The 55,479-nt window shown below is 73.8% G+C and carries 53 protein-coding genes (1 of these 53 only partly in view); 22 read left to right on the forward strand and 31 right to left on the reverse strand.

Annotated features, from left to right (window positions below; all coding sequences use genetic code 11):
- Window positions 1-3 precede the first annotated feature (3 nt).
- The gene (gene ndk / locus H596_RS0110190; protein ID WP_027284805.1) at window positions 4-426 is read left to right on the forward strand and encodes a nucleoside-diphosphate kinase; all 423 of its coding nucleotides are present in this window, start codon (window positions 4-6) and stop codon (window positions 424-426) included.
- On the opposite strand, the gene H596_RS21010 is transcribed toward ndk, so the two are convergent.
- Window positions 393-1,361: an HpcH/HpaI aldolase/citrate lyase family protein gene (locus tag H596_RS21010; protein WP_084602669.1), complete on the reverse strand. Its 969-nt coding sequence runs from the start codon at window positions 1,359-1,361 to the stop codon at window positions 393-395. The genes ndk and H596_RS21010 overlap by 34 nt on opposite strands.
- 168 nt (window positions 1,362-1,529) lie before the next feature.
- Here H596_RS21010 and H596_RS0110200 point away from each other — a divergent pair, with 168 nt between their 5' ends.
- A complete protein-coding gene (locus H596_RS0110200; RefSeq protein ID WP_027284806.1) occupies window positions 1,530-2,900 on the forward strand; it encodes an LLM class flavin-dependent oxidoreductase in 1,371 nt (456 codons plus the stop codon).
- Between the two features lie 253 nt (window positions 2,901-3,153).
- Here H596_RS0110200 and H596_RS0110205 read toward each other — a convergent pair whose 3' ends face one another.
- The 3 genes from H596_RS0110205 to H596_RS0110215 all read right to left on the reverse strand — a co-directional run bounded on the left by H596_RS0110205 (window position 3,154) and on the right by H596_RS0110215 (window position 6,907).
- Entirely contained in the window at window positions 3,154-3,540 is a 387-nt protein-coding gene (locus tag H596_RS0110205) for a VOC family protein (protein WP_027284807.1), read from the reverse strand.
- A 163-nt stretch (window positions 3,541-3,703) separates the two neighbouring features.
- The gene (locus H596_RS0110210) at window positions 3,704-5,794 is read right to left on the reverse strand and encodes an acetate--CoA ligase family protein (RefSeq protein WP_027284808.1); all 2,091 of its coding nucleotides are present in this window, start codon (window positions 5,792-5,794) and stop codon (window positions 3,704-3,706) included.
- A gap of 33 nt (window positions 5,795-5,827) precedes the next feature.
- Window positions 5,828-6,907: a M20/M25/M40 family metallo-hydrolase gene (locus tag H596_RS0110215; RefSeq protein WP_027284809.1), complete on the reverse strand. Its 1,080-nt coding sequence runs from the start codon at window positions 6,905-6,907 to the stop codon at window positions 5,828-5,830.
- A gap of 49 nt (window positions 6,908-6,956) precedes the next feature.
- On the opposite strand from H596_RS0110215, the gene H596_RS0110220 reads away from it, so the two are divergent.
- The 5 genes from H596_RS0110220 to H596_RS0110240 all read left to right on the forward strand — a co-directional run bounded on the left by H596_RS0110220 (window position 6,957) and on the right by H596_RS0110240 (window position 12,124).
- Complete coding sequence (locus H596_RS0110220; protein ID WP_027284810.1) at window positions 6,957-8,075, forward strand: pyridoxal-phosphate dependent enzyme; 1,119 nt, start codon at window positions 6,957-6,959, stop codon at window positions 8,073-8,075.
- A gap of 158 nt (window positions 8,076-8,233) precedes the next feature.
- On the forward strand, window positions 8,234-9,733 hold the full coding sequence (locus tag H596_RS0110225; protein WP_027284811.1) for a M81 family metallopeptidase: 1,500 nt from the start codon (window positions 8,234-8,236) through the stop codon (window positions 9,731-9,733).
- A complete protein-coding gene (locus H596_RS0110230) occupies window positions 9,730-10,815 on the forward strand; it encodes an alanine racemase (protein WP_027284812.1) in 1,086 nt (361 codons plus the stop codon). Before H596_RS0110225 ends, H596_RS0110230 begins: the two co-directional genes overlap by 4 nt.
- Complete coding sequence (locus H596_RS0110235) at window positions 10,809-11,216, forward strand: (Fe-S)-binding protein (protein WP_027284813.1); 408 nt, start codon at window positions 10,809-10,811, stop codon at window positions 11,214-11,216. The genes H596_RS0110230 and H596_RS0110235 overlap by 7 nt, the downstream gene beginning before the upstream one ends.
- Window positions 11,207-12,124 (forward strand): (Fe-S)-binding protein, encoded by a 918-nt coding sequence (locus H596_RS0110240; RefSeq protein WP_169579862.1) that lies wholly within the window; start codon window positions 11,207-11,209, stop codon window positions 12,122-12,124. Before H596_RS0110235 ends, H596_RS0110240 begins: the two co-directional genes overlap by 10 nt.
- Window positions 12,125-12,325: 201 nt before the next feature.
- Here the strand turns inward: H596_RS0110240 and H596_RS0110245 are convergent, their stop codons facing one another.
- From H596_RS0110245 to H596_RS0110275, 7 genes are all read right to left on the reverse strand, one after another.
- Window positions 12,326-13,306, reverse strand: coding sequence for a Bug family tripartite tricarboxylate transporter substrate binding protein (locus tag H596_RS0110245; protein ID WP_027284815.1), 981 nt, complete (start codon window positions 13,304-13,306; stop codon window positions 12,326-12,328).
- A gap of 215 nt (window positions 13,307-13,521) precedes the next feature.
- Window positions 13,522-14,253 carry a CHAP domain-containing protein gene (locus H596_RS23400; RefSeq protein ID WP_245583984.1) on the reverse strand — a complete coding sequence of 244 codons (732 nt, stop codon included), beginning with the start codon at window positions 14,251-14,253 and terminating at the stop codon, window positions 13,522-13,524.
- 404 nt (window positions 14,254-14,657) lie between these two features.
- Window positions 14,658-15,008, reverse strand: a complete 351-nt coding sequence (locus H596_RS0110255) for a RidA family protein (protein WP_027284816.1) — start codon at window positions 15,006-15,008, stop codon at window positions 14,658-14,660.
- 98 nt (window positions 15,009-15,106) lie between these two features.
- Entirely contained in the window at window positions 15,107-16,084 is a 978-nt protein-coding gene (locus H596_RS0110260; RefSeq protein WP_027284817.1) for a Gfo/Idh/MocA family protein, read from the reverse strand.
- A gap of 10 nt (window positions 16,085-16,094) precedes the next feature.
- The gene (locus tag H596_RS0110265; RefSeq protein WP_084602673.1) at window positions 16,095-17,333 is read right to left on the reverse strand and encodes an MFS transporter; all 1,239 of its coding nucleotides are present in this window, start codon (window positions 17,331-17,333) and stop codon (window positions 16,095-16,097) included.
- Window positions 17,334-17,348: 15 nt separating this feature from the next.
- Window positions 17,349-17,750 carry a hypothetical protein gene (locus H596_RS0110270; RefSeq protein ID WP_027284819.1) on the reverse strand — a complete coding sequence of 134 codons (402 nt, stop codon included), beginning with the start codon at window positions 17,748-17,750 and terminating at the stop codon, window positions 17,349-17,351.
- A gap of 15 nt (window positions 17,751-17,765) precedes the next feature.
- Window positions 17,766-18,242, reverse strand: coding sequence for a hypothetical protein (locus tag H596_RS0110275; RefSeq protein WP_245583985.1), 477 nt, complete (start codon window positions 18,240-18,242; stop codon window positions 17,766-17,768).
- Window positions 18,243-18,306: 64 nt separating this feature from the next.
- Between H596_RS0110275 and H596_RS0110280 the strand changes: the two genes are divergently transcribed.
- Genes H596_RS0110280 through ltnD form a run of 3 tightly spaced genes read left to right on the forward strand, consistent with a single transcriptional unit; the run spans window position 18,307 to window position 21,759 of the window.
- Entirely contained in the window at window positions 18,307-19,590 is a 1,284-nt protein-coding gene (locus H596_RS0110280; RefSeq protein WP_027284821.1) for an amidase, read from the forward strand.
- A gap of 10 nt (window positions 19,591-19,600) precedes the next feature.
- Window positions 19,601-20,842, forward strand: coding sequence for a flavin-dependent oxidoreductase (locus H596_RS0110285; RefSeq protein WP_027284822.1), 1,242 nt, complete (start codon window positions 19,601-19,603; stop codon window positions 20,840-20,842).
- Entirely contained in the window at window positions 20,839-21,759 is a 921-nt protein-coding gene (ltnD, locus tag H596_RS21020; RefSeq protein ID WP_051212766.1) for an L-threonate dehydrogenase, read from the forward strand. Before H596_RS0110285 ends, ltnD begins: the two co-directional genes overlap by 4 nt.
- On the opposite strand, the gene H596_RS21025 is transcribed toward ltnD, so the two are convergent.
- On the reverse strand, window positions 21,756-22,607 hold the full coding sequence (locus tag H596_RS21025) for a tetratricopeptide repeat protein (protein ID WP_245583986.1): 852 nt from the start codon (window positions 22,605-22,607) through the stop codon (window positions 21,756-21,758). The two genes, ltnD and H596_RS21025, sit on opposite strands and share 4 nt — an antisense overlap.
- A gap of 83 nt (window positions 22,608-22,690) precedes the next feature.
- On the opposite strand from H596_RS21025, the gene H596_RS0110300 reads away from it, so the two are divergent.
- Window positions 22,691-23,587, forward strand: a complete 897-nt coding sequence (locus H596_RS0110300; protein WP_027284823.1) for a Rossmann-fold NAD(P)-binding domain-containing protein — start codon at window positions 22,691-22,693, stop codon at window positions 23,585-23,587.
- Here the strand turns inward: H596_RS0110300 and H596_RS0110305 are convergent.
- Window positions 23,519-24,277, reverse strand: coding sequence for an alpha/beta hydrolase (locus H596_RS0110305; RefSeq protein ID WP_027284824.1), 759 nt, complete (start codon window positions 24,275-24,277; stop codon window positions 23,519-23,521). The genes H596_RS0110300 and H596_RS0110305 overlap by 69 nt on opposite strands.
- Window positions 24,278-24,340: 63 nt before the next feature.
- Between H596_RS0110305 and H596_RS21030 the strand changes: the two genes are divergently transcribed.
- Window positions 24,341-25,525 (forward strand): glycosyltransferase family 4 protein, encoded by a 1,185-nt coding sequence (locus tag H596_RS21030; RefSeq protein WP_084602675.1) that lies wholly within the window; start codon window positions 24,341-24,343, stop codon window positions 25,523-25,525.
- On the opposite strand, the gene H596_RS23405 is transcribed toward H596_RS21030, so the two are convergent.
- On the reverse strand, window positions 25,432-26,292 hold the full coding sequence (locus tag H596_RS23405) for an NYN domain-containing protein (RefSeq protein ID WP_084602677.1): 861 nt from the start codon (window positions 26,290-26,292) through the stop codon (window positions 25,432-25,434). The two genes, H596_RS21030 and H596_RS23405, sit on opposite strands and share 94 nt — an antisense overlap.
- A 110-nt stretch (window positions 26,293-26,402) precedes the next feature.
- On the opposite strand from H596_RS23405, the gene thrS reads away from it, so the two are divergent.
- Together thrS and infC are read left to right on the forward strand one after the other, a co-directional pair.
- Window positions 26,403-28,355, forward strand: coding sequence for a threonine--tRNA ligase (gene thrS, locus H596_RS0110320; RefSeq protein ID WP_027284826.1), 1,953 nt, complete (start codon window positions 26,403-26,405; stop codon window positions 28,353-28,355).
- A 70-nt stretch (window positions 28,356-28,425) separates the two neighbouring features.
- On the forward strand, window positions 28,426-28,950 hold the full coding sequence (gene infC / locus H596_RS0110325) for a translation initiation factor IF-3 (RefSeq protein WP_027284827.1): 525 nt from the start codon (window positions 28,426-28,428) through the stop codon (window positions 28,948-28,950).
- 18 nt (window positions 28,951-28,968) lie between these two features.
- On the opposite strand, the gene H596_RS0110330 is transcribed toward infC, so the two are convergent.
- From H596_RS0110330 to H596_RS21035, 4 genes are all read right to left on the reverse strand, one after another.
- A complete protein-coding gene (locus H596_RS0110330; RefSeq protein WP_051212770.1) occupies window positions 28,969-29,913 on the reverse strand; it encodes an N-carbamoyl-D-amino-acid hydrolase in 945 nt (314 codons plus the stop codon).
- 8 nt (window positions 29,914-29,921) lie between these two features.
- Window positions 29,922-31,151: a class I SAM-dependent RNA methyltransferase gene (locus tag H596_RS0110335; protein ID WP_027284829.1), complete on the reverse strand. Its 1,230-nt coding sequence runs from the start codon at window positions 31,149-31,151 to the stop codon at window positions 29,922-29,924.
- Between the two features lie 7 nt (window positions 31,152-31,158).
- Complete coding sequence (locus H596_RS0110340) at window positions 31,159-32,364, reverse strand: acyl-CoA dehydrogenase (RefSeq protein ID WP_027284830.1); 1,206 nt, start codon at window positions 32,362-32,364, stop codon at window positions 31,159-31,161.
- A 69-nt stretch (window positions 32,365-32,433) separates the two neighbouring features.
- Entirely contained in the window at window positions 32,434-34,248 is a 1,815-nt protein-coding gene (locus H596_RS21035; protein WP_084602679.1) for a DEAD/DEAH box helicase, read from the reverse strand.
- Window positions 34,249-34,407: 159 nt separating this feature from the next.
- Here H596_RS21035 and H596_RS0110350 point away from each other — a divergent pair, with 159 nt between their 5' ends.
- Window positions 34,408-35,106 (forward strand): alpha/beta fold hydrolase, encoded by a 699-nt coding sequence (locus H596_RS0110350; RefSeq protein ID WP_037300890.1) that lies wholly within the window; start codon window positions 34,408-34,410, stop codon window positions 35,104-35,106.
- A gap of 14 nt (window positions 35,107-35,120) precedes the next feature.
- Here H596_RS0110350 and H596_RS0110355 read toward each other — a convergent pair whose 3' ends face one another.
- The 9 genes from H596_RS0110355 to H596_RS21045 form a co-directional block, all read right to left on the reverse strand.
- Window positions 35,121-36,332 (reverse strand): molybdopterin molybdotransferase MoeA, encoded by a 1,212-nt coding sequence (locus H596_RS0110355; protein WP_027284832.1) that lies wholly within the window; start codon window positions 36,330-36,332, stop codon window positions 35,121-35,123.
- Window positions 36,329-36,808 carry a cyclic pyranopterin monophosphate synthase MoaC gene (gene moaC / locus H596_RS0110360; protein ID WP_027284833.1) on the reverse strand — a complete coding sequence of 160 codons (480 nt, stop codon included), beginning with the start codon at window positions 36,806-36,808 and terminating at the stop codon, window positions 36,329-36,331. Before moaC ends, H596_RS0110355 begins: the two co-directional genes overlap by 4 nt.
- A gap of 10 nt (window positions 36,809-36,818) precedes the next feature.
- Window positions 36,819-37,625: an indole-3-glycerol phosphate synthase TrpC gene (trpC, locus tag H596_RS0110365; protein ID WP_027284834.1), complete on the reverse strand. Its 807-nt coding sequence runs from the start codon at window positions 37,623-37,625 to the stop codon at window positions 36,819-36,821.
- An 11-nt stretch (window positions 37,626-37,636) separates the two neighbouring features.
- Window positions 37,637-38,656 carry an anthranilate phosphoribosyltransferase gene (gene trpD, locus H596_RS0110370; RefSeq protein WP_027284835.1) on the reverse strand — a complete coding sequence of 340 codons (1,020 nt, stop codon included), beginning with the start codon at window positions 38,654-38,656 and terminating at the stop codon, window positions 37,637-37,639.
- 164 nt (window positions 38,657-38,820) lie between these two features.
- Window positions 38,821-39,567, reverse strand: coding sequence for a Crp/Fnr family transcriptional regulator (locus H596_RS21040; RefSeq protein ID WP_169579863.1), 747 nt, complete (start codon window positions 39,565-39,567; stop codon window positions 38,821-38,823).
- A 146-nt stretch (window positions 39,568-39,713) separates the two neighbouring features.
- Window positions 39,714-40,088, reverse strand: coding sequence for a phage tail fiber protein (locus H596_RS0110380; RefSeq protein WP_027284836.1), 375 nt, complete (start codon window positions 40,086-40,088; stop codon window positions 39,714-39,716).
- Between the two features lie 28 nt (window positions 40,089-40,116).
- Window positions 40,117-40,431: a hypothetical protein gene (locus tag H596_RS0110385; RefSeq protein WP_027284837.1), complete on the reverse strand. Its 315-nt coding sequence runs from the start codon at window positions 40,429-40,431 to the stop codon at window positions 40,117-40,119.
- A 35-nt stretch (window positions 40,432-40,466) separates the two neighbouring features.
- Window positions 40,467-42,863, reverse strand: coding sequence for a hypothetical protein (locus H596_RS0110390; RefSeq protein WP_027284838.1), 2,397 nt, complete (start codon window positions 42,861-42,863; stop codon window positions 40,467-40,469).
- Between the two features lie 51 nt (window positions 42,864-42,914).
- Window positions 42,915-43,571: a hypothetical protein gene (locus H596_RS21045; RefSeq protein ID WP_037300855.1), complete on the reverse strand. Its 657-nt coding sequence runs from the start codon at window positions 43,569-43,571 to the stop codon at window positions 42,915-42,917.
- 196 nt (window positions 43,572-43,767) lie between these two features.
- Here H596_RS21045 and H596_RS0110400 point away from each other — a divergent pair, with 196 nt between their 5' ends.
- From H596_RS0110400 to H596_RS0110430, 7 genes are all read left to right on the forward strand, one after another.
- On the forward strand, window positions 43,768-44,856 hold the full coding sequence (locus tag H596_RS0110400) for an extracellular solute-binding protein (RefSeq protein ID WP_027284839.1): 1,089 nt from the start codon (window positions 43,768-43,770) through the stop codon (window positions 44,854-44,856).
- A 45-nt stretch (window positions 44,857-44,901) separates the two neighbouring features.
- Window positions 44,902-45,855, forward strand: a complete 954-nt coding sequence (locus H596_RS0110405; RefSeq protein ID WP_245583988.1) for an ABC transporter ATP-binding protein — start codon at window positions 44,902-44,904, stop codon at window positions 45,853-45,855.
- On the forward strand, window positions 45,852-46,685 hold the full coding sequence (locus H596_RS21050) for an ABC transporter permease (RefSeq protein WP_245583989.1): 834 nt from the start codon (window positions 45,852-45,854) through the stop codon (window positions 46,683-46,685). The genes H596_RS0110405 and H596_RS21050 overlap by 4 nt, the downstream gene beginning before the upstream one ends.
- Complete coding sequence (locus H596_RS0110415) at window positions 46,682-47,482, forward strand: ABC transporter permease (protein ID WP_027284841.1); 801 nt, start codon at window positions 46,682-46,684, stop codon at window positions 47,480-47,482. Before H596_RS21050 ends, H596_RS0110415 begins: the two co-directional genes overlap by 4 nt.
- Window positions 47,483-47,515: 33 nt before the next feature.
- A complete protein-coding gene (locus H596_RS0110420) occupies window positions 47,516-48,718 on the forward strand; it encodes a pyridoxal phosphate-dependent aminotransferase (protein WP_027284842.1) in 1,203 nt (400 codons plus the stop codon).
- A gap of 287 nt (window positions 48,719-49,005) precedes the next feature.
- Window positions 49,006-51,087, forward strand: coding sequence for an elongation factor G (gene fusA / locus H596_RS0110425; RefSeq protein ID WP_027284843.1), 2,082 nt, complete (start codon window positions 49,006-49,008; stop codon window positions 51,085-51,087).
- Window positions 51,088-51,107: 20 nt separating this feature from the next.
- Window positions 51,108-52,178, forward strand: a complete 1,071-nt coding sequence (locus tag H596_RS0110430; RefSeq protein WP_027284844.1) for a class I SAM-dependent methyltransferase — start codon at window positions 51,108-51,110, stop codon at window positions 52,176-52,178.
- Between the two features lie 25 nt (window positions 52,179-52,203).
- Here H596_RS0110430 and H596_RS21055 read toward each other — a convergent pair whose 3' ends face one another.
- From H596_RS21055 to H596_RS0110450, 4 genes are all read right to left on the reverse strand, one after another.
- Window positions 52,204-53,637: a DEAD/DEAH box helicase gene (locus H596_RS21055; protein ID WP_051212774.1), complete on the reverse strand. Its 1,434-nt coding sequence runs from the start codon at window positions 53,635-53,637 to the stop codon at window positions 52,204-52,206.
- 313 nt (window positions 53,638-53,950) lie between these two features.
- Window positions 53,951-54,229, reverse strand: coding sequence for an acylphosphatase (locus H596_RS0110440; RefSeq protein ID WP_027284845.1), 279 nt, complete (start codon window positions 54,227-54,229; stop codon window positions 53,951-53,953).
- A 34-nt stretch (window positions 54,230-54,263) separates the two neighbouring features.
- Window positions 54,264-54,968, reverse strand: coding sequence for an ATP12 family chaperone protein (locus H596_RS0110445; protein WP_027284846.1), 705 nt, complete (start codon window positions 54,966-54,968; stop codon window positions 54,264-54,266).
- Between the two features lie 13 nt (window positions 54,969-54,981).
- A protein-coding gene (locus H596_RS0110450) for an AsmA family protein (protein WP_027284847.1) crosses the window boundary here: on the reverse strand, window positions 54,982-55,479 show its 3' end. It continues 1,548 nt past the right edge of the window; 498 of the gene's 2,046 nt are visible here — the last part of the coding sequence; its start codon lies beyond the right edge, outside the window; it ends in the stop codon at window positions 54,982-54,984.

Here is a 55,479-nt window from a genome sequence, read left to right on the forward strand (position 1 = left end):
CCCATGGCCATCGAACGCACCTTTTCCATCATCAAGCCCGACGCGACGCGCCGCAACCTGACCGGCAAGATCAACGCGATCTTCGAGGAGAACGGGCTGCGCATCGTGGCGCAGAAGCGCATCTGGATGAGCCGCGCCCAGGCCAAGGAGTTCTACAAGGTCCACGCCGCCCGCCCCTTCTACAACGACCTGGTGGACTTCATGGTCTCCGGCCCCGTGGTGGTGCAGGTGCTGGAGGGCGAGAACGCGGTCGCGAAGAACCGCGAGCTGATGGGCGCGACCAACCCGGCGAATGCGGCCGAGGGCACCATCCGCAAGCTCTTCGCCGAGAGCATCGAGGCGAACTCGGTGCACGGCTCCGACAGCCCCGAGAACGCGGCGATCGAGATCGCCTATTTCTTCGCCGGCTGCGAGATCGTGGGCTGACAGGCCCGGCCTGACGGGGGCGGTGCGCCGGCCGCGCCGGCGCCGCCCTCGGCCGCCGCGATCGCCTCGGCCAGCGCCACCATCCGCCGCGCCCGGTCCATGATCGGGTAGTCCACGAAGCGCCCCTCCACGCGGATGGAGGCGAGGCCCTCGGCCTCGGCCGCGGCGAAGGCGGCGATGATGCGCCGCGCCCGCGCCACCTCCTCGGCGGGCGGGGAGAAGGCGGCGTTGGCCGGGGCGATCTGGTCGGGATGGATGCAGAGCTTGCCCTGGAAGCCCAGCGCCGCCCCGCGCGCGCAGGAGGCGGCGAAGCCCTCGGCGTCCGCCAGCTCGATCCAGACCGTGTCCACCGGCGCCTCGAGCCCGGCGGCGCGGCTGTGCAGCACCATCGCCGCGCGCGCGGGGGCGAGCTCCTCCTCCTCCCGCCCCCAGGCGAGGCCGAGGTCGAGCGTGTAATCCCCCGCGCCGAAGGCGAGGCGGCGCACCCGTCCGCCCAGCCCGGCCGCGGCGGCGGCCAGCTCGGGCAGGGCTGCGAGGCCGCGCGCGCTCTCCAGGATGGGCATCAGCTCGATGGCGCGGGGGGCGAGGCCGCGGGCGCGCTCCAGCGCGGCCAGCATCCAGTCCACCGCGACCAGCTCCGCCGGGGCTTCGAGCTTGGGCAGCACGATGCCGTCGAGCCAGGGCCCCGCCACCGCCTCGATGTCGCCGAAGCACCATTCGGTGGCGAAGCCGTTGACGCGCACGAAGGCGCGGGCGCGGCGCGGCCCCTCCAGCGCCGCCCGCACCGCGGCCCGGGCCGCGGCCTTGGCCGGCACGGCCACCGCGTCCTCCAGGTCGAGGATCGCGGCGTCGGCGGGCAGGGCCAGCGCCTTGCCGGCCCGCCGCGCATGGTCGCCGGGGGCGAAGAGGAAGCTCCGGCAGGGGCGAAGGGTCATGCGGCGTCTCCCCGGGTCGGTCGGGGGGCATCCTGGGGCGGGCGGGGGGCGGGGTCCAGCCGGCCGCCCCACCCTGGTCAGCCGCCGCGATCGGGCCGAGACTTCGCCCGCGCCCGCCAGAGGCGCCCGCCCCGGCACGCGGAGGCGCGGAGGAGGAGGGGAGGGAACATGTCGCGCGACGGCCAGATGGCCCTGGTGGCCTTCCTGCAGGCGCAGAACTGCTCGAACTATCCCGGTTCCTGGCGGCACCCGGCCACCATGCAGGACTATCTCGGCGCGGAATACTACCAGCGCATCGCCCGCACGCTGGAGGCGGGCTGCTTCCACATGGCCTTCTTCGACGACCGCCTCGCCATGCCCGACATCCTGGGCGACGACCATGCCGAGACGGTGCGCCACGGCATCCGCGCCGTGAAGCTCGACCTCGTCTCCATCCTCACCGCCATGGGGCTGGCCACGCGCCATCTGGGCCTCGGCGCCACCTATTCGACCACCTACTACGAGCCCTTCCACGTCGCGCGCGTCTTCGCCACGCTCGACCATCTGCTGGGCGGGCGGGTCGCCTGGAACGTCGTCACCTCGCTCAACGACAGCGAGGCGCGCAACATGGGCGCGGCGGCGCATCTCGAGCACGACCTGCGCTACGACCGCGCCGACGAGTTCCTGGAGGTGGTGCTCGGCCACTGGGATTCCTGGGAAGAGGACGCGCTGGTGCAGGACCGCGCGAGCGGCCTCTTCGCCGATCCGGCCAAGGTGCGGCGCCTCGACTTCGAGGGGCGCTGGTTCCGCTCGCGCGGGCCCTTCACCGTGCCGCGCACGCCGCAGGGCCGGCCGGTGCTGATCCAGGCGGGGCAGAGCGGGCGCGGCCAGCGCTTCGCCGCGCGCTGGGGCGAGCTGATCTTCGTCATCCAGCCGCAGCTCGAGGCCGCTCGGCGCGCCTGGCGCGCCTTCAAGGACCAGGTGGCCAGCGCCGGCCGCGACCCGGGGCGGGTGCGCGTCTGCCCCGCCATCTACGTGATTCTGGGCGAGACCGAGGCCGCCGCGGCGGAGAAGCGCGCGCTGATCGAGAGCCTGGCGCGGCCGGTGGACGGGCTCGCCCTGCTCTCGGAGGTGCTGAACGTGGACTTCTCGAAGAAGGGGCTCGACGAGGCCTTCACCGACGAGGAGCTGGCCGGCATCACGGGGCTGCAGGCCCTGCGCGACCGCGTGGTGGCGCAGTCCGGCAAGCGCAACCCGACGCTGCGGGACTTCGTGGAGATCAGCGGCCGCGGCACCATCCGGGAGTTTCCGGTCTTCTGCGGGACCGCTCCGCGCGTGGCCGAGGAGATGCAGGCCTGGTTCGAGCAGGAGGCCTGCGACGGCTTCGTGATCGCGGCCACCCACATGCCCGGAAGCTACGAGGACGTGGTGCGGCTTCTGGTGCCCGAGCTGCAGCGGCGCGGGCTGTTCCGCCGCGGCTATCAGGGCACGACATTGCGCGAGAACCTGGGCCTGCCGCGCGCCCGGCCCTTCGACTGGCGGGCTCCGGGCGGGGGGTAGCCTCCGGGCGCGCCCCGATCGCGGGCTGTTGATGCGCCTGTGTCCTGGCCCGCAGCCGCCACGCCGGGCCGCAACGCGGCGCGCCGCCCTGGGTGCGCCATCGCTGCGCCATCCGGGCGGCATGTCATGCCGACCGTATCAGTTACCCACCGGCGATCCCGACCCGCCGTGGATGAAACTGTGGCACTATGGTTTGGCTGGTGGCGAGGTCGGCATGCCGATGGTGCGCCAGAGCCCGCGTGTCAGTTTCTGTCTAGGCCGGAAAACGCTCCAGCAGCTCGATGGAGATGTTCTCCGGCCCGCGGATGAAGCAGATTCGGATGCCCGGGCGCGGCGAGTTCGGCTCCATGGTGAAGTGAACGCCCTTGGCCTTGAGGCGGGCCACCATCTCGTCCAGCCCGCCCTCCACGGCGAAGCCGAAATGGTCGATGCCCTTGTAGGGCGCGATGGGCGCCTCGGCCGCCGTGGCGTCGCTCTGGACGATGAAGATGTCCGTCCCGCCGAGCCTGAGATCGATGCGCGGCTTGCCCTGCTGCATGCTGCGGATCACCTCCGCGCCCAGCATCTCCTCGAACCAGGCGGCGGTGGCCTCGGGGTCGGGGCTGCGCAGATGGATGTGGTCGTAGCGGAGGCGGGGCATCGGCGTGGTCCTTTCCGTCGGGGAGAGGGGGAGGGGGCTCATACCAGCGGCCGCTGATTTCGACTCCTGAGAAGCCGGTGCGGCCGCTGGTATGCCTTTGTTTTGGCGCGCAGCCGCCCGCCAACCCTGCGCGCGATACGGTCGGCATGTCATGCCGACCGTATCAGGGGGCGAGTTCGATCACCGCATCGGCGGCGAAGCCGCCTTCTCCCGCGGGCAGCACGAAGAAGGGGTTGATGTCCACCGAGACCAGCCGCTCGCCCGCCGCCGCGCCGAAGGCGGAGAGCCTGGACAGCGCCTCGGCCAGCGCCGCCACGTCGGCCCTGGGGCGGCCGCGCGCGCCGTCCAGCAGCGGAAAGCCCTTGAGCGAGCGGATCATCGCCTCCGCCTCCGCCACGCCGAAGGGGCAGCGGCGGAAGGCGACATCCTTCAGCACCTCGATGAAGACGCCACCCAGCCCCACCATCGCCACGGGGCCGAAGACCGGGTCGCGGAGCAGGCCGAGCGCCATCTCCACCGCGCCCTTGATCTGCCTGGCCACCAGCACGCCCTCGAGGCGCGCGCCGGGCGCGTGCTCGGCCGCGCGGGCCATCAGCGTGGCGAAGCCTTCGCGCACCGCCGCCTCGTCCGCCACGTCGAGCAGCACGCCGCCGATCTCGCTCTTGTGCAGGATGTCGGGCGAGAGGATCTTCATCACCACGGGGAAGCCGAACTCCCGCGCCGCGGCCACGGCCGTCTCCACCGCGGGGCAGGCGCGCTCGGGCACGGCGGGGATGCCCGCCTCTGCCAGGATGCGCTTCGCCTCGGCCTCGGAGGGCGCCTCGGCCGGCAGGGCGATGGCGGGCAGGGGCGGCGGGGCGGCGGGGGCGGCGGCGAAGGCCGCGCCGAAGCGGCCCAGCGCGTGCAGCGCCACCACCGCGCGCGTCGGATCCTCGAAGACGAGGAAGCCGTCGCGCTCGTAGTCGCGCACCATCTCGGGGGGCGCGATGACGCTGAGCGCCCAGACGCGGTCGGGGTGGTCCTGCATCACCGCCTTCATCTGCGCGCGCACCTTGGGCGCATTGGTGGTGGAGCCGCCCACCTGGGTGAAGAAGCCGAGGCAGGAGGTGTAGCCGCCCTCCTCCACCATGCTGCGCGTGAAGGCGCCGATCAGCTCGATCTGGTTGAAGGCCTGGGCCGTGCAGTCCACCGGGTTGGCGGGCGCGCAGAAGGGCACGAGGCCGCGCAGCCGCGCCTGCGCCGCCTCCGGCATGGGCGGCATGGGAAAGCCGAGGGATTCCGCCACGTCGCTGATCAGCACCCCCGCGCCCCCCGAGACGGTCATCACGCCCAGAGTGTTGTGCGCGGGGTAGATGCGCTTCGTCGCGGCGTAGGCGATGTCGAGCAGCTCCTCCGTGTTGCGGGCGCGCACCACGCCGAACTCGGCGAGCACCGCCTCGGTCACCGCGTCGTCGCCGGCGATGGAGGCGGTGTGGGACTGCGCGGCGCGCGCGCCGAGCGCGCTGCGGCCCACCTTCATCATCACGATGGGCTTGCGGTTGCGCCGCGCGAGATCGAGCGCGGCGAGGAACTTCGCGCTCTCGCGGATTCCCTCCGCATAGGCGCAGATCACGTCGATCTCGGGGGATTGCGCCATCCAGCCCAGCACGTCGCCCAGCGCCACCTCCGCCTCGTTGCCGGTGGTGACGACGACATTGGTGCCGATGCCGCGGTTGCGCGCGAGCGAATAGAGATGCGTGCCATAGGCGCCGGACTGCGAGGCGATGCCGATGCGCCCCGCGATGGGCCAGCCCTGCTCGAAGGAGGAGGAGAAGATCGGGTAGAAGCCGATCGCGTCGTTGAACAGGCCGAGGCAGTTGGGCCCCAGCATCCGCATCCCGTGCCGCCTGGCCGCGGCCACCATGCGCGCCTGGGCCTCGGCGCCCTTCTCGTCCACCTCGGCGAAGCCCGCGGTGAAGACGATGGCGGCCTTGGTGCCCTTCGCCCCCAGCGCCTCGATGGCCTCGATCGCCGCCTCGCCCGGCACCGCCACGAGGCCGACATCGGGCGTCTCGGGCAGGGAGGCCACATCGGGAAAGGCCGGGATGTCCTGCACCGAGGGCCGCTTGGGGTTCACCGGGAAGATGGCCCCCCGGAAGCCGCGCGCCTTCATGTAGGCGATGGGCCGCCCGCCGATGCGCGTGGGATCGTCCGATGCGCCGACGATGGCGATGGAGCGCGGGCGGATCATCGGGTCGAGCGTGGCGAAGTCCATGTCTGGCGTTCCGTCCCTTGAATCCGTTCTCGTTCAGTCCGCGAGGAGGCGTGCGAAGACGGCGCGCGCCGCCTCCAGCTCCTCGATCCGCACGCATTCCTGCGGCGTGTGCGCGGTGGCGATGCTGCCCGGCCCGAGGATCACGCAGGGGGCGAGCGTCTGCAGCTCCGAGGCGTCGGTGCCGTAGGGCGCGGTGCGCGGGGCCGCGTTGGTGGCGCGCATCGCCTCGCGCAGCAGCGGGTGCTCCTCGGGCAGTTCGGGCGGTGTGCCCTCGCGCGCCTCCTCGAGGGCGAGGCCGTTCGCCTCCGCCGCGCGGCGCAGCGCGGCGAGGATGGGCGCAGGGTCGATGCGGCGGGAGTAGCGGAACTTGATGCGCGCCGTGGCCTTGGCGACGGTGACGTTCTGCGCCGTGCCGTGATTGTCCAGGATCAGGTTGAAGTCGCTGAAGGGCGGCTCATAGGCCGGATCCTGCCAGGCGGGATCGTGGCGCAGCATCTCGTGGATGCGCCGCGCCTCCACGAGGAAGGGGATCAGCGCCCAGTTCGCGTTCACGCCCTGGCCGGTGGAGGAATGGGCCTGCACCCCCGTCGCGGTGGCGGTGATGAGGATGTGCGCGCGATGCCCGCGCACGGGCGCGAGGCTCGTGGGCTCCGCCACCAGGATGCCGCGCGGCGCGGCCTGGCGCGCGAGAACGGAGCGCTCGGCGATGATCCGCGCGCCGGCCTTGGTCGTCTCCTCGTCGGTGGTGATGAGCAGCGTGGCGCGCCGCGCCGCGCGCGCGGCGAGGATGCAGGCGGCGAGCGGCCCCTTCATGTCCACGCTGCCCAGCCCGTGCAGCACGCCCTCCGCGATGCGGCCGGACCAGGGATCCTCCGTCCAGCCCGTCTCGGGCACCGTGTCCATGTGGCCGGAGAGGGCGAGGCCGCCCGGGCCGCCCTTGTGCGCCACCAGCGCGCGCTTCTGCACGCCCGCCGCGTCGGTGTAGTCGAGGCGCTCGATCTCGAAGCCCGCGAGCTCGGCCTCGATGCGCTCGGCGATGGGAAGGTTGGAGAGGGCGCTGCGGCTGTCGATCCGCACAAGCTCCGCGGCGAGGCGCGCGATGTCGTTTTCCATGGCGCGCGAGGCTTGCCCGAAGCGGGGCCGCGCGCAACCCTCGCCGCCCATGACCGCCTATCTCGACCCCCGCAGCGGGCGCACCTGGCCGCTCGATGCGCCCCGCTGGTGCGGCGATGACCGCGCACCCCTGCTGCTGACCGATCTGCCCGGCATCGGGCGGGAGGACATCGCCACCGGCCTGCGCAGCCTCTGGCGCTATGCCGCGGCCCTTCCGTTCCTGCCCGCCGCGCCCATCAGCATGGGTGAGGGCTGCACGCCGCTCGTCGAGATGGCGCTGGGCGGCGGCACGGCGCTGCTGAAATGCGAGTGGTTCATGCCCACCGGCAGCTTCAAGGACCGCGGCGCCTCGGTGATGCTCTCGCTGCTGCGCGAGCAGGGCGTGCGGGCGGTGCTGGAGGATTCCTCGGGCAATGGCGGCGCGGCCATCGCCGCCTATGCGGCGGCCGGGGGCATGCAGGCCAGCATCTTCGTGCCCGCGAGCACCTCTCCCGCCAAGACGGTGCAGAGCCGCGCGGCGGGGGCCTCCATCACCCTCGTGCCCGGCTCGCGCCAGGACTGCGCCGAGGCCGCCGAGCGCGAGGCGGAGCGGATCTTCTACGCCAGCCACAACTGGCACCCCTTCTTCCTGCAGGGCACCAAGACGCTCGCCTATGAGCTGTGGGAGGATCTCGGCTTCCGCGCGCCGGACAACGTGATCATCCCCTGCGGCGCGGGCTCCAACGTGCTGGGCTGCGCCATCGGCTTCGGGGAGCTGCTGCGCGCGGGGCAGATCGCGAAGCGGCCGCGCCTCTTCGCCGCGCAGCCCGCGAATTGCGGGCCCATCGCGCGCGCCGCCCTCGGCCTGCCGCCCGCGCCCGCGCGGCCCACCATCGCGGAGGGCACCGCCATCGCCGAGCCGCTGCGCCTGCCCGAATGCCTGGCCGCGCTGCGCGAATCGGAAGGGGGCGCGGTGCTGCTGAGCGAGGAGGAGATCGCCGAGGCCGCGCTGACGCTCGCCCGCCGCGGCGTCTATGTGGAGCCCACCTGCGCCCAGGCCGCGGCCGCCTTCGGCAAGCTGCTCGCGGCGGGACGCATCGCCCCGGGCGAGACGAGCGTGGTGGTGCTGACGGGCACGGGGCTCAAGGCCACGCCGCGCTATGCGGAGATGCTGGGAGTGGCGCTGTGAGACGGCCGGCGGTCACGCCGGGCGTCTCGCGCGCAGGGTTGACGGGCACCCATCGAAGCTGCGCTTCGATGGGACCCGCCGTGGCGGCTGCGCGCCAAAGCAAGGGCATACCAGCGGCCGCGCCGCATCCCCACGAGTCAATGCAAGCGGCCGCTGGTATGATGCGGCCCCGCGTCGCCCTGCTGGGCTTCTCCATCGAGTGCAACCGCTTCGCCCCCGCCGCCGGCGAGGCGGATTTCGCGCAGCGCTGCCTGCTGCGCGGGCCCGCCATCCTCGCCGATGCGCGCGGCCCCGCCCCGCAGGCGCTGGGCGAGATGCCGGGCTTCGTCGCGGAGATGGACGCCGCCGGCCCCTGGGAGCCCAAGCCCATCCTGCTCGCCATGGCCGAGCCGAACGGGCCGGTGGAGCACGGCTTCTTCGAGCGGCTGATGGCCGAATGGCAGGCTGGGCTGCGGCTGCTGCGCGGCCGGGTGGAGGGCGTGTTCTGCGTGATGCACGGGGCGGGGCTGACCACCCGCCTCGACGACCCGGAGGGCGCGCTGCAGGCGCTGGTGCGCGCGGAGCTGGGCGAGGTCCCCTTCGTCTGCTCCTGGGACCTGCACGCCAATGTCAGCGACGCGAACGTGGCGCTGAACGACGCCTTCGTGGGCTACCGCACCAACCCGCACCTCGACATGCGCGCGCGCGGCGCCGAATGCGCGCAGCTCCTGCGCCGGCTGATGGCGGGCGAGCGCTTCCTGCGCGCGCATCGGCGGCTTCCCATCGTCGCGCCCACCGTCTCGCTGCTCACCGCCGAGGGGCCCTATGCGGAGGTGATCGCGCTCGGCCAGCAGCGCCAGGCGGAGGATCCGCGCATCGTCAACGTCTCGGTGATGGGCGGCTTCGCCTATGGCGACACGCCCTTCAACGGCATGTGCGCGGTGGTGACGGCGACGCATCAGGGCGCGGCCGACCGCCTGGCCGATGAGCTGGCCGAGGCCGCCTGGGCGCGGCGCGCGCGCTTCGTGGCCGATCTCACCCCGCTCGAGGAGGCGGTGCGCCGCGCCCTCTCGAGCGATGTTCCGCTCGCCTTCGCCGATGTGGCCGACAATCCGGGCGGCGGCGGGCGCGGCAACACCATGTGGATCCTGGAGGCCTTCCACCGCGCGGGCGTGCAGGGCGCCGTCTTCGGCGTGATCCACGACCCCGCGCTCGCCATCGAGGCCCATGAGAAGGGCGTGGGCGCGCGCTTCGAGGCGCGCTTCAACCGCGACGCCGCGCAGGATCCCTTCGCCCGCCCCTTCGCGGCGGAGGCGGAGGTGATCGCGCTCTCGGACGGGCGGATCACCGGCCGGCGCGGCATCTTCGCGGGCACGGCCATGCAGCTCGGGCGCAGCGCGCGGCTGCGTCTCGGCGGCATCGAGGTGGTGGTGATCGAGGGCCGCACCCAATGCGCGGACCCGGCCTTCCTGGAACACTTCGGCATCGAGATCGCCAAGGCGCGCTGCGTGGTGGTGAAGTCGCGAGGGCATTTCCGCGGCGGCTTCGACGAGTTCTTCGACCACGCGCGCATCGTGGAGGTGGACGCGCCGGGCCTCACCTCGCCCATCCTCGCGCGCTTCGACTGGACGAAGCTGCCCAGGCCCGTGCTGCCGCTCGATCCGGAGACGACGCGATGACGCTCGACGATCTGCCCACGCCCGCCCTCGTGCTCGACCTCGGCGTGCTGAAGCGCAACCTCGCGCGCATGCGGGCGGCGATGGCCCGCCACCCCGGCGTGACGCTGCGCCCGCATCTCAAGACCGCGAAATCCCGCGCGGTGGCGGAACTCGCCGCACCCGGCCATGGCCCCATCACCGTGAGCACGCTGGCCGAGGCGCGCCATTTCGCCGAGGGCGGCTGGCGCGACCAGATCTACGCCGTGGGTGTCACGCCGCAGAAGCTCGATGCGGTGGCGGCGCTGAACGCGGCGGGGGCGCAGGTGAAGGTCATCACCGACGATGCCGAATGCGCCGCCGCCATCGCCGTCCATCCGGGCGAGACGCCCGCGCTGGTGGAGGTGGATGTGGGCGAGGGCCGCGGCGGCGTGCCGCCCGCCGAGGCGCTGGCGGTGGCGCGTGCGCTCGGCCCCAAGCTGCGCGGCGTCTTCACCCATGCGGGCCATTCCTACGCGGGGCGCAGCGCGGAGGAGATGGCGCGCATCGCCGAGGAGGAGCGCGCGGGCGCCGTCGCGGCGGCCGAGGCGCTGCGCGCGGCCGGGCTTCGCGTGGACATCGTGAGCCTCGGCTCCTCGCCCACCGCGCTGCACGCTCGCTCGCTCGCCGGCATCACCGAGGTGCGGGCGGGCGTGTACATGTTCGGGGATCTCTTCCAGGGACAGCTCGGCACCCACCCGATGGGCGACATCGCCGTGACGGTGCTGGCGAGCGTGATCGGCCGCAAGCCGGAGCGCGGCGCGCTGCTGCTCGACGCCGGGGCGCTCGCGCTCTCCAAGGACCGCAGCACGGAGAAGGCGCCGCGCGACTACGGCTTCGGGCTCGGCCTCGACCTCGACGGCGCGCCCCTGCCGGGCGAGCCCGTCGTCACGCGCGTGCACCAGGAGCATGGGGAGCTCTCGGGCGCGCCCATGCTGCCCGTGGGGGCGAAGCTGCGCATCGCGCCCAACCATTCCTGCCTGACGGCGGCGGCCTATGACCGCTATCATGTCGTGGACGGAGGGCGCGAGGTGATCGCCGTGTGGGACCGCGTGAACGGATGGTAGCGCACGCCGACTGGTCCGCCCTGCGGGAGAGCGAGACGGCGCGCATCCTCGCCGCCTGCACGCGCTGCGGCCGCTGCGCCGAGGTCTGCCCGATGATGCCCTATGCCGAGGGCGCGGCGGGCGTGTCCGCCGCCACGCTGGTGGAAGGCGTGCTGGAGGTGCTCTCGGGCGGCGAGGGCGGCGCGGGCGCGCGCGGCTGGATCAGCGTCTGCACGCGCAGCGGCGTCTGCAACGCGGCCTGCCCGGAGGCGGTGAACCCGCGCCTGATGCTGCGCCTCGCCAAATGGCGCGCGAACGAGACGGGCGTGCTGCCGAAGCGCGACGCCTCGGAGGCCATGGCGCGCGTGAAGGCCTTCGCGCGGCTCGGCTTCAGCGAGCGGGAACAGGAGGAATGGCTGTGACCGAGGCGCTGTTCTGGTACGGCTGCAACATGACGCGCCACGGCGAGATCATCCGCCTCGCCGCGCGCATGCTGGAGGCGGTGGGCGTCGGCGCGGCCCCGGTCGGCGGCCCCGGCGCCTGCTGCGGCAGCCCCAAGGAGAGCACGCCGCGCATCGCGGAGGGCATGGCGAACCGGACGATGGAGAAGTTCGGGAAATGGGCCTCGGGCGTCCGATCGGCGGAGGGCGGAGCCGCCAAGGGCGGCGAGCACCGGAGCCGTGAATCGGCCGCCGCGCCGAAGGGGCCGCCAAGCGTCATCACCTGGTGCCCCTCCTGCCACATGAACCTCGACGACTTCATGGGGCGGACCAAGGAGAAGGGCTTCGACCATCGCCACCTCTCCGAGGCGCTGTGGGAGCGGCGCGCGGCGCTCGCCCCGCTGCTGACGAAGCGCGTGGCGACGCGCTTCCTGGTGGACCGGCACATGGGCTTCCACGCGGAGGTGCCGGTGAACCACATCATCCCCGCGCTGCTCGGCATGATCCCCGGCGCGGAGCATGTGGATCACGGCCATCGCGGCGGCAGCTACATGTGCTTCGGCCTCGCCAACGTCCCCGGCGCGCTGGGCGCGCACCAGCGCGCGCTGCTGGCGGCGATGCACGAGACGGGGGCGGACACGCTGGTGACCATCTTCCACTCCTGCCACCGCGAGCTGGTGGGGCTGGAGCGCGACCACGGCATCCGCGTGGTGAACTGGGTGCATCTGCTCGCCGAGTCCATGGGCTGGGACTACAGCGACGACTACAAGCAATGGCGCAACGCCGAGGATCCGCTGGCCGCCATCGGCCCCGAGCGCCTGGCGGCCGCGGGCGAGGCGGCGGTGAGGAAGCTGGTGCTGCCGGAGCTGACGCGGCCGCGGCCCGTGTAGCCTTATACGTCGGCATGACATGCCGACCGTATCGCGCGCAGGGTTGGCGGGCACCCATCGAAGCTTTGCTTCGATGGGATCCGGCGTGGCGGCTGCGCCCCAAAACAAAGGCATCCCAGCGGCCGCGCCGCCCCCCGGTCGGCGCCGCGGCTTTGCCGCGGCAACGGAGCGAAGCCACCAGGATCAGAACCAAACCGGGGATCACCCAAGCTGCAGATCCATCCCGCGCGTCAGCTCGATCCACTTGTCGCGCACGCGCAGGATGGCGCGGCCGAACTCCTCCGGGCCGAGCCAGACGGGGTCGGTGTCGAGCTGGATCAGCCGCTGGCGCAGCGCCGGGCGCTCCATGGTCAGGCGGAACACCTCGGCGAGCCGCGCATGCACCGCGGGCGGCAGGCCCGCCGGCCCGAGCAGCCCCGCGAAGCCCGACCAGCCGCGGCCGATCTCCACCCCCTGCTCGATGAAGGTCGGCACCTCGGGCATGCCCCCCGCCCGCGCATCGCCCAGCGCCGCCAGCGGCCGCACCCGGCCGGAGGCGATGTGCTCGCGCATCGTGGTCAGGGAGTTGATGCCGCAATCCACCTCGCGCGCGAGATAGGCCGCCAGCATGGGCGCCTCGCCGCGATAGGCGACATGCGTCATGCCGAGGTTGAGCTGGTTGTTGAAGGCAAGGCCGAAGACATGCGCGGTGGAGCCCGCCGCCCAGGAGCCGAGGTTCAGCCCCCGCCCGGCCGCCGCCTGCCGGCGGGCGAAGGCGATGAACTCGGGCAGGGTGCGCACGGGGAACTCGCTGCGGCACATGAAGATGAGGGTGGTCGTGCCCATCTGGCCGATCGGGGTGAAGTCCCGCGCCACGTCATAGGGGTGCTGGTTCAGCACGATGGGCGCCTGCACCAGCGGCGTGATGGTGAAGAGCAGCGTGTGCCCGTCGGGCGGGGATTTCGCCACCAGCTCCGAGCCGATGATGGAGGCGGCGCCCGAGCGGTTCTCGATCACCACCGGCACGCGCAGCATCTCGGCCATGGGCTCGGCCACGAGCCGCGCCCAGACATCGGTGGCCCCGCCGGCGGGGAAGGGGACGACGATGCGGATGGGCCGGTCGGGCTGCCACTGGCCCTGCGCGACGGCCGGGGCCGCGAGCAGCGACGCGCCGGCGAGCGCCAGCATCTGGCGACGGTGCATGAGCTGTTTCCTCCCTCTTTGCAGGGGAGGTTACGCGGCGGGCTCCGGAAAAGGGAAGGCCTCGCGCCTCGTGCCGGCGGCCGCCCGTATCGCGCGCGGGGCCGCCACCACGCCACCCGGCAAGCCGCTGGGGCCCGGCTGGCGGCTGCGCGCCAAGAAAAGAGCGACACCAGCGGCCGCTCGCGCGACGCGCCGCGGCGCGCTCGCCGGCAGGATCAGCGGGCCGCGCTGGCGGTGCGGACCGTGGCGGGGCGCTGCGCGGAGGGGCGCTGCTGCGCGGCGCGCGGCTGGCTCGCCCGGGGCTGGCCCGGCCGGGCGGCGGGCGCGCCGGGGCGCAGGGCCTCGCGCCGGGTGTAGGCGACGGGGCGGACCAGATCCTCCTCCGCCGCGAAGCTGGTGGCGGGGCGGTTGTGGATGAAGCCGTAGGTCGGATACTCGCGCCCGAAATTCTCGGCCGACCAGCCCACCTGAACGCGCACGCGCGTCCAGGAATTGTCCTCCGAGACGTCCATCACCTGCACCCCGCGCATCACCTGGCCGCGGCGGATTCCGGGGCCGCCCCAGTTGGCGTGGTCGATCTCGATCAGGCGGTTGTGGTGGATGCGCGAGACCACGGCCACATGGCCCGCCCGCATGCCGCCCGAGGCAGGAAAGGCGAGGATGGAGCCGATCTCCGGCCGGCGCCCGCGGGCGTAGCGGCCGGCGGCGTTGTGCCACCAGTCGCGGCCATTGCCGGAAATCTCCATGCCCGTGACCGCGCGCGCATAGGGCACGCAGGAGATGGCGGCCGGCTGGCCCGTGCGCGGCCGGGAATGCGCCTGGCGGGCCTGGGTGTTGCGCGCCTCGGAGGCGCGCGGGGCGGGGGTGCTGCGCAGTTCGGTGCGGCCGTCGCTCCGGGTGGCCTGGGCCTGGGGGGCCATGCCGGCCCCCGCGATCAGAACACACATGCTCAGAGCGGCCGCCTTGAGGCGCATGCCCGATCCCTCCTGGATGAACCCCCCGCCGCGCGGACGATGCGCGGCGACGCGGTGTCGGTATCGGCCGGGCGGGGGGTGGGCAACCGCGAAAACCGACACATGGCGCAACACGGCGTGATTCGTCGGATGCGGGGCGGCGGCGGGGGCGGAAATGGGTCGAAATTCCTGACACTGTGGCGTCAATGGGGCGATGCCACAGTGTGGCGATTCTGCCGCAACAGGTCTCGGCCCAGTCACGCCGCCGGCTGCCCAGCATCCCCCGCAGCGCGGCAAGTCTCGGCGGCCATGGCCCAGGCATGAAAAACGGCGCCGCGGCCGAGAGCCGGGCGCCGTCCAGGGCGTTGCTGGCGGCGATGCTGCGCCGCCGGAAAACGTTACTTGCAGGCGGTGATCATGATTTCCACGAGGTGGCGCGGATCGGCCATGTTCGCCTGCACGCAGGCGCGGGCGGGGCGGCCGGCATCGCCCAGCCACTCCACCCACACCTTGTTCATGGCGTCGCGGTCGCGGATGTCCTTCAGCCAGATCTGCGCCTGCAGCAGGCGAGTCTTGTCCGTGCCGTTCGCCTCCAGCAGCGAGTCGATCTTGGCGACGACCTGGCGCGTCTGGCCCGTCACGTCCTGGCTCAGGTCATCGGCGGTGATGCCGGCCAGGAAGACGAAGTTGTGATACTCCACGGCGCTGGAGAGGATCGGGTTGCTGCCGGTGCGGGTGATCTTGCTCATGGTCCGGGTCTCTGCTCCTCGGGCGGGTTTGGCGGGGCGCGTGTAGCCCGGGCCGGGCGGGGGCGGAAGCCGCGCCCCGCGCCCGCCCGGGCGGCGGGTCAGGCCGGCACGGCGCAGGCGCTGCCGGCAGTCGCGGCGTGGATCATCGTCTCGAACACCGCCACGCCATGGATCGCCTCCTCCGGCGGCAGCGGGTAGGCGGGGCCGCCGGCCACGGCGCGGGCGAAGGCCTCGAGCTCCGCGCGCTCGATGTCGGTCACGGGGAAGCTCGTCGTCTCGGGGCTGCCCTCCAGCGGGCAGAAGGTGAGCTGCTCATGCCCCTGCAGCACCGCATAGCCCCTGGTGCCGAACAGCCCCACGCGCCAGAAGCGCGGCGCGAGCGAGAGGGTGGCGAAGGTGACGGTGGCGCCGTTCTCGAGATTGGCCAGCATGGCCGTCGTGTCGTCGATCGTCTCGCTCACCAGCGCCTTGGAGATCACCCGCACGTCGCGGAAGCGGCCGGCGAGGTGGATGATCATGTCCACCATGTGGATGCCCATGCCGCCCATGCCGCCCAAGGGGCTCTCGTTGCGGTCGGCCCGCCACATGCCGGGCTTGTAGGCCGCCGCGCCGGGGCCGCTGAACTGCCCCTCCACATGCAGCAGCCGGCCGAGCCGGCCCTCGGCCAGCATCGCCTTCATCGCGGCGACCGCGGGCAGGAAGCGCCGGTTGTGGCCGAGCGCCATCACCACCCCCGCCGTGCGGCAGGCGGCCACCGCGGCCTCGGCGCTGGCCTTGCTCAGCGTGAAGGGCTTCTCCACGAACACGTGCTTGCCCGCGCGGGCGGCGGCGATCACCTGCTCGGCGTGCTGGCCGTGCGGGGTGGCGAGCACCACCGCCTGCACCTCGGGGTGCGCCAGCACCGCCGCGTAGTCGGGCAGGAGGGGGATGCCCTTCTCGGCGGCCCATTCGGCCGCGCGCTCGGGCCGGCCGGTGCAGCCGGCGACGAAGCGCAGCCCGCTCTCGTTGCGGCCGTGCACGCTGTTCACCAGCGTCTGGCCCCAGCGGCCCATGCCCACGATGGCGCAGTTCAGCATCGCATTGTCCCTATGTTGGCGGGTGTTCGAGATGGCGGGCCCAGCGGCGCATCCGCGTCACCGCCCAGGCCGCGAGAAGGAAGGCCAGCAGGGCGAGGATCCAGGTCGGCGCGCGCATGCCGAACCACTCGCCCGTCAGCCCCAGCAGCAGCGCGCCCAGCGCCGGGCAGGCGCGCGTGATCAGCCCCCACAGCGCCAGCGTCCGCCCGCGCATGTTCGTCAGCGCCGCGGACTGGCAGAGCATCTGCACGCTGATGCCGTGGATGGTGGCGCAGGCGCCGAACAGCGCCCCGCAGAGCACCGCGAGCGGGAAGAAGCCCGTCGCGACGAAGCCCGCGATTCCCGCCGCCTGCAGCGCCACCCCCACCACCGCAAGGCGCGTCACGCCTCCGAGCCGCCCGCGCGCCGCAACCCAGAGCCCGCCCGCCAGCGCCCCCACCCCGATGGCGGCGGTGAGCAGCGCGAGCCCCTCCGCGCCCTGGCCGAAGAGCCGCTCCACATAAGGCGGCAGCACCTCCTGCACCCCGCGCAGCAGGATGGCCGAGACCCCGGCGAAGGCGAGCAGCGGCCCGATGCCGGGGTGCGAGGCGGCGTAGCGGAACCCCTCCAGCGTCTCGGCCAGCAGCGAGGCCTCGGGCGCATGGCCGCGCAGATGCTCGGGATGCGGCCGCAGCAGGGGCAGGGTGGCGGTGGCCGCCGCATAGGCCAGCACATTGCAGAGGATGACGGGCACCACGCCGCCCAGCGCGATCATCGGCCCGGCCAGCGCGGGCCCGAGGAAGCGCGCCACGTTGAAGGTGAGGGAGTTCGCCGCCACCGCCGCCGGAAGGTCGGCCCGCGGCACCAGGCCCGGCATCAGCGCCTGGCGCGCGGGCTGGGCGAAGCTCGCCGCGACGCCGCCCACCACCTCGAAGGCGAGCAACCAGAGGATGGTGATCTCGCCTGCCCAGGTCAGCGCCGCCACGCCCAGCGCCTGGGCGCCGATGGTGGCCTGGGCCAGCATGGTCAGCCGCACGCGGTTCATCCGGTCGGCCACCGCCCCGGCGATGGGGCTGAACACCACCGCGGGCGCCAAGTCGCAGAAGGCGACGAGGCCCACCCAGAAGGCCGAGCGGGTGAGCTCCCAGGCGAGCCACATCACCGCGATGCGGTGCATCCACAGCCCCGTCCAGGCGGTGAGGCTGGCGCCGAAGAAGATGCGGGCGTCGCGGTGGGAGAGGGCGCGGGTCAGCGCGCCGAAGGCGGCCATGGGCCGCCGGGGGCGCTAGCGCCCGGCCCGGCGCGGCGGGGCGGGGGGCGGTTCGGGCAGGGGCTGGGCCTGCTGCGCCTGGCTCTGGCGCGTGTTCAGGCGCACGCATTCCTCCACCATGCGCTCGTAGCGGAACTCGCGCCCCATGCGGTCGATCGGCGCGCGGAAGCCGAGCGGGCCGGTGGTGTCCGAGCCCAGCCGCACGTCGCGCTCGTCCTCGCGCAGGATTTGCCCGCGGTCCTGCCGGGCGAGCTGGCGGGCCATCTCCTCGCGGCAGGCGGCCACCACGGCGGGGTTGGTGCTCGGCGCGCCCGGCGGCGCCTCGACGATGCGCGCCACCGGGCGCTGCGTGGCGCAGCCCCCGAGGCTCCCGGCGGAAAGGGCGAGGCAGGCGAGCAGCAGGGCGGCGCGGGGCATCGGGAACTCTCTGGATCAGGCGGGCGTGGCGGCCCGGGGGAGCATCCCCTGCAGCATCGCACGCAGCGACGATTCCTCGAAACGGCCGGTCGCGTCCAGGGGGGCGCGGGCGGCGGCGGCGAGCAGCGCGGGGTGGAAGCTCACGCCCTCCGCGCCCAGGGTGAAATGCCCGCGCAGCCAGGCGGCGCGGCCCATCACCTCGACGAGGGCGAGCAGCCTGAGGCAGAGCGCCACGCCCGCCAGCGTCTCGAACCCCGCGTGCCGGGCCATCGCCTCGGCCCAGGCGGCGGCGTCGGGGTCGGTGAGCGCGATCTCCTCCCCGCCGGCGAAGGCGATCAGCCGCGCGGGGCCCCAGAGCCCGGCCTCCGCCGCCTCGCGCGCGCAGTCCCAGGCGATCTCGAGCGCGGCGGGGGGCACGGCGGGCAGGGCGCCGGGCGCGACGGGCAGCTCGTGCCGGAAGGCGCCGGAGGGCAGGGCGGTGGTGCGGACCATGCCCCCATTCTGGCCCATTCCGGCCCGGTTCACAGCCTCGCCCCGCGCGGATTAGCCTCGCGTCATGACCGACCCCGCCACCCTCTCCGCCGCCGAGGCGGCCCGCCGCGTCCGCTCCGGCGCCCTCACGGCCCGCGACCTCGCGGAAGCCATGCTCGCGCGCATCGCCGCGCGCGAGGGCGATGTGCGCGCCTTCGCCCATCTCGACCCCGCGCTGATCCGCCGCCAGGCCGATGCGCTGGACGCGCGCGGGGCGAAGGGGCCGCTCGCCGGGCTCTTCCTCGGCGTGAAGGATGTGCTCGACACCTTCGACCAGCCCTCGCAATACGGCTCGCCCATCTGGGCGGGGCACCGGCCGCGGGCGGACGCCGCCTGCGTGGCGCTCGCCCGCCGCGCAGGGGCGGTGATCGCGGGCAAGACCGTCACCACCGAATTCGCCACGCGCCACCCGGGCCCGACCAGGAACCCGCACAACCCCGCCCACACCCCGGGCGGCTCCTCCCAGGGCTCGGCGGCAGGGGTGGCGGCCGGGATGCTGCACCTCGCCTTCGGCACCCAGACCGCGGGCTCCATCATCCGCCCCGCGGCCTTCTGCGGCGTGGTCGGTTTCAAGCCGAGCTTCGGCACGCTGCACCGTGCCGGCATGAAGGTGATGAGCGAGAGCCTCGACACCATCGGCGTGATGGCCCGCAGCGTGGAGGACGCCGCCCTCGCCATGACGGCGCTGACCGGCGTGGAGCACGGCGACCTGCGCGTGAAGCCCGCCGCGGGCCATCCGCGCTTCGCCCTCGTCATGGGCCCCGCGGCGGAGAAGGCCGCGCCCGAGACGCTGGCGCTCATGGAGCGCGCCGCCGCCGCCGCCCGCGCGCGCGGGGCGAGCGTCACGCCGCTCGCCCTGCCCGGGATCTTCTCCCGCGCCTGCGAACTCCACGGCCATGTCATGCACATGGAGAGCGCCGAGGCCCTGGCCTGGGAGCTCGACCACGCCTGCGCACTGCTCTCGCCGGTGATGCGCGAGAACATGGGCTGGGCGCTCGCCGAGCCGCGCGCGCGGCTGGCCGAGGCGCGCGCCGCCTTCGCCGCCGCCCAGGCGGCCTTCCCCGCCGCCATCGAGGGCTTCGACGCCGTGATCACCCCCGCCGCGCCGGGCGAGGCGCCCGAGGGGCTGGGCTGGACGGGCGATCCGGCCTTCAACACCCTCTGGACGCTGCTGCACGTCCCCTGCGTGACGGTGCCGGCGGGCGCGGGGCCCAGGGGGCTGCCGCTCGGCGTGCAGGTGGTGGCCCGGCGCGGCGAGGACGCGCAGTGCCTGATGTGGGGCGAGTGGCTCCGCCAGGCGATGCAGTGAGGCGGGGACGATGAGCCAGGAGATCCTGATCGCGGGCGGGGGCATCGGCGGCCTCGTCGCCGCGCTCTCGCTCAAGGCCGCGGGCTTCGCCCCGCGCGTCTTCGAACAGGTGCGCGAGCCGCGGCCGCTCGGCGTGGGCATCAACCTGCTGCCGCATGCGGTGCGCGAGCTGACGGAGCTCGGCCTCGCGGAGATGCTGGCCGGGAACGCGGTGGCGACGCGCGAGCTGCTCTACGTCTCCGCCCATGGCCAGGTGATCTGGCGGGAGGATCGCGGCCTGGCCGCCGGCTATCGCTGGCCGCAATACTCCATCCACCGCGGCGTGCTGCAGATGAAGCTGCTGGAGGCGGCGCGGGCGCGCGGCATCCCCGTCGAGACGGGCCGGCGCGTGGCCGGCTTCGCGCAGGACGCGGAGGGCGTGACGGCGCGCTTCGAGCAGGGGGGCGAGGCGCGGGGGGCGGCGCTGATCGGGGCCGACGGCATCCATTCGCGCATCCGCGCCCATTTCGCGCCGGGCGAGGGGCCGCCCTGCTGGAACGGGGCCATCCTCTGGCGCGCCACCACCGTCGCGGCCCCCTATCTCACCGGCGCCTCCATGGTGCAGGCGGGGCATCACGACCAGAAATTCGTCTGCTACCCCATCCGCCACCTGCCCGATGGCCGGGTGCTGACCAACTGGATCGCGGAGATGAAGGTGGACCCGGCCCAGGGCTTCGCCCGCGAGGACTGGAACCGCGAGGTGGACCGCGCGCGCTTCCTCTCCCACTACGAGGGCTGGAACTGGGGCTGGCTCGACGTGCCGGGGCTGATCCGCGGCGCGGAGCAGGTCTTCGAATACCCGATGGTGGACCGCGACCCGCTGCCGCGCTGGACCGATGGCCGCGTGACGCTGCTGGGCGACGCCGCCCATCCGATGTACCCGATCGGCTCCAACGGCGCCTCCCAGGCCATCCTGGACGCGCGGCAGCTCGCCCTGCAGCTCGCCCGCGCAAAGGGGGATGTGCCGGCCGGCCTCGCCGCCTACGAGGCCGAGCGCCGCCCGCCCACCGCGAAGCTGACGCTGGCCAACCGCGCCCTCGGGCCCGACGTGATCCTGGAGGAGGTGCACCGCCGCGCGCCGCACGGCTTCACCGACCTCTACGCCGTGATCTCGCGCGAGGAGCTCGAGACCACCGCGGCCGAGTACAAGCGGCTGGCGGGCTTCGACCCCGCCCTTCTCAACGCGCGCGAGAGCTGGAGCGTGGGCGCGTGAAGCTCGCGGTCATCGGCCTCGGCAGCATGGGCGGGGGGGCGGCGCTGAGCGCGCTGCGCGCCGGGCTGGAGGTGACGGGGGTGGACCCCTCCGAGGCCGCGCGCGCGCGTTTCGGCAACCGCGCGGTGGCGCGCGGGGCGGATCTCGACCCCGGCCAGCAGGCCCTGCTGGTGCTGACGGTGAACGCCGCCCAGGCCGAGGCCGCGCTCTACGGCCCCGAGGGCGCCGCGCAGCGCCTCGCCCCCGGCGGCGTGGTGATCTGCTCGGCCACCATGGCGCCGGCCGAGGCGCGGCGGCTGGCGGCCGAGGCGGCGGCGCGCGGGCTGCTCCACCTCGACGCGCCCGTCTCCGGCGGGGCCGCCGCGGCGCGCGAGGGCCGCATGACGGTGATGGCGAGCGGGTCCGAGGCCGCCTTCGCCGCCGCGAAGCCCGTGCTCGACGCCATCGCGGGCAAGGTGTGGAACCTCGGCCCCGAGCCCGGCCAGGGCGCGGCGATGAAGGTGGTGCACCAGCTCCTCGCCGGGGTGCACATCGCCGCCGCCGCCGAGGCCATGGCCCTCGCCCTGCGCAGCGGGCTCGATCCGCACACGGTCTATGGCGTGGTGACCAGCGCGGCCGGCAATTCCTGGATGTTCGAGAACCGCATGGCGCATGTGCTGGCGGGCGACGACACGCCGCTCAGCGCGGGCGACATCTTCGTGAAGGATCTCGGCCTGGTCGAGGCCATGGCGCGCGAGGCCGCGCTGCCCGTGCCGCTGGCGGCCCAGGCGCTGCAGCTTTTCGTCGCGCAGCGCGCGCTGGGCCAAGGCGGGCGGGACGACGCCTTCGTGCTGCGCGTCTGGCAGGCGCTGGCGGGCTTCCCCCTCCCGGGCGAGCCGGGCGGGGCGGAGGCGAAGCCGCCCGGGGGGCGGGCCTAACGCCCCTGGGGGCCGAGCTCCGCCAGGGCGAGGTTCTGCTGCGCGAGGCTCGCGGCCACGCTGTCGGGCGCGAGCTGCACCACCCGCTCCCAGTCCGCGCGCGCGCCCTGGATGTCGCCGCGGAGCTGGCGGAGGATGCCGCGCTCCAGCAGCGCCTCGGCGTTCTCGGGGGCGAGGGCGAGCGCGCGTTCCACCGCGCCCATCGCCTCGGCCGCGCGGTCGAGGTGGCGCAGCGCGGCGGCGCGGAACACATGCGCCTCAACGCGCTCGGGCTCCTGCGCCAGGGCGCGGTCGAGATCCTCGAGCGCCTCGCCGTAGCGGCGCAGCGCGGCCAGCACCACGGCGCGGTCCACCATCAGGTCGGGATCCGTGGGGGCGAGGGTGAGCGCCATGGTGACGGCGCCGAAGGCGCGGTTCGGATCGCCCGCCATCATCCAGGCCTGCGCCGCCTGCCCATAGACCGAGGCGCGGGCCAGCCCGCCGGAGCGGCTGCCAGCCGCCAGCCGCTCCAGCCGCTCGGCCGCGCGGTCGGGCTCGCCCAGGCCGATCATGGCCAGCGCCGCGCAATGCAGCGCGCCCTCGCCGCCGCCGGTGGCGTCCCAGGCCTGGGCGAAGCGCATCGCCTCCTCGGGATCGTCGCGCAGCATCTCGAGGCAGCGGTCATAGTCCGGCCCATCGGCGATGCGCGGCAGCTCGGGCGGCAGGGGCAGGGGAAGAAGCTCGACCAGCGCGGGGGGCGTGCCGGGGGGCGCCGCCGTCTCGATCCGCTCGCCCGGCCGGAACGCGAGCAGCGCGCCGAAGACGAGCACCACGGCGGCGGCCAGGATCAGGAGCGTGCGAAACGTCACGCGCGCAGCATAGACCAGGATTCCGCCGCGCGGAATCGGGCGGGGCTGGCGCGGGCCGGGCCCTGCGTCCATCTTCGACGCGCATGGGCGAGACTCCCCGCACCCTCACCGTGGTCGGGCTCGGCTACACCGGCCGGGCCGTCGCCGCGCGCGCCGCGGCCGGGGGCTGGCGCGTGCGCGCCACGGCGCGCGACCCCGCCGCCCTCTCGCCCCCGCCCGGGGTGGAGGTGGTGGAGTTCGCCGCGCCGGGCTGGGTGGAGGCGGCCACCCACCTCCTCGTCACCGCCCCGCCCGGCGAGGCGGGCGACCCGGTCTGGGCCGCCCATGCCGCGCGGCTCTCCGCCGCGCCGCTGCGCTGGGTGGGCTATCTCTCGACCACCGGCGTCTATGGCGACCGCGGCGGCGGCTGGGTGGAGGAGGACACGCCCCCCGCCCCCGGCCAGCCCCGCAGCCTCCGCCGGCGCGAGGCGGAGCGGCAATGGGAGGCCCTGGCCAGCCGCGCGGCGGTGGACCTGTTCCGCACCGGCGGCATCTACGGCCCGGGGCGCAGCGCCCTCGACGAGGCGCGGGCCGGCACGGCGCGGCGCATCCTCAAGCCCGGCCACGCCTTCGGCCGCATCCATGTGCAGGACATCGTCCGCGCCGTGCTCGCCGCCGCCGCCCGCCCGCCCGCGCCCGGGCTGCGCGTGCTGCACCTGGTGGACGACGAGCCGGCCGAGCCCGCCCGCGTGGTGGAGGAGGCCTGCCGCCTTCTCGGCCTGCCCCCGCCGCCCGAGACCCCCTTCGCCGAGGCCTGGGCGCGGATGAGCGAGATGGCCCGCAGCTTCTGGGCGGAGAACCGGCGCGTCGCCAATGCGCGCACCAAGGCGGCGCTGGGGCTGGACTGGGCCTTTCCCAGCTACCGCGAGGGGCTAGCCGCCATCCTCGCCGAGCAGCGCGCCCAGGGTGCGGCCGAGCAGGGCGAGGTTCGCCGGGGTTGAGAGGCGGTGGTCGCCCGCCTTCACCAGCGTCACCTCCACATCCGCCCCGGTGATGCGCTCCGCCAGGCGCAGGCTGTGCCGCCAGGGCACGTCCGGGTCCTGCTGGCCGTGCAGCAGCCGCACCGGCGCGGCGATGGGGATGGGCGCGCCGAGCAGAAGATGCCTCCGCCCCTCCTCGATCAGCGCGCGGGTGATGGGGATGGGGTCGCCATACTCGGAAGGCCGCAGCCAGCGCCCCTCGCGCAGCAGCGCGGCGCGCACCGGCTCGGGGAAGCGCGCCCACATGAGCTCCTCGGTGAAGTCGGGCGCGGGGGCGATGCCGATGAGCCCGGCGAGCCGTTCGGGGTGGCGCAGCGCCAGCAGCAGCGCGATCCAGCCGCCCATGGAGGAGCCGACGAGAATCTGCGGCCCTTCGGTGAGCCGCGTCAGCGCGGCTTCGGCGTCCGCGGTCCAGCGGCCGATGCTGCCCTCCTCGAAGCGCCCGCCCGAGGCGCCATGGCCGCTGTAGTCGAAGCGCAGGAAGGCGCGGCCGCGCGCGGCGCACCAGCCGGCCAGGAACTCCGCCTTGCTTCCCGTCATGTCGCTGCGGAAGCCGCCCAGGAACACCACGCCCGGGCCGCGGCCGGGCAGGCGGCGGCAGGCGAGCGGCGTGCCGTCGGGGGCGGGGAGGGTGAGGCTCTCTTCGCGCATGGCCCGGGCTTGGCACCGCCGCCGCCCATGGTCAAACCCGCCGCGCCGCCGTAAGGGCGGGGCATGACGCCCGCGATCCTCCAGGTGCTGCCGAGCCTCGACGCGGGCGGGGTGGAGCGCGGCACGCTCGAGATCGCCGAGGCCATCGCGGCGGCGGGCTGGCGGGCGCTGGTCGCCTCCTCCGGCGGGCGGCTGGCGCCGGAGCTCGAGCGGCTCGGCGCGCGCCACATCCCGCTGCCGCTGGCCGGCAAATCGCCCTGGCGCATCTGGCGCAACGCGGCCCTTCTCGAGGAGGTGATCCGGCGCGAGGGGGTCTCGCTGATCCATGCGCGCTCGCGCGGGCCCGCCTGGTCGGCGCTGCTGGCGGCGCGGCGGACGGGGGTGCCCTTCGTCACCACCTACCACGCCACCTATTCCGAGGGGTTTCCGGGCAAGCGGCTCTACAACTCCGTCATGGCCCGCGGCGACCGGGTGATCGCGATCAGCCACCACATCGCGGCCCATGTCCGCGCCACCCATGGCGTGGAGGAGGCGCGGCTGCGCGTGATCCTGCGCGGGGCCGATTCGCGGCGTTTCGACCCCGCCCGCGTGCCGCCCGCCGCCGCCGCCGCGCTGCGCCGCGCCTGGGGGGTGCCGGCGGGCGCGCCGCTGATCCTGATGCCCGCGCGGCTCTCGCGCTGGAAGGGGCAGTCGGTGCTGGTCGAGGCGCTGGCCCTGCTGCCCGGCGCCCATGCGGTGCTGGCCGGCGACGCCCAGGGGCGGGACGCCTATGTGCAGTCCCTCCTCGCCGCCGCCGAGCGGCTGGGCGTGGCGCAGCGCCTGCACCTGCCCGGCCATGTGGAGGATGTGCCCGCCGCGCTGATGGCCGCCGATGTGGTGGTGCATGCGAGCCTGGAGCCCGAGGGCTTCGGCCGCACCATCGCCGAGGCGCAGATGATGGGCCGCCTCGTCATCGCCTCCGACCTCGGCGCCCCGCGCGAGACGGTGCAGCATGGCGTGACCGGCTGGCGCGCGCCGCCGGGCGATCCCGCCGCCCTCGCCGCCGCGATCCGCGAGGCGCTGGCCCTGCCCGAGGAGGCGCGCGCGCGCATCGCCGCCGCCGCCCGCGCCGCCGCGCCCTCCATCGCCGCCATGCAGGCGGCCACCCTTGCGGTCTATGCCGAGCTGCTGGGCGTCTCGCCGCCCGGGGCGGGCTCGGCCGCGGCCTCGGCCGAGGGAGGCGCGAGCCATTCCGGCCGCAGCACATAGCCGCCCCCGGGCCCGTCCTGGCGGATGAAGCCGCCGGCCGCCTCCAGCATGGGCTCCAGCGCGCCGAAGCCGGCATAATCGCTGCCGCGCAGGGTCTGGCCCGTGCGCTCCAGCACGATCTTGCCGAGGGTGGGCAGATGCACGGGCGCGCGCGCCTCGGCCATGGCCTCGCGCAGCGCGGCGAGGATTTCCTCCGGCGGCACATGGCCGAAATGCGCCTCGGGCGCGGCGCGCCAGCCCAGCGCCGCGGCCAGCGCGTCGAGGCCGATCACCTCGTCCGCCGCGGCGCGCACCACCCGGCCGAGATCGGGGTGCGCGACGAGGCGCGTGGCGCGGTCCGCCGCGCGCAGGCGCAGAAGCAGGGGCACGAAGTCGGAATCGCTGGAGAGCAGGGTGAACTCCCCGATGCGCGCATGCGGGTTGCCGAGCGCGTCCAGCACGTCGAGGGCGATGCGCAGATCGGCCGCGTTCTTGCTGCGCGTCAGGCGCGGGCAGTCCACCACCTCGAAGCCCGCGCCCTGGAAGGCGGCGCGGAAGCTGGAGAAGTAGCGCCGCTCGCCCTGCTCCCCCTCCAGCCAGCCGGCGGGGTTCATGTAGCAGCGGCGGATGAGCATGCGCCGGGCCGCCCCCTGCATCAGCCAGGCGAGCCATTCCTCCGGCGCCTCGGCGAAGCGCAGCGCCCATTCCGCCCCCGCGCCGTCGCGCAGGCCGGAGACCACATTGTCGAAATCCACGTAGATCGCGCCGCGCAGCGGGGAATCGGACATGGCCCATGCTGCGCGCGGGGGCGGGCGCGGCGCAAGCCGGCCTTGACCGCGCGCGGGGGGCTGCCCATGGTCCGCCCCCGTTTTCCCGCGAAAGAGGCCGAGCCCCGCCGATGCCCGCGATCACCCTGCCCGATGGATCCGTGCGCGCCTTCGATGGGCCGGTGACGGGCAGGGCGCTGGCCGAGAGCATCGGCCCCGGCCTCGCCCGCGCCGCGCTGGCCATGGAGGTGGACGGCGCGCTGCGCGACCTCTCGGCCGAGATCGCCGCCGACGCGCGCGTGCGCTTCATCACCCGCAAGGATCCCGAGGCGCTGGAGCTGATCCGCCACGACTGCGCCCATGTGCTGGCCGAGGCGGTGCAGGAGCTCTACCCGGGGACGCAGGTGACCATCGGGCCCGCCATCGAGAACGGCTTCTACTACGACTTCCACCGCAACGAGCCCTTCACGCCCGAGGACTTCCCCGCCATCGAGGCGAAGATGCGCGAGATCGTCGCGCGCGGCGCGCCCTTCGCGCGGCGCGTCGTCTCCCGCGCCGAGGCGGTGGACCTCTTCGTGAGGAAGGGCGAGCGCTTCAAGGTGGAGCTGATCCGCGACCTGCCCGAGGGCGAGGAGATCAGCCTCTACAGCCAGGGCGAATGGGTGGATCTCTGCCGCGGCCCGCACATGCGCACCACCGCCGATGTGGGCGACGCCTTCAAGCTCATGAAGGTCGCCGGCGCCTACTGGCGCGGCAAGAGCGAGAACCCGGTGCTCAGCCGCATCTACGGCACCGCCTGGCGCGACCGCAAGGAGCTCGAGGCCTACCTCACCATGCTGGAGGAGGCCGAGCGCCGCGACCACCGCCGCATCGGCCGCGAGATGGGGCTGTTCCACCTCCAGGAGGAGGCGACGGGCAGCGTCTTCTGGCACCCGCGCGGCTGGACGCTCTACCGCACCGTCGAGGCCTATATGCGCCGCCGCCTGGATGCGGCCGGCTACCTGGAGGTGAGGACGCCCCAGCTCGTGGACCGGCGGCTGTGGGAGGCCTCCGGGCATTGGGAGAAGTTCCGCCACGCCATGTTCCTCGCCAAGGTCGAGGACAAGGAGGAGGCCGAGCGCGTCTATGCGCTCAAGCCCATGAACTGCCCCTGCCATGTGCAGATCTTCAACCAGGGCCTGCGCAGCTACCGCGAGCTGCCGCTGCGCATGGCCGAGTTCGGCGCCTGCCACCGCTTCGAGCCCTCGGGCGCGCTGCACGGCATCATGCGCGTGCGCGCCTTCACCCAGGACGACGCGCACATCTTCTGCGAGGAGCACCAGATCGCCGCCGAGACGGTGCGCTTCGTCGAACTCCTCTCCTCGATCTACCGCGACCTCGGCTTCGAGGGCTTCCGCGTGAAGTTCTCCGACCGCCCCGACATCCGCGCCGGCGACGACGCGACCTGGGACCGCGCGGAAGGCGCGCTGCGCGAGGCCTGCGTCACCGCGGGCGTCGCCTACGAGCTGAACCCGGGCGAGGGCGCCTTCTACGGCCCCAAGCTCGAGTTCGTGCTGCGCGATGCGATCGGCCGCGACTGGCAGTGCGGCACGCTGCAGGTGGATTTCGTGCTGCCCGAGCGGCTGGACGCGACCTATGTGGCCGAGGACGGCACGCGCAAGCGGCCGGTGATGCTGCACCGGGCCATCCTGGGTTCCTTCGAGCGCTTCCTCGGCATCCTGATCGAGCAGCACGCGGGGCGCTTCCCGCTCTGGCTCGCCCCCGTGCAGGTGGTGGTGGCGACCATCGTGGACGACGCCGCCCCCTTCGCCGAGCAGGCCGCGGCGGCGCTGCGCGCGGCGGGGCTGCGCGTCGATACTGATCTCCGCAACGAGAAGATCAACCGCAAGGTCGTGGACCATATCGAGGCCCGGGTGCCGGTGCTCGCCGTCGTCGGCCGGCGCGAGGCGGAGGAGGGCAGCCTCGTGCTGCGCCGCCTGCCGGGCCGCGAGCAGGAGGCGCTGCCGCTCGCCGAGGCGGTGCGGCGGCTGGCGGCCGAGGGGCGCGCGCCGGATTTGTCAAGCGCGCCCGTTGCAGCGAAATGAAGCGCGCCCCATAAGACGGGCGCCAGACTCGCCGGAACAACGACAGGAGAGCACCATAGCCCGAGGCCCCATGCCCCCCGCGCCGCCTTCGCGTGAAGGCCCCCGCGTGAACGAGGAGATCCGCGTCCCCCAGGTCCGTCTCATCGACGAGAACGGGGAGATGATCGGGGTGATGAGCATCCGCGACGCGCTGTATCGCGCCTATCAGGCGGGGCTCGACCTTCTGGAGATCAGCCCCAACGCGGTGCCGCCGGTCTGCAAGATCACCGACTACGGCAAGTTCAAGTACGAACAGCAGAAGAAGGCCAACGAGGCCCGCAAGAAGCAGAAGATCGTCGAGATCAAGGAAATCAAGGTTCGCCCCAATATCGACGACCACGACTACGAGGTGAAGATGAAGCAGGCCAAGAGCTTCATCAGCGAGGGCGACAAGGTGAAAGTCACTCTGCGGTTCCGCGGCCGCGAGATGGCGCACCAGGAACTCGGCGTGAAGCTGCTCGAGCGCATCCGGGCGGAGCTGGCCGACATGGTGAAGGTCGAATCCATGCCGCGCCTCGAGAACCGCCAGATGGTGATGGTGCTGGCGCCGAAGTGATCGGGCTGGCCGCCCGGATCAGCCGGGCGGCACAGCCCCTACCTGCTCCACGATGCGCCGGTAATGCTCGGGCCGGCGGTGGGCGGCGAAGTTGAACATCTTCTCCTTGCCCTGGCGGCAGGCGTCGAGGTCGCACTCCGCGAGGATCACCTCGTCCTCCAGCGTCCGCGCCTCCGCCACCACCAGCCCGTCGGGGCTGACGATCACCGAGCCGCCGATCAGGCCCGAGCCGTCCTCGTTGCCGGCCTTCGCCACGCTCACCGCCCAGGTGGCGTTCATGTAGGCGTTGGCCTGCACGGCCAGGGTGGAGTGGAAGCGGCGCAGATCCGCGCTCTCCGTCTCGCCCCCGTTCGGGTCATAGGCGGCGGAGTTGTAGCCCATCACCATCAGCTCCACCCCCTGCAGCCCGTAGCAGCGCCAGGCCTCCGGCCAGCGGCGGTCGTTGCAGATGAGCATGCCCATCACCGGCCCGCCCCATTCGGCGGGGCCGCGGAAGGCGGGGAAGCCGAGATCGCCATACTCGAAATAGCGCTTCTCGAGCTGCTGGAAGCGGCTGCCGGGGCGGGGCTCCACGCTGCCGGGCAGATGCACCTTGCGGTATTTGGCGAGGATCCTCCCGTCCGGCCCGACGGTGATGGCGCTGTTGAAGCGCCGCCCCTCGGGCGTGAGCTCGGCGTAGCCGAGGTAGAAGCCCACGCCGAGCTCCCGCGCGCGGTCGAACAGGCGCTGGCAGCCCGGGTTGGGCATCTCGCGCTCGAACCAGGCGTCGAGCTCGGCCGCCTCGGGGATGAACCAGCGCGGGAAGAAGGTGGTGAGCGCGAGCTCGGGAAAGACCACGAGCTGCGCGCCCTGCCGCGCCGCGGATTCGAGCAGGGCGATCAGCCGCTCGAGGGTGCGCGCGCGGCTGTCGGCGCGCTGGATGGGGCCGGTCTGCGCGCCGGCGAGCGTGATCAGGCGGGGCATGGGCGGGATTATCGCGCGAAAACCACCACGCTCTCCAGATGGGCGGACCACAGGAACTGGTCCACCGGCGTGGCCGCCCGCACGGCGAAGCCCGCGCGCCGCAGCAGCCCCGCATCGCGCGCCAGCGCGGCCGGGTTGCAGGAGACGTAGATGACGCGCCCGACCGTGCTGCGCGCGATCTGCGCCACCTGCTCGGCCGCGCCGGCGAAGGGCGGGTCGAGCACCACGGCGGCGAAGCCCTTGAGCTCGGCGGGCAGCAGGGGCTGGCGCGCCAGGTCGCGCCGCTCGGCCTGCACGCGCGGATGGGCGCCGGCCAGCGCCGCCACCGCCCCGGCCTCGCCTTCGAAGGCCCGCACCACCCCGCGCGCGGCGAGCGGCAGGGAAAGGGTGCCGAGCCCGGCGTAGAGATCGGCAATCCGCGCGCGGGGCCCGAGCTTCTCCGGCAGCCCGGCCAGCACGGCGGCGGTGATGGCGGCCTCCCCCTCCGCGCTCGCCTGCAGGAAGGCGCCGGGCGGGGGCGCGATCTCCACCCCCGCCAGCCGATGCCGCACGGGGCGGAGCTGCACCGCCGTCTCGGCCGGGCCCTTGGGGCCCTGCCAGGCGATGCGCGCGATGCCCTCGGCCTCGGCGAAGGCGGCCAGGCGCTGGCGGTCCTGCAGCGTCAGCGCGCCATCGGTGCGCAGCAGCAGGTCGGGCCCGCTGTCGAGCAGGTTCACCAGCGCGCCGCCCGCGCGCCGCAGCCCCTGCACCCCGCGCAGCGCGGCGGCGAGCGGGGCGAGCAGCGCCACGAGCGGGGGCGCGAGCACCAGGCAGCGGTGCAGCGCCACCACATCCGCCGCGCCCCGGGCGTGGAAGCCGATCTCCACCACCCCGTCGCGCCCGCGGGCGAGGGCGAAATCCGCGCGGCGCCGCGCGCCGGGCGGGTTGCGCGCGAGCGGGCCGACCGGCGCTTCGGCAAAGCCCGCGCGCGCCAGCGCCTCGAGGAGCAGCCCGCGCTTCCAGGCGGCATAGGGCGCATCCGCCCAGTGCTGGAGGCTGCAGGCGCCGCAGGCGCCGAAATGCGGGCAGGGGGGCGGGACGCGCTCGGGCGAGGGGGCGAACAGCCGGGTCAGGCGCAGCCGCCGCTCGCCCTCGGGCTCCGCCTCCACCACCTCGCCGGGCAGGGCGAGGGGGAGGAAGCGGCCATCCTCCGTCACCCCGTCGCCGGCCGCGCCCATGCGCGCGATGACGAGGCGCATCGGGGGCTCAGCCCCCGAAGGCGTTCAGCCCCGTGATGGCGCGGCCGAGGATGAGGGCGTGCACGTCATGCGTGCCCTCATAGGTGTTCACCGTCTCGAGGTTCATCACGTGGCGGATCACGTGATACTCGTCCACGATGCCGTTGCCGCCGTGCATGTCGCGGGACATGCGGGCGATGTCGAGCGCCTTGCCGCAGTTGTTGCGCTTGATGAGGCTGATCATCTCCGGCGCGGCCTTGCCCTCGTCGAAGAGGCGCCCCACGCGCAGCGCGGCCTGCAGGCCGAGCGCGATCTCGGTCTCCATGTCCGCGAGCTTCTTCTGGATGAGCTGCGTCTGCGCCAGCGGCCGGCCGAACATCCTGCGGTTCAGCGTGTAGTCGCGCGCCGCGGCCATGCAGAACTCGGCCGCGCCCAGCACGCCCCAGGCGATGCCGTAGCGGGCGCGGTTGAGGCAGGAGAAGGGGGCGGCGAAGCTGCGCGCGCCGGGCAGCCGGTTCTCCTCGGGGACGAAGACCTCGTCCATCATGATCATGCCGGTGACGCTGGCGCGCAGGCTGAACTTGCCCTCGATCTTGGGCGTGGTCAGGCCCTTCATGCCGCGCTCGAGCAGGAAGCCGCCGAGCGTGCCCTCGTCGTCCTTCGCCCAGACGAGGCAGACATCGGCGATGGGCGAGTTGGTGATCCAGGTCTTGGAGCCGGAGAGGAGCCAGCCGCCCTCAACGCGCTTCGCGCGCGTGCGCATGGAGGAGGGGTCGGAGCCCGCATCCGGCTCGGTCAGGCCGAAGCAGCCCACCCATTCGCCGGTGCGCAGCTTGGGCAGGAACTTCTGCTTCTGCGCCTCGCTGCCATAGGCGTGGATGGGGAACATCACGAGCGAGGACTGCACCGAGAAGGCGCTGCGGTAGCCGGAATCCACGCGCTCCACCTCGCGCGCCATCAGCCCGTAGGCGACATAGCTCACGCCCGCGCAGCCGTAGCCCTCCAGCGTGGCGCCCAGGAAGCCCTGCTCGCCGAAGGCGTTCATGATGGAGCGGTCGAAGCTCTCCGTGCGGTTCGCCATCAGCACGCCGGGCATCAGACGCTCCTGGCAGAAGGCGCGCGCGGCGTCGCGGATCATCCGCTCCTCCTCGGTGAGCTGCTCCTCGAGCAGCAGCGCATCCTCCCAGGAGAAGGGGGCGAGCTTGGTTTTTCCGGGCGGCGTGACGACGTTCATGCGGACCTCCTCAACCCGCCGCGCGGCGTGGCGCGGCGACCAACCAGCAGTCTATCGCGCGGGGAGGGATCAGGCCGCCTCGCCCGCGGTCTCCGTCGCGGCCTCGGCGGGCGCGGCGGGTTCCGCCGCCGGCCGGCGCGGGCGCGGGATGGGAATGAGCATGAAGGCGGGGATGCTGTCGCCGAAGCCGCGCACGGGCGGGCCTGCATCCTCGCGCTCGCGGCGCGGCTCGGCGCGGGGGCGCTCCTCGCGCACGCGCTCCTCCCGGCGGGACTCGCGCTCCTCGCGGCGGGGGCGCTCCTCGCGGCGCGGCTCGCGCGCCTCCCGGGGTTTCTCCTCGCGCCGGTCGCGGCCGTCGGCGCGCTCGCGCGCGCCCCGGCCGCGGTCGCGCGGCTCGGCCTTCGCGCCGGGCCGGGCGCGCTTGCGGGTGGCGGCCTCGGCGATCTCCTCCTCGCTCACCGGATCGAGCCCGTCGAGGCTGATGCGCGGGATGGGCTTGCCCGTCAGCTTCTCGATGGCGGCGACGAGCTTCGCGTCCTCGGCGGTGGCGATGGAATAGGCGTGGCCCTCGCGCCCTGCCCGGCCCGTGCGGCCGATGCGGTGCACATAGTCCTCGGAGTGGAAGGGGATGTCGAAGTTGAAGACATGGCTGAGCCCGCCGATGTCGAGCCCGCGCGCCGCCACGTCGGAGCAGACGAGGAGCTGGATTTCGTTCGCCTTGAAGGCGTTGAGCGTGGCGAAGCGGGCGGACTGGTCCATGTCCCCGTGCAGGGCGCCGACCGAGAATCCGTGCCGCTTGAGCGATTTGTAGAGGATGTCCACGTCGCGCTTGCGGTTGCAGAAGATCAGCGCGTTCTGCACCTGCTCGCGCCGGATCAGCCGGCGCAGCGCCTCGCGCTTGTCGCGCTCCTGCACGTAGAGCAGGCCGGTGGTGATGGTCGTCGCCACCGTGGCGGGGCGGCTGACGGTGATCTCCTTCGGGTTCTGCAGGAAGGCGTCCGCCAGCTTGCGGATTTCGGGCGCCATGGTGGCCGAGAAGAACAGCGTCTGGCGCATGCGCGGCAGCAGCGAGACGATGCGCTCCACATCGGGGATGAACCCCATGTCGAGCATGCGGTCGGCCTCGTCGATCACCAGCACCTTGCAGTCCGCGAGCAGGATGCGCCCGCGCTCGAACAGGTCGAGCAGCCGGCCCGGCGTGGCGATCAGCACGTCCACGCCCTTCTCGAGCACGGCCTTCTGCTCGTCCATGCTCTCGCCGCCGATCAGCAGCGCGTGGCTGAGCGAGAGATACTTGCCGTACTTCACGAACTGCTCGGCCACCTGCAGCGCGAGCTCGCGCGTGGGCTCGAGGATCAGGCTGCGCGGCATGCGCGCCTTGGCGCGCGAGCCGGCCAGGATGTCCATCATCGGCAGGGTGAAGCTGGCGGTCTTGCCCGTGCCGGTCTGCGCGCAGCCCAGCACGTCGCGGCCCATCAGCACGATGGGGATGGCCTGTTCCTGGATGGGGGTGGGGTGGCGGTAGCCGGCCTCCTCCACCGCGCGGAGAATGGGCTCGGAGAGGCCGAGATCGGCGAAGACGGCGCGCGGGGGTTCGGGGGCGGCCTCCTCGGGCGGGGGGGGCTCGCTGTCGGCGGCCTCCGCCTCGGCGGCTTCGCTCTCGGCGGCTTCGGCCTCCTGCGCTTGCGCGGCGATCTCGCGCGCTGCGGAGGGCGCGGCTTCCGCCTGTGCGGGCGCTGCAGCCTGCGGCGGCGAGTCCGTGGCGGGGATGTCGGGGTTCTGCGTCTCGGCGGCCAGAGGGGCCGCAGGCGTGTCGGTCAAGGCGTCGTGTCCTGCGCCGGTCGTCTCGGGCGCCCGGGGGCGCCCATGGGGTTCGCGCCACATGAGCCGCGCCGCGCCCGCTTCACGAGCCGTGAGGGCGCGCGCCGGCCCGGGCGGATCCCCCGCCCTGCTGCAACACCGCGCATATGCGCCGGCCTTGCGCGGAACGCAACCGCAAAGCGGCGGATGGACGCGCGCGCGGGGCGGATCTATCGGGCGCGCATGGCTCTTCCCCTCCTCCTGCTGCCCGGGCTGCTGTGCGACGCGCGGCTCTGGCGCGACGTGCTGCCCCCGCTCGCCGGCCTCGCCGCGCCGCGCGTGGCGGACCTGACGCAGCGCGACAGCATCGCCGGCATGGCGCGGGATGCGCTGGCGGTGATGGAAGATGCGCCGCGCTTCGCGCTCGCCGGCCTTTCCATGGGCGGCTATGTGGCGTTCGAGATCATGCGGCGCGCCCCGGCGCGGGTGACGCATCTCGCCCTCCTCGACACCTCCGCCCGCGCCGATGCGCCGGAGCAGACCGAGCGCCGCCAGGCGCTCATCGCGCTCAGCCGCCAGGGGCAGTTCCGCGGCGTGACGCCGCGGCTGCTGCCGCTGCTGCTGCATCCCGCCCAGCAGAAGGGCCCCCTGGCCGAGGAGGTGATGGCGATGGCCGAGCGCGTGGGGCCGGAAGCCTTCCTGCGCCAGCAGACGGCGATCATGGGCCGGCCCGATTCGCGCCCGCTGCTGCCGCGGATCGCCGTGCCGACGCTGATCGCCTGCGGCGAGGAGGATGCGCTGACGCCGCCCGCGCTGCATGAGGAGATGGCCGCCCTGATCCCCGGCGCGCGGCTGCGCCGATTCGCCGGGGCGGGCCATCTGCCCAGCATGGAGCAGCCCCTCGCCGTGGCCGAGGCCATGGCCGAGTGGCTGCGCGGCTGAGCGCGCCGACCGTATCAAAGCCCCAGCGCGGCGAGCGGGATGGCCTCCACATCCGCCCCGCGGGGCAGGGGCGGGGCGTGGGGCGCGCGGATCACCAGCGCATCGGCCTCGGCCAGAAGGCGCAGCATGGAACTGTCCTGCCGCTCGAAGGGCAGGGCCTCCATCACCCCGTCCGGGGCGCGCAGCAGCCGGGCGCGCAGATGATCCTCGCGCTTGTCGTTCGCGGGCAGGTCGCGCCCCAGCCGGAAGCGCGAGAGCGGCAGCGCCCAGCCCTCGCGGCCGAGCAGCGCGGCCAGCAGGGGCAGCAGGAACAGCACCCCGCAGACCAGCGCCGAGACGGGGTTGCCCGGCAGGCCGAGCACCGCGGGGCCGCCGGCGCGCCGGCCGTGGAAGAGCGGCTTTCCAGGCCGCATGGCGATGCGCCAGAAGTCGAGCCGGTAGCCCTCCGCCTCCAGCGCGGCGCGCACCAGATCATGTTCGCCCACCGAGGCGCCGCCGGTGGTGAGCAGCACATCGGCCGAGGCCGCACCCGCGATCAGCGCGCCGATGGCCCCGGCGTCATCGGGTGCCACGGGCAGGATTTCCGGCGCGCCGCCCGCGGCCGCGACCATCGCGGCCAGGGCGAAGCTGTTGGAGCTGTAGATCGCCCCGGGCCGGGGCGCCTCGCCGGGCAGCAGGATTTCGTCGCCGGTGGCGAGGATGGCCACGCGCGGGGCGCGCCGCACCGGCAGGAAGGGGTGGTTGGCGGCGGCGGCGAGCCCGATCTCGCGCGCGCCGAGCTTGCGCCCCGCCTCGAGCAGCACATCGCCCTCGGCGAAATCGAGCCCGCGGGGGCGGATCCAGCGGCCCGGCGTCACCTGGTCGGCGGCGGTGACGCGGCCCTCGGCGTCGAGCCTTGCATCCTCCTGCAGCAGGATGCCGTCCGCGCCCTCGGGGATCGGCGCGCCGGTGAAGATGCGCAGCGCCTCGCCGGGGCCGAGCCCGCCGGCGAAGGGCCGCCCGGCCGGCGCGGCGCCGATCACCCGCAGCGCCATGCCCGCATTGGCCTCGGCGGCGCGCAGGGCGTAGCCGTCCATGGCCGAGACATCGGCGGGCGGCTGGGTGACGCGCGCGCGCAGGGGGGCGGCCAGCACCCGGCCCGCCGCGGCCGTGAGCGGGATGGTCTCGGCGGAGACGGGCGTCACGCCCGCGAGGATGCGCGCCCGCGCCTCCGCGACCGGGATCACGCGCCCGCCTCGCTGAAGGTGCCGGACTTGCCGCCCGCCTTGTGCACCACGCGCAGCGCCTCGATGCGCATGCCGCGGTCCACCGCCTTCACCATGTCGTAAATGGTGAGGGCGGCGACGGAGGCCGCCGTCAGCGCCTCCATCTCCACCCCGGTCCTGCCGGTGAGCGAGACGCTGGCCTCGATCTCGATGGCGTCGGGCGGCGCGATCTCGAACTCCACCGCCACCTTGCTGATCAAAAGCGGGTGGCAGAGCGGGATCAGCTCATGGGTGCGCTTGGCGGCCATGATGCCGGCGATGCGCGCCACGCCCAGCACATCGCCCTTGCCCGCCCGGCCTTCGCGGATCAGCGCGAGCGTCTCGGGCTTCATGACGATGCGCGCGCGGGCGCGGGCCACCCGCGCCGTCTCGGCCTTGGAGGAGACATCCACCATCGCGGCGTTGCCGGCCGCGTCGAAATGCGTGAGCCCGCTCATGCCCGCCCCCTCACGCGCCCAGCAGCGCCCGGGTGGCGGCCGCCACATCGGGCTGGCGCATCAGATGCTCGCCCACCAGGATGCAGTTGGCCCCGGCCGCGGCCATGCGCCGCACATCGGCATGGGTGCGGATGCCGCTCTCGGCCACGGGGATGCGGTCGGGCGGGATCATCGGGATCAGGCGCTCGGAGGTGGCGAGGTCGGTCACCAGGCTGCGCAGGTCGCGGTTGTTCACGCCGATGAGGCGGGTGCGCAGGCCGAGCGCGCGCTCGAGCTCGGCCGCGTCATGCACCTCGGCCAGCACCGCCATGTCGAGGGATTGCGCGAGCCCCTCGAGCTCCACCGCCTGGTCGTCGGTCAGCGCGGCCATGATGAGCAGGATGGCGTCCGCCCCCATCACCCGGGCCTCGAAGACCTGGAAGGGGTGGATCATGAAGTCCTTGCGCAGCACGGGCAGGGCGCAGGCGGCGCGGGCGGCCTTCAGGTGCTCGGGCGTCCCTTGGAAATGCGGCGCGTCGGTGAGCACGGAGAGGCAGGAGGCCCCGGCCGATTCATAGGCGCGGGCGAGGGCGGCGGGGTCGAAGGGGTCGCGGATCAGCCCGCCCGAGGGCGAGGCGCGCTTGATCTCCGCGATCAGCCCGGTGCGGCCCTCGGCCACGGCGGCGCAGAGCGCGCCCACGAAATCGCGCGGCGGCGGGGCGTGGCGGGCCGCCCGCTCCATCTCGGGCAGCGGGGTCTCCTCCATGCGGGCGCGCACCTCCTCGGCCTTGTCGGCCAGGATGCGGAGCAGCACGTCGGGCGGGGGCGGGTTGTCCATGGGCGGGCCCGTCAGGCGGGGGGAGGGTTGGTGGCGCGGATCAGCGCCTCGAGCGCCGCGCGGGCGCGGCCCTCGTCGAGGGAGCGGGCGGCGAGCGCCGCGCCCTCGCGCAGATCGGCGGCGCGGCCGGCCACCACCAGGGCGGCGGCGGCGTTGAGGCACACGATGTCGCGGTAGGGGCCGGGGGCGCCCTCCAGCAGCGCGCGCAGCGCGAGCGCGTTCTCGGCCGGATCCCCGCCGCGGATGGCCTCGGGCGGGGCTTCCGGCAGACCGGCATCGGCGGGCGAGACGCTGAACTCCCGGATGGCGCCGGCGTTCAGCTCCACCACCTGGGTGGGGCCGGAGAGGGCGATCTCGTCCAGCCCCTGGCCGTGCACCACCCAGGCGCGCTCCGTGCCGAGCCGGGCCAGCGCCTCGGCCATGGGGCGCAGCCACTGGGCGGAGAAGGCGCCCGTCATCTGCCGGCTGACGCGCGCCGGGTTGGCGAGCGGGCCGAGCAGGTTGAACAGGGTGCGGGTGCCGAGCTCCATGCGCGCGCCGCCGGCGTGGCGCAGCGCCGGGTGGTGGCGGGGGGCGAGCAGGAAGCAGATGCCCGCTTCGGCGATCACCTCCGGCAGCCGCTCGAGCGGCACGTCGAGGTTCACGCCGAGTGCGGCCAGCGCATCCGCCGCGCCGGATTTCGAGGAGAGGGCGCGGTTGCCGTGCTTGGCCACCGGCACGCCGCAGCCCGCGACCACCAGCGCCGCGGCGGTGGAGATGTTGAGGCTGCCCGAGGCGTCGCCGCCCGTGCCCACGATGTCCATGGCGCCCGGGGGGGCCTCCACGGCGGTCATATGGGCGCGCAGCGCGCGCACCGCGCCGGTGAGCTCGGCCACCGTCTCGCCGCGCACGCGCATGGCCATGAGCAGCCCCGCGATCTGCGCGGGTGTCGCTTCGCCGGCCATGATGATGTTGAAGGCGGCCTCGGCCTCGCTCTCGGCCAGGCGCGCGCCCTCGGCGAGGCGCGCGAGCACGGGCTTGAGGCCGTTCACGCCCGGCCCCGCCGGGCGCTGCCGGGCCGCCCCTGGCCTGTGCCACCGCGCCGCATGATGATGGTCGTCTCTCCTCGCCGGCCCCGTCGCGCGCCGCGGCGGGCGGCCACCTCATCGCGCGGGGTGCGCCGCGCGGTCAAGCGGGCGGGCCGGGGCCCGCCGTGTCAGAGCCTCTCGTGCTCGCCGGCGCAGAGCTGCTCCAGCGCGTCCATGTCGAGCAGGCGCAGCTTCTGCCCCCCGGGCTCCGCGATCCAGCCATGGCGCTTGAAGGCGGTGAAGGTGCGGCTGACGGTTTCCAGCGTCAGGCCGAGGAAGTCGCCGATGTCGCTGCGGGTCATCGGCATGGGCAGGTCGCCGGTGAGCAGGCCGCGCCGCCGGTGCGCCTCGGCGAGGCCGATGAGGAAGGCGGCCACCCGCGCCTCGGCCGAGCGGCGGGCGACGGTGACCAGATGCTCCTGCGTGGCGGCGAGCTCGCCCAGGCACATGTCGAGCACCCGCCGCTCCAGGGCCGGGTAGCGGCGCAGCAAGGCATCGAGCCGGCTGCGCTCGATGCGGCAGAACTGCCCGGGGGTGAGGAGCTCGGCGTCGAAGGGGTAGGTCTTACCGGCGGTGTAGCCCAGCAGATCGCCCTTGAAGCGGAAGCCGACCACCTGCTGCCGCCCGTCGGGCAGCAGGCGCGAGAGCTTCACCGTGCCCTCGAGCAGGCTGAAGGCGCGCGTCGCGGGGTCGCCCTCACGGAAGAGCACCGACTTGGCGGGCAGCGCATGGCGGTCGGAATCGCCGGAGAGGTCGTCGAGCGCCTGGGCGTCGAGCGGCAGGCAGATGCCGAAACGCTTGCTGGCGCAGCCCACGCAGGGGTCTTGCTGGCGGGAGTCGCTCGTGGACCAGCGCGCGGTGTCCAATGGGTTCACGGAGCCAGAGCCTCCCTCATTGGGAGAGAGGATAGGCCCAGCCATCCCCGAGTTTCAACCTCAGCGAATGGAAGGTCTGTCCATCGGAATTGTCATGAAGCCGTCAGGAAGGGCCTGCCCCCGGGCGGAGGCAGGCCCCGCCGGCCTCAGCTCCCGGTGATGGTGAAGGCGCCGGGATTGATGGTGACGGTGCCCGGCCCGTTCACCGTCGCGCTCTGCGTCAGCGCCGACCAGGTGAGCGCGTTCCCGCCCGAGGCCGCGTCGAACAGCCCGACATGGGTGAGCGTGCCCACGGCGCCGGTGAAGGTGAAGCGCACCGCCTCGGCGTTCTGCTGCACGCCGGTGCCGGTGAACACCACGCGCTGCCGCGCATAGCCGTTGCCCACCGGCTCGCCCGAGAGGCCGGAGGCCACGCTGCCCCCCGTGCCCAGGCCGAGGAAGACGGCGTTGGGCAGGGCGGGCAGCCGGCCGCACAGGGCGCGGGCGAGGATGTTGCGGCCGTGGTCGGTGAGGGAGCTCATGGGGTGCGGATCCTTTGCTGGCGGGGAATCAGATGTCGGCGGCGTCGGCGAAGAGCGGCGGGCGCGGCGCGCCGGCCTCGTCGAAGCCGTCGGGGGCGGTGCGGATGGCGGCATAGACCTCGGCCAGGGCGATCGCGCCCGGCTCCGGGAAGCCGCCGGTGGGGAAGCGGAAGGAGAGGCGGTGGATGGGGTTCAGCCCCGCCCGGCGCGCCGCCTCGTCGCGGTAGCCGTGGAGCTGCGCCTCGAGCATGCGCGCGACGCAGTCCATCTGCAGGTGGGTGAGGCGCCAGTAGGCGACGGTGACGCCCGTCTCGCGCATCTCGATGGGCTTGAGGAGGGCCATGGTCTGCTCCGTGGATCAGGGGGAGGGAAGGGGGGTCAGGCGGTGACTTCGACGCTCATCACGCGCGCCACCCAGCGGATGGTCTTGTTCGCCTCGCCCGTGCCGGTGACGGCGAGGCCCCCGTTCGTGGTGTCGGCGGCGAGGGTGAGCGTCCAGCCGGCGGCGGCCGCGTCGCGCATCCCCGGGCCGAAGGGCGTGCCCGCGGTGACGGCGGCGATGGCGGGCGCGCTGGTGATCACGCGCCCGCCCACGAAGGCGGTGGCGGCCGCGTTCGCCCCGCGCTTGATCAGCACGTCGCACTCCCAGGAGGCGCAGTCGCCCGCGCTGCCCGCGCTGCCGCCCGTCTGCTGCGCCACGACGAGCAGCTTGAGGCGGTAGGTGCCGTTGTTGGGCAGGTTGAGCGTGTTGCTGGAGGAGGGCGCCGCCTGATCGGCCGTCAGGCGCGCGGGCGTGGCGTCGCTGGTGATCTGGCGCAGCAGGAACTCGCCCGCCTGGGCGTCGCCGGCGGTGGCGAAGCGGTTGGCCGCCCAGAAGCCGCGCCCGTAGAGGCCGCGGGCAGTGCCCCAGAAGCCGCCCGGGCACCAACTGTCATTGCCCGAGGCGGCGTTCTGCTGCCCGCCCACGACGATGCCGCGGATGCCGGTGGCGCTGTTGTTCTGCCCGCCGACCACCACGGCCGCGGTCCCCGAGGCGGTGTTGCCCGACCCGCCCGCGATCACCGCGTTCGCGCCCGAGGCCACCTGCGTCGCCGCCGTGCGGCTCGTCTGCAGGTCCACCGCGTTCGCGCCGCGCGCGTTGCCGCCCGTGACCGCATTGTCCGGGAACTGCGCGAGCAGCGCGCCGCTGCCCTTGGGCTGGCCCAGCACCGCGTCGATGTTGGCATCGGCGCCGGAGACCGCCCATCCCGCCCGGCCCGGCGCGCCGGTGACGCCGCCGATGGCGACCATGCGGTTGAGGCTGCCGCCCGGCGTGATCACCTCGAAGCCATGCGCGCCCTGCGCGCCGCCGAGCGAGAGGCTGCCGGCCCCGGCGCGCAGGATTTCGGCGCCGCCCGCGCTGGCGGCCAGGATGTTCGTGGCGGGCTGGAAGAAGCCCGTCTCCGCCGCGCCGACGGCGAGGCCGGGCCGCGCCGCCTCGCCCGCGGGCGCCAGCACGCCCACCGAGCCGTTGCTGCCGGCGTTGAAGAGGGGGCCCATCACCGGCGTCTCGAGCAGCGGCTTGCTGCCGAGATTCACCCGGTTCGGCGCGCCGGAGGCCGCATTCGCCAGGTGGATGGCCGCCGCGCCGTTGCTGCGCAGGTTGAAGTTCACGACGCGCAGCGCGCCGATGTCGAGCCGGTTGGAATGCTGCTCGAGGCGGATCGCGTTGTCCTCGGCGTCGTCGATGCGCAGGCTGCCGACCTGCACCTTCGAGGAATGGGCGGTGACGTAGAAGCCGACGGAGCCCGGAACCGGCGCGCCGCCGGCGTTGAAGATCTCGCACTGCACGGTCATGGAATCGATCTGGCCGTCCGTGCCGGCCGCCTCGATCAGCACCCCGTGCTTCACGAAATCGGCATAGGCCTGGCCGATCGAGAACTTCTGCGTGTAGCCCGCCGGCGAGGAGGCGAAGCGGAACATGCTGCGGTGGCCGAGCACGAAGGACTGGTCCACGAACACGCCGTCCACACGGCGGAAGATCATGGCGTCGCCGTTGTCCTGCTGCCAGCGCACCACATGGTCGTTGGCCGACCAGAAGGGCCAGAAGTGCAGGTTGGCGATGCGCACGACGTCGTAGATCTCGTCGAAGTCCACGCCCGCCGTGAACACCTGCCCGCGCAGGCGACGGATGTCGGTGCGGCCGGAGTTCTTCACCTGGATGCCGCGGTTGACGGCCGAGAGCATCACGTTCTCGAACTCCACGCCGCCCAGGCAGTCGAGCACGCGGAAGAACCAGTCATAGGCGGTGGGCGCCCACGAGGCGTTCTGCGCGGCGCTGTGCGTCTGGCGCACGGCGAGGTTGGCGACGAGCGAGCCGCGCGCCGAGACGCCGCTGAAGGTGATGGGGAAGAAGCCCGTCTGGTCCACCGTCAGCCAGGTGCCGCTGCCAGGCCCCCCGCCCTCGGGATAGCCCTGGCCGATCAGGCGGATGGGCCCCGCGCTGATGGTGACCGCCGAGGCGAGGCGGTAGGTGCGCGGGCCGAGGCGGATGGTGCCGCCCGCGCTGCCCAGCGCGTTGATCGCCGCCTGCAGGGCCGGCGCGTCGTTGGTCGTGCCGTTGCCGGCGGCGCCGAAGTCGCGCAGGTCCACGCCGCGGTCGGCGAGGACCTGGCGGCGCAGCTGGCTGACGCTGGCGCGCCGGGTGGTGTTGGGCCCGCCCTGGACGAGTGGAACGATGTCGGCGTCGTTCAGGCTCGTCGCGGCGGGCAGTTGGCTGATTCGGAGGTCGGGCATCGGGGCTCCGTCCGGTCTGCTGGGGGTGGCCGGTGAGGGGGGAGGGCGCCGTCAGTCCTGCGCGAGGGCGAAGTCGTCCTCCTGCGCGAGGCGCAGCCCGTCCTCGGCGAGGACGAGGCGCAGGTCGGGCAGGATGTTGAAGCTGCGGGAGGTGACGGCGATGCCCGTATCGCCCGCGTCCTCGACGCGGATGCGATAGCCCGAGCCCTCCGGCGGGGTGGGCAGGGCGGTGATCGCATAGCCCTGGGAGACGTTGACCGTCTGCACCGGCGGGATGACGGCGCCCTGCGCGTCGCGCACGCTGACGAGGACCTGGCTGATCGGGCCCGTCACCTGGGCCTGCACCGGAATGGAGGTGCCGGCGATGATGCCGGCCATCAGCGGGGCGAGGATGATGGTCGTCACCACCGCGCCGGCCTGCTGCACCATGCGCAGCGTCTGCGCGATGCTGCGGGTGAGGGCGACGGGCGCCACCGCGCCGTCCAGGTTCACGCCGGTGCCGATGACGGCGTTGGCGCGCACGGGCAGGATGGCCAGCGCGTCCGAGGCCTCGACGATCATCACGTCGCCCGCGCGCAGCCGCACGGCGGCGGCGGCGAAATAGCCGGGGGCGGTGATGTCGGTGCGGGTGTCCGCGCTGCGGTAGTGCCAGAGGCTGAATCCCGCCGTCTGCACCAGGGGCACGAGGGCATTGGCGACGAAGGGCATGGGCGTGCGTCTCCTTCCGCGCGAGGCGCGGCGGTTGAGGGCGGCGAAACGGGGGAGGGGGGAGCCTGGGCGCAAATCGCCCCTTGGCCCCCCGGCTTTAGATCACATTCCTATCGCGGTCAAGGAAAATATTCCGGGATTGCGGGCGCGGGGCCGCTGCTGCAAGAGCGGGTCTTTCCCGGATGGAGAGGGGTTCATGCGCCGCCTGCTGCTCGCCGCCGCCCTCCTGCTGCTCGGCCCCGCCGCACAGGCGCAGCAGCCGGTTCTCAACATCTACAACTGGGCGGACTACATAGACCCCTACGCCATCGAGCGCTTCCAGCGCGAAACCGGCATCCGCGTCCGCTACGACGTGTACGACACGCTGGAGACGCTGGAAGGAAAACTCTCCGCGGGCCGCAGCGGCTACGACATCGTCGTGCCCACCAGCGAGCCCACCTTCCACCGCCTGGTGCGCGCGGGCGCGCTGCGGCCGCTCGACATGGCGCGCATCCCCAACGCGCGGAACCTCGACCCGGCGCTGATGGCGCGCATCGCCGCGGTGGATCCGGGCAACCGGCACGGGGTGATCTATCTCTGGGGCACCGTCGGCTTCGGCATGATCCCCGAGCGCATCCGCGCCCTGGCGCCCGATGCGCCGCTCGACAGCATGGCCCTGCTCATGGACCCCCAGCACCTGCGCCGGATTTCGCGCTGCGGCGTGGCGGTGATGGACAGCGCGGTGGATGTGCTGCCCTCGGTGCTGCGCCATCTCGGCTTCCATCCCGACACGGCCGCGCAGGCCGAGCTCGACGCCGCGCAGCGGGCGCTGCTCGCCATCCGCCCCTTCCTGCGCTCCATCCCCTCGCCGCCCGCGCTGATCGAGGCGCTGGCGAACGGCGAGATCTGCCTCGCCTTCACCTATTCGGGCGATGTGATCCAGGCGGCCGCCCGCGCGCGCGAGGCGCGGCGCGCGCATGAGGTGCGCTACGTCACCCCGCGCGAGGGCGCGCAGCTCTGGTTCGACATGCTGGCCATCCCCGCCGACGCGCCCAACCCCGACGCGGCGCACGCCTTCATCGACTTCGTGCTGGAGCCGGAGGTGATGGCCGGCATCACGCGCCAGGTGCGCTACCCCAACGCCGTGCCGGCCTCGCGCGCCCTGCTGCCGCAGGAGGTGCAGGACGATCCCTCGGTGTTCCCCGACGCCGAGACCATCGCGCGCAGCTTCGTCGCCGGCACGCCCAGCCAGGCGGCCGAGCGCGCGCGCGCCCGGCTCTGGGCGCGCTTCCGGGCGGGGCGCTGAGCGCTGCTCGCGCTCGAGAACATCACCCGCCGCTTCGGCGCGGCCGTGGCGCTGGAGAACCTCTCGCTCAGCGTCGCGGCGGGCGAGTTCGTCGCGCTGCTCGGCGGCTCGGGCTCGGGCAAATCCACGCTGCTGCGCGTCGTGGCCGGCTTCGAGCGGCCCGATGCGGGCCGCGTGGTGCTGAACGGGCGCGACATCACGCAGGCGCCGCCGCCCGCGCGGGATGTCGCGATGATGTTCCAGTCCTACGCGCTGTTCCCGCACATGAGCGTTCGCGAGAACATCGCCTACGGGCTGCGCCGCGCCGGCGCCGAGCCCCGCGCCATCGCCGCGCGCGTGGCGGAGCTGGTGGCGCTGCTGCGCCTCGAGGGGCTGGAGGCGCGCCGGCCCGCGCAGCTCTCGGGCGGGCAGCAGCAGCGCGTGGCGCTGGCCCGCGCCCTGGCGCGCCGCCCCGCGCTGCTGCTGCTCGACGAGCCGCTCGCAGCACTGGACGCGGGGCTTCGCGAGCGCACGGGGCTCGAGCTGCGCGCCCTGCAGCGCCGCACGGGCGCGAGCTTCGTCATGGTCACGCATGACCAGTCCGAGGCGCTGGCGCTGGCCGATCGCGTGGCGCTGCTGGAGGGCGGGCGCATCGCGCAGGTGGCGCCCCCGCGCGAGCTCTACGACCGGCCGGCCACCCGCGGCGTGGCGCGCTTCCTGGGCGCGGCGAACATCCTGGAGGCGGGCGGGCCCATCCCGCTCGCCCCCGAGACGCCCGCCCCCGCCTATGCGCTGCGGCCCGAGCGCATCGCGCTGGTCGCCGAAGCCCCGCCCGTGAACGGCGTGCGCGCCGTGGTGGAGGAGGTGGCCTTCCGCGGGGCGGATGCGCTGCTGCTCGCGCGGCCCGCAGGCGGCGAGGCGCTGCGGGTGGTGCTGCCCGCGGGCGCGGCCCTGCCCGAGCGCGGAGCGCAGATCGCCCTCGCCTGGGAGGCGGCGGCGCTGGCCCCGCTCGCGGCGTGATCCGCACCGCCGCCTGGCTCGCGCTCGGGCTGCTGGTGGCCGCGCCGCTCGCCATCGTGCTCGGCATGGGCTTCGGCAGCGTCGCCCCGGGGGTGCCGCCGGTCCGTTGGCCCATCGGGGCGGAGGGCTGGCAGGGCAGCCTGGAAGCCTGGTCGCTGCTCTTCGCCGACGGCTACTACCTCGATGCCTTCCTGCGCGCGCTGCGGCTCGCGGCGCTGACGGCCACGCTCTGCCTCGTCATCGGCTTCGGCATGGCGCTCGGCATCGCCTCGGCCCGGCCGGAGCGGCAACTCCTGCTGCTCGCGCTGGTGCTGCTGCCCTTCTGGACGGGCTTCGTGCTGCGCCTCTCGGCCTGGGTGGGGCTGCTGCGGGATTCGGGCTGGATCAACACGGTGCTGCTCTCGCTCGGGCTGATCGAGGCGCCGCTCGCCCTGCTCTACACCGAGGGCGCGATGCTGGCGGGCATGGTGCACGGCTACCTGCCCTTCGCCGTGCTGCCGCTCTATGCCACGCTCGCGCGGCGTGATCCCGCGCTGGAGGAGGCGGCGGCGGATCTCGGCGCCTCGCCCTTCACGGTGTTCCGCACCGTCACCCTGCCGCTCGCCGCGCCCGCGGCGGCCGCCGCCTTCCTCCTGGTGTTCATCCCCGCCGCGGGGGAGGTGGTGATCCCGGAGCTTCTCGGCGCGCCGGATTCCATCCTGATCGGCCGGGCCATCTGGGCCGAGTTCTTCCAGACGCGGGACTGGCCGGCGGCCGCCGCACTCGCCACCGCGCTGCTGGCGGTGCTGCTGCTGCCGGTTGCGCTCTACCAGCGGCTCGCGCGGCGATGAGGCGGCTGTTTCTCGCCCTCGGCCTCTGCTTCCTCTGGGCGCCGATCCTGCTCATGGCCGCCTATGCCTTCAGCGAGAGCCGCACGCCCTATGTCTGGGGCGGCTTCTCGCTGCGCTGGTTCGCTGCACTCGCGGCCAATGAGCGGCTGATCGAGGCGGCCTGGCTCTCGCTGCGGATCGCGGCGGGGTCGGCCACCCTCGCCACGCTGCTCGGCCTGCTGCTGGGCTGGGTGCTGGCCCGGCACGGGCCCTTCGCGGGGCGGCCGCTCTTCGGCGCGCTGGCGGGCGCGCCGCTGGTGCTGCCCGAGGTGGTCATGGGCCTCGCGCTGCTGCTGCTCTTCGTGGCGCTGCAGGGGCTGCTGGGCTGGCCCGCGCAGCGCGGGGCGCTCACCGTCTGGCTCGCCCATTCCGCCCTGGGCATGGCCTATGTGGCGGTGCTGGTGCAGGCGCGGCTGGCCGCCCTCGACCCGAGGCTGGAGGAGGCGGCGGCGGATCTGGGCGCCTCGCCCTTCGCGGTGTTCCGCACCATCACCCTGCCGCTGATCGCCCCCAGCCTCGCGGCCGGCTGGGGCCTCGCCTTCACCCTTTCGCTGGACGATGTGGTGCTGGCGAGCTTCGTCTCCGGCCCCGGCGCCACCACCCTGCCGGTCTATCTCTTCAGCCAGTTGCGGCTGGGGCTGACGCCCGAAGCCAATGCGCTGGCGGTGGTGCTGCTGGGCCTCGCGGGGCTCGGGCTGTTCGGGCTCGCGGTCATCCTGCGGCGCGGGCGGGTTGAAACACCCCCGTCACGGGAATAGGGTCCGCCTCCTTCCCGCCAGGACCGGACGTCCATGCAGCTCACCGCCCAGCGGCTCGACCGCATCTCCCCCTCCCAGACCATCGCCATGTCGGCCAAGGCGCGCGCGCTGAAGGCCGCGGGCCGCGACGTGATCAGCCTCTCGGCCGGAGAGCCCGATTTCGACACGCCGCAGAACGTGAAGGACGCGGCCATCGCCGCCATCCAGCGCGGCGAGACGAAATACACCGACGTGGCCGGCACCATGGAGCTGCGCAAGGCGATCTGCTCGAAGTTCCAGCGCGACCACGGGATTTCCTACACGCCGGAGGAGATCATCGTCAGCACCGGCGGCAAGCAGGTGATCTTCAACGCGCTGATGGCGACCATCGATCCGGGCGACGAGGCGATCATCCCCGCCCCCTGCTGGGTGAGCTATCCCGACATCGTGCAGCTCGCCGAAGGCAAGCCCGTGATCGTGCCCTGCGGGCAGAACCAGGGCTTCAAGATCACGCCCGAGCAGCTCGAGGCCGCGATCACCCCGCGCACCAAGTGGTTCATCCTCAACAACCCCTGCAACCCCACCGGCGCGGCCTATTCGCGCGAGGAGCTGAAGGCGCTGACCGAGGTGCTGCTGCGCCACCCCCAGGTCTGGGTCTTCACCGACGACATTTACGAGAAGCTCGCCTATGACGGCTTCAAGCCCGCGACGGTGGTGGAGGTGGAGCCGCGGCTGAAGGAGCGGACCATCACCATGAACGGCTGCTCCAAGGCCTATGCGATGACGGGCTGGCGCATCGGCTACGCCGGCGCCCCCGTCGCGCTGATCAAGGCGATGGACAAGCTGCAGAGCCAGTCCACCTCCAACACCAGCTCCGTCTCCCAGGCCGCGGCCATCGAGGCGCTGAACGGCCCGCAGGAGAGCATCCAGGAGATGGTGAAGGTCTATCAGCGCCGCCGGGATCTGGTGGTGGGCATGCTGAACGAGGCCCCCGGCATCCGCTGCGCCACGCCCGAGGGCGCCTTCTACGTCTATCCCTCCATCCACGCCTGCCTCGGCAAGACCAGCGCGGGCGGGCGCAGGATCGAGACGGACGAGGATTTCGTGCTGGCGCTGCTGGAGGAGGAGGGGGTGGCCGCGGTGCACGGCGCGGCCTTCATGTTCCCCGGCCATTTCCGCATCAGCTACGCCACCGACGACGCCTCGCTGCGCGAGGCCTGCACGCGCATCCAGCGCTTCTGCCGGGGGCTGCGCTGATACGGGCGGCATCGCATGCCGACCGTATCGCGCGCAGGGTTGGCGTGGCGGCTGCGCGCCAAAACAAAGGCATACCAGCGGCTGCGCCGCTGCCGCACGGGTCAAAGCAAGCGGCCGCTGGTATGAGCGGCCCCGCGCCGGGCGCAACCCCGCCCGGCGCGCCGAGGCTTGCAAAATGAAGCCGGAGAGGGCATCTGCCCGCCCAGGTTCCTGATTCGACGTTTCAGCGAGGCAGGCGGAGCCCCGGAGTGGGGGTTGCGGCCTGCCTTGACGCATGGAGGCCCACCGTGGCGCGCACCCCGCTCGAGAAGATCCGCAACATCGGCATCACCGCGCACATCGACGCGGGGAAGACCACCACGACCGAGCGCATCCTCTACTACACCGGCAAGAGCCACAAGATCGGCGAGGTGCACGACGGCAACACCACGACCGACTACATGGAGCAGGAGCGCGAGCGGGGCATCACCATCACCTCCGCCGCCGTGACGGCCGAGTGGAAGGGCCACCGCATCAACATCATCGACACGCCGGGCCACATCGACTTCAACATCGAGGTGAACCGCTCCCTGCGCGTGCTCGACGGCGCGGTGTTCATCATCGAGGGCGTGGCCGGCGTGCAGCCGCAGTCCGAGACGAACTGGCGCCTCGCGGACCGCTACAACGTCCCGCGCATCATCTACATCAACAAGCTGGACCGCACCGGCGCGGATTTCTACCGTGCCGCGGCCACCCTGACCGAGAAGCTCGGCATCAACTGGGTGGCGCTGCAGCTTCCCATCGGCATCGAGGACACGCTGAAGGGCGTGGTGGACCTCGTGACCATGAAGGCGCTGATCTGGGAGGGCGACGAGCTCGGCGCGAAGTTCCATGAGGCCGAGATCCCGGCCGACCTCCAGGAGAAGGCGGCCGAGTACCGCCAGAAGCTGCTCGACACCGCCGTGGGCGTGGACGAGGCGGCGATGGAGGAATACTTCGAGAAGGGCGACGTCTCGGTCGAGACGCTGAAGCGCTGCATCAAGAAGGGCACCATCTCGGGCGAGTTCCGCCCGGTGCTCTGCGGCTCCTCCTTCAAGAACAAGGGCGTGCAGCCGCTGCTCGACGCGGTGATCGACTACCTCCCGAGCCCGGTGGACATCGAGGGCATCAAGGTCGCCCCCGAGGAGGGCCAGGACGAGAGCAGCGACCGCCGCGTGATCCCGGTGACCGAGGACGGGCCCTTCGCCGGCCTCGCCTTCAAGATCATCAACGACAAGTACGGCAACCTCACCTTCGTGCGCGTCTATCGCGGCGTGCTGCGCTCCGGCGACCAGGTGCTGAACACCACCAAGGGCCACAAGGAGCGCGTCGGCCGCATGTTCCAGATGCACGCCGACAAGCGCGAGGAGATCAAGGAGGTCTTCGCCGGCGACATCGCGGCCTTCGTGGGCCTGAAGGACACCGGCACGGGCGACACGCTGGCCTCCCAGGAGGATCCGGTGGTGCTCGAGCGCATGGCCTTCCCGGTGCCGGTGATCGACATCTCCGTGGAGCCCAAGACCAAGGACGCCATCGAGAAGATGACGCTCGGCCTGCAGAAGCTGGCGGGCGAGGACCCCTCGCTGCGCCTGCGCACCGACCAGGAGACGGGCCAGACCATCCTCTCCGGCATGGGCGAGCTGCACCTCGAGATCATCATCGACCGGCTGAAGCGCGAGTACGGCGTGGACGCCAACATCGGCGCCCCGCAGGTGGCCTATCGCGAGACGATCACCAAGCCGCACACCGAGGTCTACACCCACAAGAAGCAGACCGGCGGCTCGGGCCAGTTCGCCGAGGTGAAGATCACCTTCGAGCCGCTGGAGCGGAACCAGGGCATCGAGTTCGTCAACGCCGTGGTGGGCGGCGCGGTGCCGAAGGAGTACATCCCGGCGGTCGAGAAGGGCATCAAGGTGCAGGCCGACACGGGCGTGCTGGCCGGCTTCCCGACGGTGGACTTCCGCTTCACCCTGGTGGACGGCAAGTACCATGACGTGGACTCCTCCGCGCTCGCCTTCGAGATCGCGGCCAAGGCCTGCTTCCGCGAGGGCATGAAGAAGGCCGGCCCCGTGATCCTCGAGCCGATCATGGACGTGGAGGTGACCACGCCCCAGGACCATGTCGGCGACGTGGTGGGCGACCTGAACCGCCGCCGCGGCGTGATCCAGAGCCAGGACATGGCGGGCACCTCGGTCATCGTGCGGGCGCATGTGCCGCTGAAGGAGATGTTCGGCTACATCTCCAACCTGCGCGGCATGACGAAGGGGCGCGCCTCCTTCTCCATGCAGTTCCACCACTACGATCCGGTGCCGCGCAACGTCGCCGACGAGATCATGGCCAAGGCGGGCTGAGGCCCGCCGCGCCTGCCCGGATGCCGATCAGCCGGGAAGAGGTGATCCTGGGCTATCGCCTCGTGCTGGGGCGATGGCCCGAGAGCGAGGAGGTCATCGCCGCCCACGCCGCCGCGCATGACAGCGCGGAAGCCTTCGGGGAAAGCCTCCTCTCCTGCGAGGAGGGGCAGCGGCGTACGCAGCACGTGATGCACCCGCAGGTCATGCGGCGGCTGGGCCTCGGCCCGGCCGACATCGAGGATCTGCGCGCCGCGAGCGGCCTGAGCTGGCCCCCGCCCCGGCCCGGTTTCGTCTCCGACTTCACCGGCATCTACACCCGGCTCTCGCTGGTGGGGCTGCCGCCCGGCCATGACGGGCGGCATTGCCCGCTGCCCATCCCCTCCGACTTCCACGCCGAGGCGGTGGAGTGGCTCGCGCTGCTGCGCGCGCTGGGCGCCTCGCGCGAGCGCTTCGTGATGGCGGAGCTCGGCGCCGGCTGGGGGCCCTGGACCGCCGCCGCCCATGCGCTGGCCCGGCGTCACGGGGTGGCGGAGCGCCGCTTCTACGCCGTCGAGGCCGAGGCGCGGAACCTCGCACGGCTGCGCACCCATCTGGCCGACAACGCCATCCCCGAGGAGGAGGTGGTGGTGCTGGATGCGGTGCTGACGCCGGAACCGGGCGAGGTGCTCTGGACCGAGCGGCCCGAAACGGCGGGCCCCGACTACGGCAACCGCGCCCGCCGGCCCGGCGAGCCCGATTACCGCGGCTTCGAGGCCTTCGAGGGGGCGGCGGCGCGCCCCGGCCTGCCCTTCGCGGAGTTCCTGGCGCGGGAGCCGCAATGGGACTTCGTCCACATGGACGTGCAGGGCTGGGAGGAGCGCCTTTGCCGCGCCGCCCTGCCGGTGCTGGAGGAGCGGGTGCGCTTCCTTCTCCTCGCCACCCATTCCAAGGCGCTGGACGCCGCCTGTTTCGAGATGTTCCACGCGGCGGGCTGGCACATGCTCGCCAATCTCGGCCCGGTGGTCGGCCATGCGCCGGGCGCGCCGAGCGTGGAGGCGCTCACCATCTGCGACGGCACGCAGTTCTGGCGCAACCCGCGCCTCGTGGGGTGAGGCGGGCGACGGTCGCGCCCGGGCATCACGGCCCGCGCGCGAGGAAGCCCCGCCCGCCGCCCGCCTGCGGGCGCTTGCGGCCCTGATCGCCGCCGCGGCCCTGCGGGGCCGGGGCGTGGTGGCCGCCGCGCGGCCCCTGCGGCTTGGCGTGCTGGCCGCCGCGCTGCTCCTGCTGGCGCGGGTGCTGGGCGCGGGGGTCGGCCCCGCGATGATCGGCCGGGCGGGGCTCGTGGTGCCGCGGCTCCTTCTGGCGCTGCGGCTGGCCGCCAGGCCCGCCGCGCCCGCGCTGCGGCCGCTGCGGCGTCGCGCGGTCGTTCAGCGGGGCGCTGCGGTCGGCGCGCATGTCCTCGAGCGGGATGCGCTGGCGCGTGGTGCGCTCGATGGCGCGCAGAAGGCCGAGCTCGTCGGGCGCGACCAGCGCGATGGCCTCGCCCGAGGCGCCGGCGCGCGCGGTGCGGCCGATGCGGTGCACATAGGTCTCGGGCACCTCGGGCAGCTCGTGCTGGATCACGTGCGTCACCTCCGGCACGTCGATCCCGCGCGCGGCGATGTCGGTCGCGACCAGGATGGGCGCGCGGCCGGACTTGAACTCGGCGAGCGCGCGCTCGCGCTGGCTCTGGCCCTTGTTGCCGTGGATGGCGTTGGCGAAGAGCCCGTCCTGCTCCAGCGCCTTCACGATCTTGTCGGCGCCGTGCTTGGTGCGGGCGAAGACGAGGGTGCGCCCCACCCCCTCCCCGCGCAGGATGTCGGCCAGCGCGGCGCGCTTCCGCCCGCCCTCGAGCAGGATGGCGCGCTGGTTCACCCGCTCGGCCGTGGTGGCGACGGGCGTGACCTCCACGCGCGCCGGGTCGTTCAGCATCTCGGCGGCCAGCGAGGCGATGTCGGCGGGCATGGTGGCGCTGAAGAACAGCGTCAGCCGCTGCTTGGGCACCTGGCGCACGATCTGCCGCGCCGCGGGCAGGAAGCCGCGGTCGAGCATCTGGTCGGCCTCGTCCAGCACCAGCACCTCGGTCATGTCGAGGCGCGCGTGGCGCGTCTGCAGGTGGTCGATCAGCCGGCCCGGCGTGGCCACCAGCACGTCCACCCCGCGGGCGAGCGCGCGCTGCTGCGGCGCATGGCCCACGCCGCCGAAGACGGTGGCGATGGAGAGCGGCAGGTGCTTCGCATAGGCCTTGAAGCTGTCGGCGATCTGGCTGGCGAGTTCGCGGGTGGGCGAGAGCACCAGCACGCGGCAGCCGCCGCGCGCCACGCGGCCCGGGTTGCTGGCCAGGCGGTGCAGGATGGGCAGGGCGAAGGCGGCGGTCTTGCCGGTGCCGGTCTGGGCGATGCCCAGCACGTCGCGCCCCGCGAGCGCCTGCGGGATGGCCTGGGCCTGGATGGGGGTGGGGGTGGTGTAGCCGGCCTCCTCCAGCGCCGCGAGGATGCGGGGATGGAGGCCGAGTTCTGCGAAGGAGGTCATGCGTGTTCCAGTGGCGCGGCGCCGCCGGGCGGCCCGCGTGAGATCAGGGTGGACACCCCGCGTGGCTGGGTTGATCCGGGAGAGCGTCCGAGGGAGCCCGGCAGTTCGGCTGCCATATGCGGCCCTCAGCCGAGGGCGAGGCGCCGCTCACGCGGCCGGGTCCGGGCGGGAACACCCCGCCAACACCGCCCACATGGGCCATCGCGGCGCGTTCCGCAAGCGACATCCGCGTGACGGAACGCGGGGCAGGGTTGCGGGGCGATGCCGGCGGCCGCGCCGTCCTCCCGCAACTCGGCCACTGCGGCCGGCGCTATCAGACGGTGGGCAGGCGGTGGAAGCCGGGTTCGGCCGGCGGCTCGGCGAAGCGTTCCTCGATCGCCTCGACGCGGGCCAGCGGGGGGCCGCGCCGGCAGGCCGCCAGCACGGCGGCGAGCGCGTCCGCCTCGCCGCAGAGCAGCGCCTCCACCGCCCCGTCGCGCCGGTTGCGCACCCAGCCCTGAAGCCCGTGCCGCCCGGCCTCGCGCAGCAGCCAGTCGCGGAACCCCACGCCCTGCACGCGCCCGGTGATGCGGATCAGGCGCGCGCTGTTCATGGAGGAGAGCGCCCCTCCCGCCGCGCCCCTGGGCTCATGCCGCGGCGAGGTCCAGCAGCCGCGCCGCCTGGGCGAGATCGGCCGCCATCCGCTCACGCCGTGCCGCCGCCTCGGCGTCGAGCCCCCACAGCTCCTCCTGGTAGAGCTCGTCCAGACGGGCGAGGCGATGCGCCTCCTCCACCGCCAGCGCCCGCTCCAGCACGGCGAGCCCCAGCACCAGGCTGCCCAGGCCCGGCACCAGCACCCCGAGGGCCGAAAGCCGCAGCGGGTCCAGCGCCAGCAGCCGCCCGGACAACGCCGCCACCGCCGCGGGCGGCTGCGCGACGGGCATCAGCCCGGCGGTGACGGAGAGCCGCGCGCCCAGCCTGGCCGCCGCCCAGTCGAGCCAGGGCTGCCAGGCCTCGGCCTGGCGCGCCGCCAGATCGGGCTCGGTCGCGCGGTAGCAGAGCAGATCCGTCTCGGCGTATTTCGCCAGCGCCGCGACGGTGGCCTCCGGCGCGGGGGCGATGCGCTCGGCCGCCGTGCCGGCGAGGCGCGTCAGCGGCACATCCTCCCAGCGCATCTCGCCGCCCGGGCCGCCCCCCGCCGACTGCCATTCGGCGGCCAGCGCCTCGGCCAGCGGCCGGGTGCGCACCGAGAGCGGCGCGCCGGAGGGCAGCCGCACCGGGCGGCCATCGAGATGCACGGCGAACCCCTCGCCCTCGGGGACGGCGCACGCCTCGTTCCAGAACCGTTTCATGCCCGCCCTTCTATCACCGGCCGAGCAGACCGCGCAGCAGGTTCCCCCCGGGCGGAGGCGGGCCGGGCTCCGGCGCGGCGCGGGGGGCGGGCAGGGGGCCCTCGGCCCCGCCGCGCGCCGCGCGCAGGGCGCCGGCGCAATCGGGCAGGGGCGGCGGCGGCGCCCCGCCCAGCGCCCCGGCGAGCAGCCCCGCCCCCTCCAGCCGCGGCTGCGCCAGGGTTCCCGTCACCGGCACCGGGGCGCGCAGCCGCACGCCCCCGAGGCGCAGATCGGCCAGCAGCCGCAGCGCCAGCGTCTCATCGGCCAGCCGGACCACTCCCTCCCCGCCGATCCGCCCCGCCGCCCCGTCGAGGAAGAGGGTGGAGAAGCGCAGCACCCCGCCCTCCGCCTCGCCCCGCAGGGCGAGGCAGGAGAGCGCCACCCCCTGCGCAAGCTGCGGCGAGAGCTGCCCGAGGCTGCGCGCGAGGCCGCCGCCCAGCGCCCCGTCGATCACCGCGAGCCCGAAGACGCC

Origin of the sequence: Rubritepida flocculans DSM 14296 (genome assembly GCF_000425365.1) — a bacterium.
In the GTDB taxonomy this organism is placed as follows: domain Bacteria; phylum Pseudomonadota; class Alphaproteobacteria; order Acetobacterales; family Acetobacteraceae; genus Roseococcus; species Roseococcus flocculans.

Coding starts and splice junctions, on each gene's coding strand:
- ndk (WP_027284805.1), top strand. CDS start 4: ATGGCCATCGAACGCACCTTTTCCATCATCAAGCCCGACGCGACGCGC.
- H596_RS21010 (WP_084602669.1), bottom strand. CDS start 1,361: ATGACCCTTCGCCCCTGCCGGAGCTTCCTCTTCGCCCCCGGCGACCAT.
- H596_RS0110200 (WP_027284806.1), top strand. CDS start 1,530: ATGTCGCGCGACGGCCAGATGGCCCTGGTGGCCTTCCTGCAGGCGCAG.
- H596_RS0110205 (WP_027284807.1), bottom strand. CDS start 3,540: ATGCCCCGCCTCCGCTACGACCACATCCATCTGCGCAGCCCCGACCCC.
- H596_RS0110210 (WP_027284808.1), bottom strand. CDS start 5,794: ATGGACTTCGCCACGCTCGACCCGATGATCCGCCCGCGCTCCATCGCC.
- H596_RS0110215 (WP_027284809.1), bottom strand. CDS start 6,907: ATGGAAAACGACATCGCGCGCCTCGCCGCGGAGCTTGTGCGGATCGAC.
- H596_RS0110220 (WP_027284810.1), top strand. CDS start 6,957: ATGACCGCCTATCTCGACCCCCGCAGCGGGCGCACCTGGCCGCTCGAT.
- H596_RS0110225 (WP_027284811.1), top strand. CDS start 8,234: ATGATGCGGCCCCGCGTCGCCCTGCTGGGCTTCTCCATCGAGTGCAAC.
- H596_RS0110230 (WP_027284812.1), top strand. CDS start 9,730: ATGACGCTCGACGATCTGCCCACGCCCGCCCTCGTGCTCGACCTCGGC.
- H596_RS0110235 (WP_027284813.1), top strand. CDS start 10,809: ATGGTAGCGCACGCCGACTGGTCCGCCCTGCGGGAGAGCGAGACGGCG.
- H596_RS0110240 (WP_169579862.1), top strand. CDS start 11,207: ATGGCTGTGACCGAGGCGCTGTTCTGGTACGGCTGCAACATGACGCGC.
- H596_RS0110245 (WP_027284815.1), bottom strand. CDS start 13,306: ATGCACCGTCGCCAGATGCTGGCGCTCGCCGGCGCGTCGCTGCTCGCG.
- H596_RS23400 (WP_245583984.1), bottom strand. CDS start 14,253: ATGTGTGTTCTGATCGCGGGGGCCGGCATGGCCCCCCAGGCCCAGGCC.
- H596_RS0110255 (WP_027284816.1), bottom strand. CDS start 15,008: ATGAGCAAGATCACCCGCACCGGCAGCAACCCGATCCTCTCCAGCGCC.
- H596_RS0110260 (WP_027284817.1), bottom strand. CDS start 16,084: ATGCTGAACTGCGCCATCGTGGGCATGGGCCGCTGGGGCCAGACGCTG.
- H596_RS0110265 (WP_084602673.1), bottom strand. CDS start 17,333: ATGGCCGCCTTCGGCGCGCTGACCCGCGCCCTCTCCCACCGCGACGCC.
- H596_RS0110270 (WP_027284819.1), bottom strand. CDS start 17,750: ATGCCCCGCGCCGCCCTGCTGCTCGCCTGCCTCGCCCTTTCCGCCGGG.
- H596_RS0110275 (WP_245583985.1), bottom strand. CDS start 18,242: ATGGTCCGCACCACCGCCCTGCCCTCCGGCGCCTTCCGGCACGAGCTG.
- H596_RS0110280 (WP_027284821.1), top strand. CDS start 18,307: ATGACCGACCCCGCCACCCTCTCCGCCGCCGAGGCGGCCCGCCGCGTC.
- H596_RS0110285 (WP_027284822.1), top strand. CDS start 19,601: ATGAGCCAGGAGATCCTGATCGCGGGCGGGGGCATCGGCGGCCTCGTC.
- H596_RS0110300 (WP_027284823.1), top strand. CDS start 22,691: ATGGGCGAGACTCCCCGCACCCTCACCGTGGTCGGGCTCGGCTACACC.
- H596_RS0110305 (WP_027284824.1), bottom strand. CDS start 24,277: ATGCGCGAAGAGAGCCTCACCCTCCCCGCCCCCGACGGCACGCCGCTC.
- H596_RS21030 (WP_084602675.1), top strand. CDS start 24,341: ATGACGCCCGCGATCCTCCAGGTGCTGCCGAGCCTCGACGCGGGCGGG.
- H596_RS23405 (WP_084602677.1), bottom strand. CDS start 26,292: ATGTCCGATTCCCCGCTGCGCGGCGCGATCTACGTGGATTTCGACAAT.
- thrS (WP_027284826.1), top strand. CDS start 26,403: ATGCCCGCGATCACCCTGCCCGATGGATCCGTGCGCGCCTTCGATGGG.
- infC (WP_027284827.1), top strand. CDS start 28,426: ATGCCCCCCGCGCCGCCTTCGCGTGAAGGCCCCCGCGTGAACGAGGAG.
- H596_RS0110330 (WP_051212770.1), bottom strand. CDS start 29,913: ATGCCCCGCCTGATCACGCTCGCCGGCGCGCAGACCGGCCCCATCCAG.
- H596_RS0110335 (WP_027284829.1), bottom strand. CDS start 31,151: ATGCGCCTCGTCATCGCGCGCATGGGCGCGGCCGGCGACGGGGTGACG.
- H596_RS0110340 (WP_027284830.1), bottom strand. CDS start 32,364: ATGAACGTCGTCACGCCGCCCGGAAAAACCAAGCTCGCCCCCTTCTCC.
- H596_RS21035 (WP_084602679.1), bottom strand. CDS start 34,248: ATGTGGCGCGAACCCCATGGGCGCCCCCGGGCGCCCGAGACGACCGGC.
- H596_RS0110350 (WP_037300890.1), top strand. CDS start 34,408: ATGGCTCTTCCCCTCCTCCTGCTGCCCGGGCTGCTGTGCGACGCGCGG.
- moaC (WP_027284833.1), bottom strand. CDS start 36,808: ATGAGCGGGCTCACGCATTTCGACGCGGCCGGCAACGCCGCGATGGTG.
- trpC (WP_027284834.1), bottom strand. CDS start 37,625: ATGGACAACCCGCCCCCGCCCGACGTGCTGCTCCGCATCCTGGCCGAC.
- H596_RS0110380 (WP_027284836.1), bottom strand. CDS start 40,088: ATGAGCTCCCTCACCGACCACGGCCGCAACATCCTCGCCCGCGCCCTG.
- H596_RS0110385 (WP_027284837.1), bottom strand. CDS start 40,431: ATGGCCCTCCTCAAGCCCATCGAGATGCGCGAGACGGGCGTCACCGTC.
- H596_RS0110390 (WP_027284838.1), bottom strand. CDS start 42,863: ATGCCCGACCTCCGAATCAGCCAACTGCCCGCCGCGACGAGCCTGAAC.
- H596_RS21045 (WP_037300855.1), bottom strand. CDS start 43,571: ATGCCCTTCGTCGCCAATGCCCTCGTGCCCCTGGTGCAGACGGCGGGA.
- H596_RS0110400 (WP_027284839.1), top strand. CDS start 43,768: ATGCGCCGCCTGCTGCTCGCCGCCGCCCTCCTGCTGCTCGGCCCCGCC.
- H596_RS0110415 (WP_027284841.1), top strand. CDS start 46,682: ATGAGGCGGCTGTTTCTCGCCCTCGGCCTCTGCTTCCTCTGGGCGCCG.
- H596_RS0110420 (WP_027284842.1), top strand. CDS start 47,516: ATGCAGCTCACCGCCCAGCGGCTCGACCGCATCTCCCCCTCCCAGACC.
- H596_RS0110430 (WP_027284844.1), top strand. CDS start 51,108: ATGCCGATCAGCCGGGAAGAGGTGATCCTGGGCTATCGCCTCGTGCTG.
- H596_RS21055 (WP_051212774.1), bottom strand. CDS start 53,637: ATGACCTCCTTCGCAGAACTCGGCCTCCATCCCCGCATCCTCGCGGCG.
- H596_RS0110440 (WP_027284845.1), bottom strand. CDS start 54,229: ATGAACAGCGCGCGCCTGATCCGCATCACCGGGCGCGTGCAGGGCGTG.
- H596_RS0110445 (WP_027284846.1), bottom strand. CDS start 54,968: ATGAAACGGTTCTGGAACGAGGCGTGCGCCGTCCCCGAGGGCGAGGGG.